The organism is Marinococcus luteus (genome assembly GCF_034497705.1).
Classification (GTDB): Bacteria; Bacillota; Bacilli; order Bacillales; family Marinococcaceae; genus Marinococcus; species Marinococcus luteus_A.
In genome coordinates, this window is sequence record NZ_JAXRUV010000008.1 from 1 (window position 1) to 55,929 (window position 55,929).

Sequence of the window (55,929 nt, forward strand, 5' to 3'; positions counted from 1 at the left end):
TCTTTTTCCCTCAATGGCACAAACAAAGGCCTCCGAAAATGAATTTCGGAGGCCTTTGTCTACAATCTGAAAGGCCGTGCGAGCGGCCTTTTTATTATGAAAATTCTACTGCTGGCCCGGTTAAAATGCCGCTGAACAGATTGATCAGCAGAAGAACCGTTAAAATAAAAAAGATAAGAAAGCTTATACGGCTCTGGGCTTTAAGATGAGCCGCCAGGCCAACGCCCCACAGAGCGCTAATAACAAGGCCGGCATAAACGTATAACGAAATACCGCCGCCCACTACGATGGCTGTAACAATCAGAAGAATATCAGTGGTGATAACGAGTAATGCAGAAATGGCTAAAAGCATGCTGCTGAACATTTTCATTCTGGCGTCTTCCATATATATAAGCTCCTTTACGAAGAATAAACTTCCTTCAATGTATCACAAACCCTGTTCGAGAGGAAAATAAGAAGCAGGGAAAAATAGTACAGCTGAAGCCATTTAAGTTTAAAGCAGCGGCAAACCGTAGTATATTGGGTGGAATAAAATGAAGAGAAAGAGAGGGGCAGAGATGAAAAAGCCACAGCTGATACGCATGAAATGGAGAGACGCCTTGTTTGCACATTGGGAAAAAGACCCCGTGGAAGTGGCCCGCACTCTGCCGGATCGTATGGATGTAGATACGTTCCGGGGGAAGGCGTATGTAGGCGTGGTTTCGTTTTCAATGTATGATATCCGCCCGTTTTTTCTACCAGGAGGAACTGGACTGGACTTCCCGGAATTGAACCTGCGTACGTATGTACGTGTAGGCGGGGTGCCAGGTATTTATTTTTATAATTTAGATGCTGCGTCTCCGCTCGGTGTTTGGATAGCACGAAGGAATTTTGCTATACCGTACTACCAGGCACGCTTTTCGATCCGCCGTCATCAAAGCTGGACGTACTGGAATCACCACCGGAGATCGGGAAACGTGCGATTTCGTGCTAGGTACCGGGCCACAGGAGAACAGCTGCCGTCTGCAGCTGGCTCGCTCGAAAATTGGCTTGCTGAAAGATATCGTTTTTATACGTCCAAAGAAGGACAGATATGGTACGGGGACGTAGTACACGAACCGTGGAAGCTGTATCAAGGGGAGTATGAAGAAGAGGAAAACGGGCTGCTCCCAGCCGGCGGATTCGGCCATTCAGACGGCCATCCTGCTCATGTTATGGTCAGCCCCGGCGTAAGTGTAGGAGCTGCAAGACTGCGAAAAAAATAAGCCTCTGCTTCCTAATACGGAGCAGAGGCTTAAATACGTTCATGATTTTACGGCTGATCCACTGGGCGAACAACAATTTCATTGACGTCCACGTGAGCCGGCTGGGTAAGTGCATAGTATACTGCTTCTGCAATATCTTCTGAATTCAGCTGCTGCACGTTCAGTACTGAATCGAACTGTTCCATTACTTCTTTATCAGTAATAGTTTCAGTCAGCTCTGTATTAACCACGCCTGGGGAGATGGCAGTCGTACGAATGTTAGTTTGGGCTACCTCCTGCTCTAAGCCCATCATGATAGCCTTCACAGCAAACTTCGTACCACTGTATACGGAACTGCCAGGGAAGATTTGGTGGGCAGCTACAGAGGATGTGGAAATAATGTGGCCGTCGTTATTTTCAATCATGTGCGGAAGGATAGCATTGATGCCGTAAAGGACACCTTTAATGTTTACATCCACCATTTGGTCCCATTCATCGACTTTTTGGTTTTTCAATAAAGAAAGCGGCATTAAGCCGGCGTTGTTAAAGAGGCCGTATACTTTGCCGAAGTGATTTACTGCTTCGCGTCCGAGCTCTTCCATCTGTTCACGGGAAGTAACGTCGGTCTCTTTGACGATGATTTCGCCAGGCTGATCGGAAAGCTCTTCTTTAATTTCGTTTAAGCGTTCGAGGCGGCGGGCGGCAAGTGCTACGTTAGCGCCGTTTTCGACAAGCTTTTTAGCCGTTGCTCTGCCAATACCGCTGCTTGCTCCTGTAATAATAAACGTTTTACCCTGAAGTTCTGTCATGACGTGTATCGCTCCTTTTTTCTATAAGCTGTTTCTGCCATAACGTTAGTTACTTTAAAATAATAAGTGGCATCGGAATATATGATACCCGTTGTGTATGGATTCAATCATCCAATTTTTTCTAAAAAGCAAAAATATATTGCGAAAGGTCCACGAAAGGAAAATCCCGGGGCTCTGCCGTACAATTTTTTGGTTCTCTGTTCGAGAATTAAAAAACTCCCGGCTCTCTGCCGGAAGCTTACGACTTTACATGTGGGGGTCTTTTCTTTGGAGTGAAAATAATCTGGACCAGAAGACAGAGAGAAGCGGCCATGATGATTCCAATTTCTATGTAATACCAGAACAGTTCACCGCTGTTCAACTGGAACATAGTGACTACACCGATCATCAGCAGGCCAATGCCAATACGGTTCATCCATCTCCAACGCACAGCAAAAGCAGCAAACCATTGAATGAACGGAAGATTAAATACAAGCCACAGGACAACCGATGCCCCAATGCCGATCAGCCAGTACCCCTGCCCGATAAATAATTCAGCAGAAAAACGGGCAATGCTGATAATAGGTATATTCATGGCGGCACCTAAAATAATTCCGAGTAAAAATGTTAGAAAACGCCGCACGTCAATTCACCTCGAATGAGTTTCCCGGCCAAAAATGTACCAGGATATTACAAATAATATAACCGCTTATGATACGATGATACATAATCAAAGTAGAGAAAGGAAGGGTATTTCGATGGCTTCTATTGAAAATTTTCACGACCTGGATATCAGAGTAGGAAAGATTGTACAAGTCGAAGAATTTCCAGAGGCGAAAACGCCGGCGTATAAAGCGTGGGTAGACTTTGGAGAAGAAGTGGGAGTAAAGCAGTCCAGTGCTCAAATTACAGATTTATATGAAATAAAAGACCTGGAAGGGAAAAAAGTGATTGGTATTGTAAATCTTCCTCCAATGAAAATTGCTTCATTCACTTCAGAATGCTTAATTTTGGGCGTCTATACGGACGAAGGGGTGACTCTTCTGCAAACAGATCACGAAACAAATATCGGAGAAAAAATCGGCTGAGAGGGTGAAGGAATGAAATACGTTATTACGGGAGCCACGGGGCACCTCGGGGAAAAAGTAACGGAAGAACTGCTCGAACTGGTGCCAAAAGAACAGGTGACTCTGGGAGTGCGGAGTCCCGAAAAAGCAGCGGTGTTCAGAGAGCAGAATGTTAGCATAGAAAAGATGGATTACTATTCGTTTGAAGAACAGGCGGCAGCTTTTCACAATGCAGATGTTGTGCTTTACATCCCAAGCATTACGCACCCATCCGAACAGCGGATCAAAGAATTTCAGACTTCTGTCGAAGCGGCGGAACAGGCTGGAGTGAAGCAGTTTATGTTTATCGGATTCATGGCAGACCATTGGAACAATCCCTTCCATATGAGCCCGTTCTTTGGCTATGCTGTGCGGCGTATTGCCATGAGCCCAATGGCCGGAACGATTATTCGCAACGGGGTGTATGCCGACCCGCTGGTTTCTTACACGGAGGAACTGGTCCGGACTAAACGGCTGCCTTATCCCGCGGGAAGAGGAGCTATTTCCTTTATTCCGAGAAGGGATCTGGCTAAGGCTATAGCTGCTGCAGCTGCAGCAGCCGGAAAGCACGAAGGCATTTACACGCTGACCGGTACACAGGCGTATACGATGGATGAATTGTGTGAACTGCTTTCCAACACTACAGGAGAACGCATTCGTTATGAACCAATGAAGGTTCAGGAATTTGCCCGGACATACGATGACGGATTCGGCTTTGGAAGGGTGAATGCTTCTCTGTATGAAGCGGCCTCCATGGGTTTGATGGGAGAGGTTACTTCGGACGTAGAAAGAATTACCGGAAAACCGCCGGAAATGCTGAGGTCTTATCTCGAGCGTCACTTATCATAGAAAAACGGACACGCTGCCTGCGTGTCCGTTGATCGTTTTACTACTCTTTGAGAAAGCGGAAAAGTTCCTGGTTGAACTTTTCTTTTTCATCTACGAACAGACCGTGGCCGCTGTTTTCGAAAGGAACGACCTTCAAGTCTTTGATTCCTTTCTGAAGCTCACCGGAAAATTCGTATGGGCAGATCTGGTCGTTTTTCCCGTGAAAGCTTTCGGCAGGTACCGTGATGGAAGAAAGATCCTCAAAGGAATCTTCATCCCGCAGCGCTTCTGCTGAATGGATCGTCGAATAGCTGCCGGCTTCCATTCCCAGGCCGTGGAACCAAGTTTTAAATACATCAGAAACATCGTCGCTGCCAAAGAACATGCCTCCGAAATCCTCGAGCATTTTTGGGCGGTCGGTGTTCAGGTTATCAATGATGCCATCGACGTCTTTTTTCTCCATGCCGTACGGAAAGTTTTCCCGCTGCGTGAAGCTTGGAGCCGCCGGTGCAAGCAGAAGTAATTTAGAAACTCCCTGCTGCTTATGCCGGGCCATGTAGCGAAGAGCAATCGGGCCTCCCATGGAAAAACCGGTCAAAACAAAGCTGTCGAGCCCCATGGCGTCAACGACTCCTTTAACGTCGTCTGCCATTTGATTGTAATCATATCCGCTCCAAGGCTTGTCGGATTGACCATAGCCGCGGAGGTCGATGCCGATAAACCGGTATCCGTGCTTTGGCAGTTCATTGATCTGATATTCGTACATTTTGTGATTGACCGGCCAGCCGTGGATAAAAACGACCGGCGTTCCTTCACCGATATCCTCTACATAGATGTGCACATCTTCTTCTACAGCTACATAATGTCCCATTCTAAGCAAATCCTCCTTCACTGGCTAAAAATATTATAATAATCAAGATAGCTTAAAATACCCTTTTTGGCTGCGTGATAAACTTTGTGCGCTTCATTTGACAATGATAATCTTTTTCAATTAACCTGTTGCTAATGAGACAAAAGCCACTGGTAAAAAAGAAATAATTGGAAGAATACAGCAGAAAGGAGGCAGGTCATGAGAGGAACAATCGTTCACCATCAGATTATGGACCGCGATGTATATGTATACCTGCCTCTAGATTACCATCGTAACAAACAGAAGCGTTATCCTGTTATTTATGTTCAGGACGGGGCATATTTATTCCGGGAGTCGGGCAGTGTGTGGGAAGCTCTGATGGAGGCCGGGTATATGCAGCCGGTAGTAATGGTTGGTGTGGAACCGAAAAGCCGTATTCATGAATACACACCGTGGCCTTCAAAGGCACTATTTCTGCACCATCCGGATTTTAAGGGTCTAGGTACAGAATACGCATACATTCTGACCAATGGTATCCGTCCGTATATTAACGAAAAATACCGGGTGAGAACAGAGGCTTCACATACCGGGTTGATTGGAGCTTCACTTGGAGGGCTTGTTTCAATTTATATTGCTGATCTGTATCCCCACGTGTTCCATAAGGTCGGCCTGCTTTCTGCTTCGCTGTGGTATGAAGGGATGGGGTCTTTTATTAAAGATAGACTCTCTCTTACCCTGCGCCATTACGTATATCTGTATGTGGGAGAGTGGGAAGGGAGCGGGCAGCCGCTTATTGAACCCTACATGGTGCCGAGAACGCAAATGATGTATGAACTCCTCCGAAAGCAGCTGGAAAATCAGGTGTCGCTCCATATAAAACCGAAGGCTATGCACGAAAGAAAGTATTTCATTTCCCAGTTTCCTGCAGCCTGTACATGGTTGTTTCCGCCCCTGTATTAGCAGTATAGTAAGAGAAAAGGCACACATGGAGGAGCTGGGAATGGAAGCAGAGTTTTTTTTTCGGTCCATACTTATGCCGGCGGTTGTTATTTTCTGCCTGATTTTTTATTTAACGCTTTTCTGGGTGCATCAAAGGGGAAAGTTCAACCGGAGTGAAAATAAAAATGCACGCCAGGCAAAAATTGTTCGTAACGGGTTTGTACTGACAGGTTTTCTTGCTTTTATATGGTTTCTCTCGCTCTATATTTAATCACCTGCGCTGCTGCGGGTGATTTTTATGTTATGGGGGCGGAAGAGAGGGAAGAACAGTGAGTGAAAGGGAGTGAAAATGTTGGGGAAAAATATTGATCTCGTATTTGGCGGCTATGAATTGCGTATTACAAAAGTATATCAGCTGATTTATCATATCAATGACCTGTTGCTTGCTCTCGTTTTTGTAGCAGGGAGCTTTTTATTTTTCTCAGAGACGACCACATTTTACGGCACCTGGCTGTTTGTGATCGGGAGCCTGCAGATGTTTATCCGTCCGGTCATAGCGTTGACTCACCAGGTTCATGTAACCAGAGTGAGAAAACAGAGAAAAGAGTATGCCAGGCAGCAGGGGGCACGGGCTGGCCGTATACGGAAGGGAAGTCGTTCCTATAAGCTGTAGCCGAATACGGCGCCTGAAGCTGACTTATGTTAAAATATGGCTGTAGAAATGGAGAACGGAGGGGAAACATGAAAAAAATGGCTGCAGCAGCGGGCGCCATAGTACTCCTTGGAGGGCTTAGTGCCTGTAATAACCGCGAGAGTGCGGATGACAAAATGCAGGAATTTACGGATGCCTGGAACAACCAAAATTTCGAAGAAATGTACGGGTATTTAAGTTCAGACGCGCGCGAACAAATCGATGAGGAAACATTTATAGAGAAGCATAAAACAATTTACGAGGAAACAAATGCTGAAAAACTGAATATTCAAACCGAAGAGGCCGGCGAAGATGCTGAAGGTGAAGAAGAAACGGTGCTCCCTTTCTCTGTGAGCATGACAACGAGCGCGGGCGATGTCTCCTTTGAGCGTGAAGCCTCCTGGGTGCTTGAAGAGACAGAAGACGGAGAAGAATGGCAGCTGGACTGGTCTCCTTCGTACATATTTGAAGAACTGGGATGGGAAGAGACGGTAAATGCAGAACGGACGGAGCCGGAACGCGGGGAAATTTTGGCGGAAGGTGGAGATCCACTTGCAACGAATGTGGAAACGACCAGAGTAAGTCTGGTGCCTGGCAGTATGGGAGAAGAGCAGGATGATACAATTTCCACTATTGCAGAAGAACTGGATATGCCGGAAGAGGATATTACCGGGGCGCTCGACCAGGACTGGGTTTCAGACGAGAGTTCGGTGCCGGTAAAGACACTATCTCCTGATGATGAAGAAGCGGCGTCAGCAGTGGAGGATCTGCCAGGAGTTCAGCTTTCTGAAGTCGGAAACCAGCGGTATTATCCGGAGCAGGAGGCCGCTGCTCATTTAACAGGCTATACTGGAAATATTTCAGGAGAAGAGCTTGAAGAACGGGGCGGCACGTACACACAGTCATCCGAAATCGGCAAGACCGGGCTTGAATATGTGTATGAAGACCGTCTGCGCGGTGAGCCGGGCATGCTGATCTCTACTTCGGAAGAAGACGTGATTGCAGAGGAAGAAGCGGTCGCCGGGGAAGATGTGGAGACGACCATCGATACGTCGCTGCAGGAGCGTGCCTACGAGCAGATAGAGGAGGATGTGGGAGCTACAGTAGCACTGGATCCGCAGAACGGCGATACGCGGGCACTGGTCAGTGCTCCTTCCTACAACCCAAATAACTACATTTACGGTTGGCCGGAGGATGAGCTGAATGATTTCAATGACAGTGAAAACCGTCCACGTGCTGCTAAATTCAACAGCACGTACGCTCCCGGTTCAACGGTGAAGCCTATTACAGCTTCGATTGGACTGAGTAATGAAGCTATTACCCCGGATGAAGAAATGACAATCGAAGGCCTTGAGTGGCAGCCTGACAGCTCCTGGGGCGGCTATTCAGTGACCCGGGTGGATGATGCATTGAGTGAGGTGAACCTGCGCGAGGCGTTAATTACGTCGGATAATATTTATTTTGCACGCACAGCGTTGAATACTGGAGAAGAAGATTTCACCACTGGTTTGGAAGGCTTCGGCTTTGATCAGGAGATTCCATACGATTTCCCAGTAGGACAGTCGACGATTGCTTCGGATGGTCTCGATTCTGAAGTGCTGCTTGCTGACACCGGCTACGGCCAGGGGCAGATGCAGATGTCTCCGGTTCACCTGGCTTCGGCATTTACAGCCTTTACGAATGAGGGAGACATGCTTGCCCCACAGCTGCTCGCTTCTTCTGACCGGGAAGTTTGGGAGGAAAATGTCGTACCTGAAAGCGGTATTTCGACGATTCAGGAAGGCCTTGAAGGCGTCGTGGAGGATGACCGCGGCTCTGCGTATGAACCTGTGAATGACAATATTTCGATTTCAGGCAAAACCGGCACGGCGGAGCTGAAGCAGGCCGGGGAAGAAGAAGGAACGGAAAACGGCTGGTTTGTGGCATACGATAATGAAGAGGAGGACTTATTGATTACTTCGATGATTCAAAACGTCGAAGACCGCGGCGGTAGTGAATATGTGGTAGAGCAGACCAAGCCGCTGTTTGAAGAATAATCGGTTCACTGAATTGTCATGGATAGGCAAAGAAAAAATTTAGTTGTTTTCTCATATATCAGACGAATTACGGGTATTGGATAAACAGAATATATTTGTACGTCAGACGAGGGGGTGAAAGAATGACAGGACTTTTTATTGATCCGTTTTTATGGATCACCATTGGTTTAATTTTGATTGTAATAACATTTTTGTTTTTCTGGTTCCGGCGCAGCCATGACCCGATTGGGCGAAAGATTCTGGCTGCAGTATTTATGATCTACCTGGCAACGATTGTTCGTTTTACATTGATTCCGGCGCCCTATGAAGGATCGCTCGGACCAGGCCTTCAGCTGGGGGAATATTATCAGTTTCTACCGTTCTATACAATTGTAGAGTCGTTCCAGGAAGGTACATGGTTAGGTGTAATAGGAGGACAGATTTTACTGTACCTGCTGCTGCCGATCTTTTTTGGCATACTGATTAGTGACGATATTCACTTTATCTGGGCCTTTGCCATCGGCACGCTTTTATCCTTTTCCATACAGCTCATGGAGTTTGGCATTAACTTAATTATCGGCTACCCGACGAGAGTGGCTGATATTGATTCGATCATTTTGAATACCATCGGTGCGATGATTGGCTACGCCATATTTAAGTATTACCGGCGTATGCGAAGAAAGCAGAACAAACCGATACTTCCGCCTGCCATTGCCCCGAGGGACCGCTCGGCGACAGCCAAAAAACTGTAAATGAAAAGCCGCCGTTCTTCTTTTGTGAGACGGCGGCTTCTTCTGTATATCATCGTTCATTTCTGCTGCATGCAAGTGCCCATTGGATTAATGGCAGCTGCAGAGGAAGACGCAGCCAATATAAAAGCGGATAGGCTCTGCCGTTTGGACGTAAAGGAATCTTGTTGACAGCCATATACACATTAGCCGGGAAAATAAGTATAAAGAAGATGGCTGCTGGTCTGCCGGCATATTTACTCCATTTCCGCACTGTAAAAGCTGTGCCTAAAACTAGTTCTGCTGCGCCGGAGCCATATACTGCGGCCCTTCTCCAGGGGGCTTTTGGCGGCAGAATGCGTTCAAATTTTTCCGGTGAAGTAAAATGCAGAATGCCGGCAGGAAGAAGAATTGCTGCAAGAAGCCATCGTTTCATGATAAGTATCCTTTCTGTATTAAAATAAAATGAGATAGATGCACCCTGTACATAGAAGAGCGAGGACGAGAAAAACAAGGCGGCGGACAACGTTCTGCCAGAAAGGGGATAGGGAGCTTGTCCATTCGTGCACCCGTTTTTCGAACGCATGGAAGACGAACATGATGCCGGAGGTGTCTTCTTCTACCTGCTGCCTGGTAAAGGTTAATGTACGGACGTCTTCTTTCAATCCGATCATCAGAGCAATGAATAACAGCAGCAGAAAAGGAAAAACTAAAATAAACTGAAAGACAATAAACATAGCGACCACGCCCCCTGATTTTTGTTTTCCCTGTTCATAAAAATATCAATCCTGGTGTAGGATTATGGTATACTGGTGCAGAAAAGATGGCGATGGAGTTCGCCGAAACCGTTCTGAAAAGAGCTGATGACTCCTGTCTGTCCACGGGATACGTGCACAGACAGGATTTTTTGCGTTAAATAAGGAGGAAAAGAGATGAGACTGTACGTATGGATGGCAGTTGGCGGGGCTGTTGGCAGTCTGCTGCGTTACCTTGTAGACCGGCTGTTTGCAGCGGCTCCCGGTGTATTTCCATGGGGAACAATGGCCGCAAACATTACCGGATGCTTTTTACTTGGATGGTTTACCTCAAGGATTATACAGCGAAAAGCACGGCCGTCTATGTGGGAGGCTGTAGTAGGTACAGGAATTATTGGTTCTTTCACCACCTTTTCGACGTTCAGTGTGGAAACCATTCAGTTAATCGAAAATGATGCGTTGCTTGCAGCAGGGATTTATGTTTTGGTCAGTGCTGCAGGCGGACTTGTAACTGCAGGTATTGGTTACCGCGCAGGAAGGAGGAAAAGCTGATGACATGGATGCTTGTCGCTCTTGGAGGGGCTTTTGGGGCTTCTGCCCGCGCCGCTCTGGTGTCGTGGTCCAAAGAGAACGGATGGCACCGGGTACTGCCATTTGGCACGATGTTTGTGAATGTATCGGGGTCGTTTGTTCTCGGCCTGATCGTTGCCCGCGAAGCCGGAATTACAGAAACAACGGGCATTGGCATCGGTTTTTTAGGGGCCTTTACGACGTTTTCAACCTTTAATATGGAAATCATTCAAAAAATAGAAGCGGGTGAAGGGAAAACTGCCTTATTATACGGAGTTGGAAGCTATGTGCTGGGGATTTTGGCTGCGGTGGCCGGGTATTTCTTAGGGTGAAAAAAGCCGTTTCCTGCCCGGGAAACGGCTTTTGATTCAAACTGGGGAATTTTCCTCGTCTGTCTGAACATGAAAACGGATCAGCCGGGTAATGAAAAACCCAGCGAGTGCAAGCAGTGCCCCAAAATAAAAAACACTGGACAGGGAGAGCTGTTCGGCGACAGAGCCTGCGACAACCGGGCCGAGCAGAATTCCGGCAGCGTAAAATGACTGGTAAAATCCCATTGCGCTCGCTTTCAGCGGTCCGGGGCTTACCTGGACGGCCATTCCCAAAAGCAGGGGCAGCACAATTCCAAGAGCGAGTCCAAGCACTGCCTGGTTCATGCTCAACTCCCATAAAGACGAGGTCGACGGCATCCACACAAGCGCTGCTGCCCCTGTGAGAAAGGAGCCGTAAAGGAGCGGCTTGTGCACACGGACCGATACGGTGTAAAACGATAAAAACAAAGAAGCTAAAAGGTGCGGAACAAAAAAGGCAATAAAAATAATAACCAGCGTCCGCTCGGTAGCGCCTATCGAAGACGCAAACAGCGGGGTGAAGCCGAAAATCGTCATGAAAATAATAGAGTGACCGATAAAGCTCGCGCACGTAATCCAGCGCAGGTCATGCAGCCGAAGAGTACGGCTGATTAAAGAACGAATTTTCAACGGCCCAGTTTTGCTTTGTACCGGAATTTCTTTTGTGAAAAGCGTAAATCCGATGCCGATAAGAGAAAAGGCTGAAGCAATCCAGAACAGCGCTGTAAACCCGAATAAATCAGCCAGGTAGCCGCTGAACATCATACTGATAAACTGGGTGAAAACCGTTAAAAGCTGCAAAACGCCCATTGCTCTCGAGGACTGGTCAGGAGAAAAGTAACGGGAATACATAATTGTCGCCATTACCCACATCGAGGCGGTCACCCCGGCAAGCAGCCGGGCGGTAAAAACCGCTGCAAAAGAGTCAGATAAGACGAGTAGCACGCCGCTGATGAACCCACTGACAAACCCAACGATCAGCAGTTTTTTCAACAGCCCCTTCAAAGCATCAGAAAGAATGCCGAGAGGGTAGCGCAACAGCACCTGCGTTGCTCCGTAGGCGCCAAGAATAATACCGATCGCGGTGTAGGTGAAATTGCTGTTTTCCAAATACAGGCTAAATACCGGCACGTACACATAGGTAGCGAACCAGAAACAAAAAACCGCAGTTAAAAAAAGCGCGTGATCACGCTTTGTAATGGTCATAGCTATCATCCTTATGTAAAAAATCAATCATTTGCGCAAAAAGCAATTGTTTCCATCATAAACTAATTTCATCTGAAAGATAAGCGCTTACCTTTAATTTCAGTAAACAATAACAAAGGGAAAAGGCTTTTTTTGTCGAACATTTTAATGCCAGGGTCTGTCTTCGAAAAAGATTATTTAGTAATTAATGGTATAAAATGGATGTTATATTATTTATCATGGAGGAGAGGTTTTCATTCCACGGAGGAGGTCGTATATGCTTGAAGTAAATCATTTATCGAAGCGATTTTTAGAAAAGCAGGCTGTTGATGAGCTTTCTTTTTCCATTCAGCCCGGAGAAAGTCTCGGTTTGATCGGTCAGAACGGAGCTGGAAAAACGACTACGTTCCGTATGCTGCTCGGGCTGATGGAGCGGACAGACGGAATGATGGAATGGCAGGGCAAAAAAGTCCATCATCTGCCGCTTGAGCAGGTCGGCTACCTGCCGGAAGAGCGGGGATTGTTTGCGGAAGAACAGGTGGAGCAGCAGCTGCAGTTTCTGGCGGGACTGAAAAATATGAACAAGAAAGAAGCAAAGACTTCGATGGCTTACTGGCTCGAGGTGTTCGAGCTTGAGAAGGAAAAAAAGCAGAAATTAAACACGCTCTCCAAGGGCAATCAGCAAAAAATTCAACTGATCGCTGCACTCGTCCACCACCCCGATTTTCTTATTCTTGATGAACCGTTCAGCGGGCTCGACCCGGTGAATACCGACATTTTGAAGGAAGCCATTCAGAACCTGCGCCGGGACGGAGTGACTATCATTTTTTCGAGTCATCGCATGGAGCACGTGGAAGAAATCTGCGACAAGCTCGTTATGCTTAAAAACGGCAGGGATATTTTGAGCGGACGCCTCGGGGAAATCAAGGAGCGCATGGACCAAAACCGTATTGTCGCTGAAGCTCCCTGCCCGCCGGAAGAGGTCAGGATGTGGGAAGGGGTGCGGGAGGTGCGTGTATCTGGAGAAAAAATGCACATTTATACGGACACAAAAGCAAGATCTCAGGATATTCTGCAGCAGCTGTTTACATATGGAGACGTACGCATCTTCCGGATGGAGCCCCCGTCGCTCGAAGAGATTTTCAAAGAGAAAATAGGTGAAAGCGATGCGTAATACGTGGAGAATCTTTGCTCATACATTCCGGGTACGGGCAGGCGCAAAATCATTTATTGTATCAACGGCGGTTATGCTGTTTGTCGTGCTTATCGCCCTGAGTCTGCCCAGAATTATCGACTTTTTCGAAGACGGGGAAGCTGATATCAGCAGCCTGGCTGTCGTTAACGACAGTGACTCTCTTCAGCTGCCCGGGGAAGCGGCCGGTGTAGAGCTTGTGCCGTATGATCAGGAAATGCAGGCAGAAAGCGCATGGGAAAACGGGGAAACAGACGGCTACCTGCTCTTTGAAAATAGCGAAAGCGGATATAATGGGAATTTATATACCGATGAAGACACGGCAGACACGACTCGCGCCCTTTCTGCGGGAATCCAGCAGGCGCACGTCTCGCAATATGCACAAGAACTCGGTATTACAGGCGAAGAAGTCCAAAATATTACTTCATCTGTACAGATTGCAAAGAGCACAGAGGGAGGTGGCGGGAGCGGGGAGTCCTCCTCCGAAGAAGGGTTCAATCTTCTGTCCTATGCGGTGGTTTTTATCATTTATATTTATTCGCTGATGTGCGGAATCATGATCGCGATGCAGATTGCCAAGGATAAAGAGCAGCGCGTGATGGAAATTCTTATTTCGAGTGCCTCGCCAGTTCAGCATTTGTTCGGCCGGGCATTCGGAGTATCAGCCATCTGGCTTTTCCAAATGGCCCTCGTGGCGGTAACGGCAGTGATTTATGTGAACGCGGCCAGCCTGGACGACATCACTTCGCTTATCAGCTCGGCTGGCGGAGCCGCTGTTTCCACGTGGATATATGCCGTCGTGTTCCTGCTTCTTGGCATCGTGCTTTACGGCACGCTGTACGCTATGGTCGGATCGATGGCAGCCAAAACGGAAGAAGTCCAGAACTTCAGCCAGCCGCTCACATTTCTGCTCGTAGGGGCATTTGTTTTGTCGAACTTCGGACTCGCTGCTCCGCGGAATATTTTCGTGACTGCGAGTTCCTTCATTCCTTTTTTCACTCCGTTTACAATGTTTGTGAGAACGAATGCGTTAGACGTGCCGTGGTGGCAGATGGGCCTGAGCATCGGACTCACTCTTGCTCTGGTAGCAGCGGCGGCTTGGTTCAGCGTTCGTCTGTACCGTGGGAGTGTCCTCGTTTACAGCGGTGATTCATTTAGCAGAAGGGTCAGGCAGGCCCGGGAGCTTGCCCGTAAAAAGTGATACACTAAAGGTGTAGCATCTATTCATCTTATGCATACTGGAAAAGGAGACGATCGTACTATGGGATTGTTTGATGCACTGATGGGAAACGCCTCTGAAGCGGATTCGAAAAAGGTAGAGGAAGAACTTCGGGAATGGTTAACGGCAGGCGAACAGGTAGAAAGTGCTTTTAAACTGTACCGGGATTTAATGGTATTTACAAACAAGCGTCTGATTATGATCGACAAGCAGGGAGTCACCGGGAAAAAGGTGGAATACCACACAGTTCCTTACCGGAGCATTACCCACTACAGCGTAGAAACTGCCGGCACGTTTGATTTGGACAGTGAATTAAAAATATGGGTGGGCAGCACTGCAGAGCCTGTATCCAAGACCTTCCGAAACGATGACAATATCTTTGACGTCCAGCGTGCACTGAGTAAGTACGTGCTGTAATAGAGGTTTCCGGATGCCTTTTGGGCATCCGGATTCTTTTTAAAACAGAAAAGTACATAGGGTATGATATACAAAATTAAATCCACACAAATCAAGCAATATCAAATTTTCACAAAGATGGAGGTGCATCATGCAGAACAAGGAGCAGTCGGCAGCTATTTCGTTGTAAGCAAGTCAAATGAAGTACAAACTAGTATAAATGAAGCTGTGCTTTACTTCGGGAAGAAATATCTAAATGAAAGCATTATGGTATATTGGGATAAAAAAAAGTTATAATGACTATACATATTAATATGTGCATCAAATAAATGTGCATGCCAAGATATTGTTCAAACATCCACGAGGCATTCGTTGCGAGTGGGCTTTTCTTATTCGTGCTTCCGCATTTTTAACATACGGCCGTGGACATGAAAGTGTTTGAAATCTATTATGTCGAAAGAGAGCTTTTAAAAACAACCACAGCTTAAGCTCGTGTTGTATTAGGAGGAAAAGTTATGCTTCAGGAAATAGAATTAAAGAACCGGAAAATGCGAAAGTGGGTAATCCAAAAAGGAAAAAGTCCACGGGTCGAACTGCTAAACTTCGGGGCGAGAATTCAGCGGATATGGGCGAAGGATGGTAACGGAATAGAAGAAAATATTCTGCTCAGCTATGCCGGGCCGGAGCAATACGAATTGGATAGTATTTTTCTCGGTGCAGTTGTCGGTCCGGTCGCCGGACGTATAAAGAAAGGGCTGATGACAGCTGAAGGCAGTGAGCATACTCTTACCACAAACGAGGGGCGGCATCATCTGCATGGAGGAGACAGCGGTTTTGGCAATGTTTACTGGGAAGCAGAGCCCGGCGAAAATGAACAGCAGGCATGGTTGCGTTTTTCGATTAGCAGAACAGACGGTACTGATGGCTATCCCGGGGACGTGAAGGCTTCTGTCACATACATTGTGGAGGCCGGCGGCGATTTTACCGTCGAATACGAAGGAGAGTCAGATACCGATACCTGGTTCAGCCCGACCCAGCATATGTACATAAACCTGAGTGGAAATAATAAGCGTCCGGTCACAGAACAGTATGCTGAGGTTCACGCATCGGATGTACTGGAGCTTGACAGGGAGCTGATTCCTACAGGGGAACTGCTGCCAACGGCAGGAACGCCCTTTGAACTAAACGGAAGTAAGCCGCTTGGCGAACATATCGACAGCTCCCATGAGCAGGTGCGTGATGTAGCTGGCGGCATTGACCATTTCTTCATTCTTGAAGAAGGAAAAGAACCGCAGGTAAATGTATGGGATGAAGCCTCGGGACGTAGACTTGATATTATCACAAGCGCGCCGGGGGCTGTAGTATATACATCAAACAACGTGCCTGAACAGGATTTTGAAGAGGGTCCTAAAGAAAAGCACCGCGGCATCTGCATCGAAACCCAGCAGATGCCGGTGGACTTTGCTCATTTAGGTAAACCGACAGCATATTTAAATGCAAAACAGCATTTCAAAAGTTCTACGATTTTTCGGTTAAGCACCCGATAAACATGAAGAACAAATTCTGCAGTTAAAGCTCTGATTAGTCGGTAGTATCAACTATAAAGACCGTCACGAAGCGCGCAGATATATCCGCGAAGCAGTAAACGTAAACACCTTTTCCCCAAAAGAGCATACTGCCTGGAATGCGGAATACGAGTCGTTCTGTGAAATGACGGGCCTTAGAAACGGTTTATCCAAAGCAAAAAAAGCTTAATGAGAAAGGTCTCCGGACTCCTGTTCCGGAGGCTTTTTTGTGTAGAGCAGCAAAACCGTATATACTATATGTAAACGTTTACCAAAAGGAGATGAATCTATGAACATCGCACTGCAGCTTTACACGCTTCGAAATGAGCTTGAAGAGGATTTTGTCGGAACACTTCAGCAGGTGAGAACCATGGGATACAAAGCGGTGGAGCTGGCCGGTCAGAGCGGCGGCTTCGGTACGGAGGAGCTCGCGGGGACAATGAAGAATATTGGCCTTCGGATAGTCTCGAGCCATGTACCGCTCGAACAGCTGCAGGATGACCTGGACGGCGTAATACAAAAGCATCTGGCGCTTGGATGCCGCCACATTGTGTGTCCATATCTCGAAGAAGAAAAACGTTCGAGTCTGAAAGCTTATAAGCAGACGGCAAAGGAACTAAACAGGATCGGAAAAGCATGTCGGAAGGAAGGCATCACGTTTTCGTATCATAACCATGATTTTGAACTGCTTCCGCTCGAAGGGCGGCTGCCGTTTGAAATGATGCTTGAGGAAATGAAACCGGAGCACGTGCAGGTAGAGCTTGATACATACTGGGTGCAGAAGGCGGGGGAAGACCCTTTTACCTGGATGGAACAACTCAGGGACCGGCTTTCGCTTGTGCATATTAAAGATATGACCGCAGACAGCGAGGAATTTTTTGCTGAGCTTGGCGAAGGGAAAATGGATATTGAGGCAATTATGAAAAAAGCAGAGGAAGCCGGGGCTTCCTGGCAGATTGTGGAGCAGGACGCTTCGAGGCGTAAGCCGCTTGAAAGTGTGCAGATAAGCATGAATTACATCCAGGATACATTTGTTTAAAGAAACGGCGGCTGAGGTAGAGGACTATCAAGGAGGATGATAATTATGCCATCCGCATTTGATATTTCAGATAAAACAGGCCATGGTCTGGCCGTAGATGAGTTTGTTGAACGCATGCGCCCCACTTACCGGGAGAAAATGGAGCCGTGGCAGGCTGCTTTTTCCTGGAACCATCACCCCGAGGATAAGCTGCTGGCCCTGCAGTCGCGGGATGATCTGCACTGCGCTATTCTTGTATCCGACTGGTGCGGGGATGTGCACCGGAACTTTCCGGTAATCGTGGAAGTGATGCGAAAAGCAGGTATTCCAGTGGAAGTGTTTATTCAGGAGGATCATCCGGATTTTATCGATCAATTCCGGACGCTCGGTGGCACGTCGGTGCCAAAAGTGGTAGTTTCTGATGAACACGGAAAGGTTTATTTCAGCTGGGGACCGAGACCCGCTTTTATCCAGGAGCCGATGAAGCATTTCAAAAGCCTCGGCCTGACAGAAAACGATGAAACGTACGCGGATGAACGCTCGGCAGCATACGAAAGTATTTTTTCCAGATACGGCGACGATGCCGACTATCAGCGGCTGGTCGTATACGAACTCACCAATCTGCTCGAGCAGTGCTGACAATTTTCATAAAAAAGCCCGTGCCTTTTTCAGGTACGGGCTTTATCTGTACGGCGGAGCGTTGGTTCGAGCGTAAGCTCCACGTTCCCCTGGAGGGCCCGGGAAATCATACAGCCTGCTTCCGCTTTTTCGATAAGCTTCTGCGCTTTTTCCATCTGTTTGTCGGAAGCGCCGGCTTCGAGGGTGATCACCGGGCGATGGATGATTTCTTTATACGTAAACACGCCGTTTGTAACATCTACGCGTCCTTCGCTCGTATGAGCCATGGAGTCGACCGGAAGCTCCGCCCGTTCAAGCATGGCGCCGAGCGTGATAATATAGCATGTGGCTGCAGCGCCCAGGAGCATTTCATCAGGGTTTGTGCCAACGCCCGGTCCGTCCATTTCTTCGGGAATGGAAATATTCGTTTTCAGCTGACCGGCATCAATAGAGCCGACGGCATTGCGGCCTCCGGGCCAATTCGCCGTTAAATGGAAGTGTTCGATAGCCATAGCTTATCCCTTCTTTATATAAAGTCTTTCCTTGAGGATAAAAAATAGAAAAAGGAAAAGCAAAAAAAGTGCCTGCCGTAGGTTTCAAATAAAAGGAAAAGGTCTATAAAAGAATATGACATGAAAGGGAGGCTTACATATGAAGAAGATATTACTTACGGGAGCTGCAGGTACAATCGGCACTGTGCTGAGAAACTACCTGTCAAAGCGTTTTGATCTTGTGCTGACAGACACGAAAACTCCGGAGGATTTAACAAGCGAAGAAACATTCATGGAAGCGGATATTACGAATAAAGCAGAGGTCCGCGATCTGATGCACGGGGTGGATGCGGTCATCCATCTGGGAGGCATACCGGTTGAGGTGGACTTTGAATCCATTGAGCAGGCGAATATAAAAGGCACGTTTCATGTAATGGAGGCAGCGGCTGAGGCCGGCGTGGAACGTTTGATTTTTGCGAGCAGTATCCATGCAGTCGGCTTTTATCCGGCGGATGAGTGGATGGACGAAGCCTCACCAGTGCGGCCCGACACACTTTACGGGGTTAGTAAGGCCTACGGGGAAGCGCTCGGTCGTTATTATCACGACAAATTTGGGTTAAAAGGCATTGGGGTGCGTATCTGTAATTTTCAGGACCGGCCGGCATCCGAACACGATTTGGAAAACTGGTTCAGCCCCCGTGATGCAGAGCGATTATTTGAAGCAGCGCTCACGTGTTCAGTGCCTGAGTATCTGATTGTTTACGGCATTTCAAATAACACCCGGGCGAAATTTAAAAACACCCGGGCAAAAGAAATTGGCTACGTGCCACGAGAGAATGCAGAAGACTACGCTGGTGAAGTGGAGGCAGGGAGTCATCCAAAAAAAGGAGGAGACTTTACGGCGAAGGACTTCGGAAAAGAGAACGGGCGGTGAGACAGGTGCAGGAAGCAGAGTTGAAGGTTTTAGGAGGCGGAGATGCTGAAGCATACGCAGCGCTCCGGATGCAGGCCCTGGAGGAGAGCCCGGAGGCCTTTGCTTCGACCCTGGAAGAGGAAAGACAGAAGCCGGACCTGGTTAGAGAATATAAAGAAAGGTTGGAGGGGAGAAGGTCTTTTACATGGGGCATCGAGGCCGGAAGCGAGCTGGCGGGTGTCATCACTCTGCTCCCGATGCAAATGCAGAAGCTTCAGCATAAAGCGACGATTCTCGCTATGTATGTAAAGCCTTCGTTCAGGGCATACGGGTTTGGAAGCAGGCTCGTAAAGGCTGCTTTGAAGCAGGCAGACCAAGACGGGGTGGAACAGGTGCAGTTAACCGTAGTGAGTAAAAATAAACGCGCGGTCCGCCTGTACGAAGCCTGCGGATTTTCTGTTTTTTCGACAGAAAAAGAAGCGATGAAAACAGAAGACGGATACGATGACGAGCACTGGATGGTTTGTTTTTTAAAATAACACAAGCCGTCAGGCTCTGTTTCTGTTTTTGCCAATAAGGGAACAATGAAGCAGGAGGGATAACAATGAAAATTCAGGCAGCTGTCGTCAGTGAACAAGCTGGCGCCATTCAGCATACAGAAGCAGAACTCGATGAACCAAAAACAGGGGAAGTAAGAGTGAAAATTTCTGCAGCCGGTATTTGCCACACCGACCTCGGTGTGCAGCAGCAGGAGATTCCAACGCCGCTTCCGATTGCATTAGGACATGAAGGAGCAGGCGTGGTGGAGAAGGTCGGCGAAGGGGTCGAGGATGTAGAGCCGGGTGATCATGTGGTTATCACATTTTCGCATTGCGGAACGTGCCGTAACTGCCGCGAAGGACATCCCGGGGCATGCGAAAATTTTAATGCCCTGAATTTTGGCGGCACCATGAACGACGGCACCCGCCGTCTTCACAGTGAAGACAGTGAAGTGTCTTCTTTGTTCGGACAGGGGTCACTTGCAACCTACGCTGTGACCCCCGTCAATAATGTAGTAAAAGTCCGCCGAGACGTAGATATCCGTTTGCTTGGTCCTTTAGCCTGCGGTGTCCAGACTGGTGCAGGCACAGTTCTCAGCCGTTTGAATGTAGGCGTTGGCGATACGTTAGTCGTTTTTGGCTGCGGAGGAGTCGGCATGAGTGCCGTTATGGCCGCACATCTCGCCGGTGCTCTGCAGGTCATCGCCGTAGACGTCAATGAGGAGCGTCTGGAGCTGGCGAAAGAGCTTGGAGCAACGCATACAATCAATGGTAAAAAGGAAGACGTTGTTGAAAAAGTGAAGGAATGGACCGATGGAGGGGCAGATTATGCGCTTGAATCCACCGGAGTGGCTGCCCTTGCAAAACAGGCGATGGACGTGCTCCGTTATAAAGGGGAGTCAGCCGTCGTCGGTGCTGGCGCAGATACTGAATTTCACGTGCATCAGAACTTCATCGTGCCAAATGCAACCATGTCAGGTGTCGTAGAGGGAGACGTCGTGCCGAAGCTGTTTATTCCGATGCTTGTGGAATATTACAAGCAGGGCAAATTTCCTTTTGATAAATTGATTACTATGTATCCATTTGAAGATCTGGAGCAGGCCCTTGAAGATATGAAAGCGGGCAAAACGATCAAACCAGTGATTACGTTTGAATAACAGACGGAAGCTGCGCAGATTTGCGCGGCTTCTTCTTAATGTAAAAGGGGAGGTTTCACATGGAACGGATAGCGATTGATATGGATGAAGTAACGGTAAATACGCTGCCGACGCTGCTACATAGGTTTAACAGGGATTACGGATACAGTGTTACGGCTGAAGACCTTAGAGGTATGAAGCTGGAGGCCCTGCACCCGGAGCTTCATGATGAGATTAAAGCTTATTTCTACGAGCCTTCTTTTTTTCGTCATCTGCAGATCATGGACGGTGCACCGGAGGTGATCGGGCAGCTCGCCAGACAATATGAAGTGTTTATTACAACAGCAGCAATGGAATTTCCGCCATCGTTTGCGGCAAAATACGAGTGGCTGAAAGACAACCTATCTTTTTTGGGAGACATGAATTTTGTATTCTGCGGCGATAAAAGCATCATTCATGCCGATTATTTGATAGATGATAATGCCAGACACTTCGAACGCTTTGCCGGCAAAGGGATTTTGTACACTGCTCCTCATAATGTTTATGACACGGCTTATACAAGAGTCGATCACTGGGAAGACATTCGGCGCTATTTTTTAACCTAAAGACTGCCTTGTTCTGAAATTGAGAATCGAAGTGACAGCAGGAAGAAAAGTAGAGAAAGGTTGTTGTACAATGAAAAAGGATGTAGAGTAAACCAATATGAAAAGCGTTCGTAGGAGAGAGAAGTATGCAGAATAAACAGACAGGAGAAAGGCTTCGGCAGCGGGGGCAGCATCTATCAACAGCACAGCTTGCCCTGCTGTTTGCCGGAATCATTATGCTCGCGGTCAATCTCCGGCCGGCGTTAACAAGCGTCGGTCCGTTAATCCCATTAATCCGGGAAGATATTTCGCTGACAAGAGGAACGGCCGGTCTGATTACGACCCTGTCGCTGCTGACGTTTGCAGCAGTTTCGCCGGTGGCGCCAAAAATCGGATCAAAAATTGGACACCAGCGGGCTTTAATGGTTGGTGTTATCGTACTCATTGTAGGTGTTTTTATGCGCTACGTGCCTGAAGCCTTGTTTTTGTTTGCCGGCAGTCTGCTTGTCGGAGCGGGTATTGCGATGCTAAATGTGCTTCTCCCCGGTGTTATTAAAGAGTCCTTTCCGCACAATGTCGGTGTAATGACCAGTATTTATACGACTACGATGGTATTAATGGCCGCAGTCGGTTCAGGAGTTTCGGTGCCGCTTGCGGCCAGCGCCGGCCTGGGATGGCAGTGGTCGCTGCTGTTCTGGGTCGTTCCTGCGATAGCAGCGTTGCTGTGCTGGGGATTTGTGCTGAAAAACAGGCAGCTTCAGATGCCGGGCCGTGTGAGAGCGGTGGAGCGAAGCGGTTCCGAAGGCTCGATTTGGAAGTCTCCGCTCGCGTGGCAGGTAACATTGTTTATGGGCCTGCAGTCCATCGGGTTTTACGTGACCATCACCTGGCTGCCGGATATTTTAAATAATCTTGGAAACATGCCACTTGCAGCTGCGGGCTGGCTTGTGGCACTTATGCAGGTCGCAAGTCTTCCGGCTACCTTTTTAACGCCAATTCTTGCTGGCAGGTTCCGTAACCAGCAGAGTATTATCGCCGTAATCGGTGTGATTGCGGTACTCGGCCTGGTGCTGCTTATGACAAACACAGCGCCATTCATGCTTGCGATCGCGGTACTGTTCATCGGGCTTGCACAGGGCGGAAGCATCAGCCTCGCGCTGGCATTGTTGAGTATCCGTGCTTCCACTCCGCAGCGAGCAGCAGATTTATCGGGGATGGCCCAGTCGGTAGGTTATTTTATGGCTGCCCTTGGGCCGATTCTGGTAGGTGCTTCCTTTGATGCCTGGGAAACATGGATGCCTGCGCTGCTTATTTTAATGATTGTCTCCGTTCTCCAGGTGGGTGCCGGCATGGGCGCGGGCCGTAACAAAGAAGTATAAACAGAGAAGGCTTTCCGGGGTGGAAAGCCTTTTTTATGTATTACAGATGTGTAAAATATACGGTATTGGGGTATCATTGTCCATGGAACAAAAAGAAAGGGGGAAGCACGATGGACACGATTTCTATTATCGCTGTTGTTTCGTTGGCAGCTGCCTTTATTTCTACAGCGATTGTGATCGTAGATGTCCGGAGAAATCCGCAGCCAATGATGGTTATGAATGTGGTATGGCCGCTCACTGTACTCTATTCGGGACCGTTGGGGCTGTTTTTCTATTATTATATCGGACGTAAAGGGCATGGTGATAAGCCGATGTGGCAGTCAACGGTCGCCTCCACCAGCCACTGCGGCGCCGGATGTGCGCTTGGAGATATTATAGGCATTCCAATCGTTGTGGCTTTAGGTTGGACGATTGCGGGGACCCGGCTGTTCGCGGACTATATCGTGGAATTTATACTGGCCTATACGTTTGGGATTTTCTTTCAGCTGGCATCTATCCTGCCGATGAACGAACAGATGAGTAAAAGCCAGGGCATCAAACAAGCCGCCAAAGCGGATACGCTTTCGCTTGTATCTTATCAGGTTGGCATGTTTGGTTTTATGGCTTTAGTTCATTTTGTGTTCTTTGCCACACCACCGAGTCCGGCTGGCCCAACATTTTGGTTTATGATGCAGATTGCGATGGTCATCGGATTTTTAACCAGCTATCCGGTAAACTGGTGGCTCGTTGATAAAGGCATCAAGCACGCGATGTAACAAGAAGCAGAAGGCGGTATGGTCTTCTGCTTTTTTATGCAGATTTTGTCAGCTGGGACGGGGGATATGATAAGCTTAGTTCGTATAGATAATGTAGCGAAACATGCAAAGGAGAGAGGGTCATGCCGGCACGGTTAGCGTATCTGCTCGTCCTGGCAGGGGCGGCATTGTGGGGCACAACGGGGCTGTTTGTGCAAAACTTATATACATATGGATTCACGCCATGGGAGGTAGTAGGCATCCGCCTGATTTTTTCAGCGGTTATTATTACCCTGTTTTTGAGTATTGTGGAGAGAAGTCTGCTGCGCATCCGGTGGCAGGATTTGCCGCTGTTTGTCGGCACTGGTATTATCAGTATTGCTTTTTTTAACTTTTTCTTTTTCTCCGTGATGGAGGTCTCCGGCATTTCTCTTGCGGTAGTAATGCTTTACACAGGCCCGTTATTTGTGGCCGTTATCGCCAAATTTGTTTTTAAGGAAACACTGACGGCAGGAAAAATAGTGGCGCTTGTGATTATGATTACCGGGTGCATGTACGCGGTCGGGCTGATCCCACTCGGTTCGGACAGTATAGCTGCAGCGGCCGTTTTGTTCGGAATTGCTTCTGGTTTCTTTTATGCGCTCTACAGCATTTTTGGAAAGTTTTTAAGCGGTCGGTATCATCCGCTTACGATCACGACCTATTCCATGATCCTCGGCGGCCTGTTTTTACTGCCTGCAAGCCGCCTGTGGAAAAAAGCAGAAGCTTTTACGGAGCCAGGGGTATGGTGGAACGGCATCGGGCTTGCGGTGGCAGCTACAACGATAGCATACGTAGCATATACAGCCGGTCTGGCCCATGTGGAATCTTCAAGGGCCTCCATCCTTTCGATTATCGAACCGGTGGTGGCTATCGTCATCGGGGTAGCTGTTTTTGGTGATTCCTTTACGCTCTGGCAGACCTTCGGCATTGTGCTCGTCTTTGTGGCAATTATTGCTACGGTTTACGGGGACACGCTGCTCGGCAAAATGCTGGGGAAAGCATCCTTAAACCGGCAGTCTTAAGTAATAGTTGAGAAAGAATTTAATTATACTACACGAGGAGGGGCAGCACATGAACATACGGGTAATGGAATGGTTCACGGGAAAACCGGAAGACATATCAGCCGAAAAGGAAAAGCCGGTATTTTCAGCTATTAATAAAACAAAGCGCTCCGAAGAGTCCCTGTATTTATCGGAGACCGGCCTGGACGGGGATGAGCAGGCAGATAAAAAGAGCCACGGGGGCCCGGAGAAAGCAGTTTGTGTGTATCCGTGGGAGCATTACGCGTACTGGAGCAGAACGCTCGAGGACGCTCTTCCGCACGGAGGGTTTGGGGAAAACATGACGGTTCAGAACGGTGTCGAAGAGGATGTGATGATCGGCGACGTTTTCCGCTGGGGAGAAGCGGTGGTGGAAATCAGCCAGCCACGGGAGCCCTGCTATAAAATTGCGAAACGCCACGGCATCAAAAAGCTGCCCCTCTATGTTCGTGACACCGGTTATTCCGGCTATTACATGCGGGTGCGCCAGGCAGGAACCGTAGAAAAAAACCAGCCGCTGCGACTCGAAACGAGAACCACCTCCTTAAGTGTTGCTGGCGTAAACCGGATCACATACCATTCAGAAGATCCGGCCGAAGTTGAAGAAGCGCTGGAGTGTGCTGCCCTTTCAGAAGAATGGAAAAAGTCCCTGTATAAAAAGCTGGATAAACTGAAAAATAAGCACTGAGCCATAAAGGCCAGTGCTTATTTTGTCGCAGAGGGAACGTCGGCGCTGATTCGTTCGGCATGAGCATAAACGTTAAAGGTGGAGCCGCGGATAAAACCGACAGCTGTGATGTTTAAATCATCTGCAAGGCGGATTGCAAGGTTTGTCGGAGCGGACTTGGATAAAATAATGCCCATGCCCATTTTGGCTGCTTTAGTCAGCACCTCGGAGCTTAAGCGCCCGCTGAAAACAAGCACCTTGTCGCGTACCTGGATGCCGTTCATCAGACAGTATCCGTACAGCTTATCGAGCGCGTTGTGCCGGCCGATGTCAGAGCGGTCAACGATGATGCCATCTGTATCGCAGATGGCAGCGTTATGGACTCCGCCGGTGTTTTTAAACACGACGCTGTTGTCCTGCATCTCCTTCATAAACCCGAGACACTGCTCAGGTGTAAGCGTGCGTTTGGTAACAGCTGTTTTCGCTGTCTGGACATCGCTTTGAAAATAAAACTGGCGGCTTTTGCCGCAGCAGGAGCCAATTACCCGTTTTGAGTAAAAAGAAGCTTCCTTAACCCGGTTGGAGTTGATAGAAACGTAGGCAAAGCCCAGGTCATCGTCGAGAGAAACCGATTCAATCTCCCGATAGAATAAGATAACTCCTTCGGATGCGAGAAACCCGACGACGAGCTCCTCAACGTGGGTGGGGGTGCATACAAGTGTCGCGAACTCTTCATCGTTTACGACGATCGTCATCGGCTTTTCGAGGGCAACCTGGTCTTCTGCTGCGTAAAGCCCTTCTTCCGGCGAATAGGAAACGATAGGCTGAATAGCGGTGGAACGGTCCGGCATATTGATACCCCTTTCAAAACCCGTGTCCGGCACGAGATATGGTTTATAACATTATATTCTCATCGTATCACGTAACATGGTATAGACAGAAAAAAATGCACAAAAAGCCCGCACCCTTTAAAAAGATGCAGGCTGAATGGAACGAAATTATCGTTTTTTGCCCCAGGCTTTCAAGTTTTTCAGCCATGGTATGCTGTCATTGTAAAAGACCGGATCGAGCCCCTGTTTGCGCTGGTCCATGTAGTTTTTGAGCGCAGCAGCAACGATGTGGCCGAGAAACGCAATCGCTATTAGGTTGACGACTGCCATTAAGCCCATAAACAGGTCTGCCATCGCCCATACAAGCTCCAGGCCGCTTGCTGCTCCAAGAAGAACGAACAGGAGGAAGCAGACACGGAAGATTTGAACATATCTGCGCTTTGGAGAAATAAATTCCACGTTTACTTCCCCGTAGTAATAATTCCCGAGCAAAGAGCTGAAGGCAAAGAAGAAAATCGCAAGAGATACAAATGTCTGTGCCCAGCCGCCTAGATGGAATGATAAGGCTTCCTGAGTGAGCTGAATGCCTTCAACATTTGCCCCGGCATCTGCGTACGTCCCGGAAAGCAGGATGATGAACGCCGTCGCGCTGCATATAATGAGCGTATCCGTCAGAACACCAAGAGACTGAACGAGCCCCTGTTTGACCGGGTGGCTCACGTAGGCGGTGGCTGCGGCGTTCGGTGCACTACCCATACCGGCTTCATTGGAGAAGAGGCCGCGCTGGATACCGAGCATAAGAGCACCACCGACTGTACCGCCGGCGACTTCACGAATTCCAAAGGCCTGACCGAAAATCAGTCCGAATACCTGCGGCACGTCGGCAATGTTAATAATCATAATGATAATGGCTACGATGACGTACAATGACGCGAAAATTGGAACAATAATTTCAGCTACGACAGCGATACGCCGGATACCGCCATAAATAATGACACCAATTAAAAGCATAATGGCAATCCCGACATAAACTGTTGGGATATTATAAGCACCGTTGAATGCCTGGGCGATTGTGTTAGTCTGCACGCCATTGAAAATAAAGCCGAAACAAAGCGTAATCAAAACAGCGAAAATAATTCCGAGCCAGCGGGCATTCAGAGCCTGCTCCATATAATAGGCCGGGCCGCCGCGGAAGCCGTCTTTATCCTTTACTTTGTACATCTGGGCGAGCGTACTTTCCACAAATCCGGTAGCGGCCCCGATAACAGCAATGACCCACATCCAGAAAATTGCCCCAGGTCCGCCTGTGCTGATGGCAAGGGCCACCCCGGCGAGGTTCCCGGTGCCGACACGGGCAGCGGTACTGATCGCAAAGGCCTGAAAGGCGCTTGTGCCTTTTCTTTCTTTAAACCCGGAACGGTCGGTCCCTTCCTTGAATAACAGAACAAACATTTCTTTGAGCATCCGGAACTGCACAAAGCCGGTACGGATGGTGAAATAAACGCCTAAAATAAGTAAGAGTGCGATTAGCAGGTAACTCCAGATAACGTCACTGATAGATCCTATAAGGTTATAAAACCATGTATCAGCTGTTAACCAATTTCCCATATGTATCCTCCTTCAATTAAGGTTGCATCCATTATACATTTTTCAGAGACGCTCGGACACTGTTTTCAAGGAATTCCTGTAAAGGAAGACAAGAAAAAACATAAATTACTTATCAATGGATGTCACGCAGTTTTCCAAATGTGTTTTTAGGATGCGCAGGGATTTTTGTTTGATTTTAGAGACAGCCTGCTGGGAAACATTCATCGCCCGGGCTGTCTCCGCCGTTGTCGATTCTTCAACAAACAAAGCGTATAACACTGCTTGCTCCTTTTCAGGGCGCTGTTGAATAATGTCATAAAGCTCCGGATTTTCAATATGTCCGGAAAGTTTGACGGAAAAGCTCTGGGCCTGTGCTGTAAAAGTAACAGCCGGAAAAAGCGTCTGAGACGTTTCTTCCTCTGTATCCACAGCGAGTGGAAACCGGTCCCGGTGCTTTCTTTCCCGCTTATCATAGTGAACCGCTGTCCAGTGAATTGTTTTCTGCATGAAGACCCGCTTTTTTACATCAAGAAAAAAGGCACGGAAGGCCTCATCGAGCTTATCCGTATACCCATGTTCCCAGAAGTACTGGTGCTCAGAGGAGTCAAAAAAGTGCTGAATGAGCTTTTGCTGTTGAAAGGTCGCTGTCAATGCGGATTCCTCCTTTAGGTTATATGTATAAAAGGCATCTTCTGTAAAAAATGACAACCTTTATGAGAACGTAAGTTCTTGTTTTGTTAATGAATAAAAACCTTGCATAGGGGGAATAATATTAAAGATTGGAAAATTGAAGCTGGAGGAATGAAAATGGGAAACAAAGTATTTATCAGTCCGAGTAAATATGTGCAGGGTGTCGACGTTGTTGATGAAGTAGGAGCCTATGTGAAAGAAATGGGCAGTAAAGCAATTGTGATTGCAGACGAATTTGTATGGAACCTGGCCGGCAACAGAGTAGTCGACAGCCTCAAGCAGCAGAGCATTGAAGCTGTAAACATCACCTTTAACGGGGAGGCCTCCACCGGGGAAATTAACCGGATTACCGAAGAAGCCAAATCGGCTGGCGCAGAAATGATTGTGGCTGTAGGAGGCGGTAAGACGCTCGATACAGCAAAAGGGGTACGTGATCAGATTCCAGATGCTTACTGCGTCATCGTTCCGACGACGGCTTCCACAGACGCACCGACAAGCGCTCTGTCCGTCATTTATTCGGATGAAGGTGTATTTGAATCGTATCGTTTTTACTCGAAAAACCCGGATTTAATCGTTATGGATTCCAAAATCATCGCCGGCGCCCCGCCACGTTTTCTCGCTTCCGGGATAGCGGATGCGATGGCTACATGGGTGGAAGCGCGCATGGCTATTCAGGCGAACGCCAATGCAATGTCCGGCGGACTTTCCACGATTGCCGGCGCAGCAATTGCAGAAAAATGCGAGGAAACGCTTTTTCAGTATGGACTCCTCGCCTATGAATCCAACAAAAGACAGATTGTCACCCATGCCCTTGAGCAGATTGTGGAAGCAAATACGCTTTTGAGCGGCCTTGGATTTGAAAGCGGCGGCCTTGCACTTGCCCATGCGATTCATAACGGATTTACCGTTCTCGACGGGGACGTGCATCACATGACGCACGGGGAAAAAGTAGCCTTTGGCACCCTGAGCCAGTTGACACTTGAGAACCGCTCGAAGGAGGAATTCGAAAAGTACGTGGATCTGTATTACCGCCTGGAGCTGCCGATCACTCTGGATGATCTTCATCTTGGAGACGCGTCGGAGGAGGAATTGATGAAGGTGGCGGAAGCAGCTTTAACTGAAGGAGAAAGCAGCCATAATATGCCGTTTGCGTTGACTCCTTATGACGTGGTAAGCGCCATGCAGGCAGCTGATCAGTACTCGAAAGCATATAAAAAAGAGCATGGCCTGAAATAAATTTATCTGCACGTTCATGAAGCCGCCGGGTTATACGCCCGGCGGCTTTTTGTGTTATCTTTTCGAGGAAAGACAGGTTTACTCTCCGCGTGAAATCTCGGCCGGAGGGTGATATAGTATCGAAGGAGAGGAGGCCGGTGCATGAAGATCCTGCGTGTACTGAACAATAATGCGGTAGTCGTCCATCACGGAGACCGGGAGAAGATCGTTTTTGGGGCGGGAATTGGGTTTCAAAAAGGTAAAAATGATCCCGTTAACCAGAAGAAAATAGAAAAGATATTCAGCATGGAGGAAGAGACACCAAAATTTGAACAGCTTTTGAAGACTCTTCCAATTGAAGTTATTGAAGTCGGGGAAGAAATTATCAGCTACGCGGAGGGGGAAATGCATCTGCCGCTCAGCGATCACATTCATATTTCCATTATTGATCACCTGGCATTTGCGCTCGAACGCATTAAGCAGGGGTTTAAAATAGAAAATAAGCTGCTTCATGAAATTAAGGCTCTTTATCAGGAGGAGTACAGCATCGGCATTTGGGCTATTCAGAAGATCAAAAAAGATCTGGGAGTCGAGCTGCCGGAAGACGAGGCAGGCCATATTGCCCTGCATCTGCATACGGCGAAGCTGCAGACCGGATCAATGGAGGAGACGATGCACAGAACCTCACTGATCCAGGAGCTGATTCAAATTGTGGAAAACCGCGCTGGGCTCGAGCTTGCGGATCGCGGTATGTCATATCACCGGCTCGTCGTTCATTTAAATTTCGCCCTCTCGAGAGCAGAGGATGGAAAAGTGTTTGATGACATGGATCCTGAAATGCTCGAGCTGATTCAGACGAAATATGAGAAGGCCTATGCTGTCGCGTGCGAGCTGGCCGAGCATGTTAAACAGGAGGCCGGTCTGCCGTTTCCTCTCCCGGAAATCGGCTATATTGCGCTTCATATTCAGCGCATTTTATCGAATCAGTCAATTTCATAAAATTGAAAAGAAAGCGTTGACATAACTCTTTTCATTTTGTATACTTTCCGTACATTACAAATATCGGGAGTTGTTACTGCTTCGAGCAGGCAAGACCCAAAATGAGGACAGGAAACGTGTATCCTAGGCACACGTTCACCCTTCTCGTTTTGGGTCTTTTTTATGTTTAAAAACAGCTTCCGTTATTTTAGGGGAGGGAATGTCCGAATGGATCATAAACAAATAGCAAAAGAACTAGTGCCGCTCCTTGGCGGAAAAGATAATATCATCAGTGCCAGTCACTGCGCCACAAGGCTCCGGCTGGTTATTGACGATGAAAGTAAAATCAATAAGCAGGAAATTGAAGATTTAGAAGGCGTAAAAGGAGCCTTTTCAAGCTCCGGCCAGTTTCAGATTATCTTTGGAACCGGTACAGTCAATAAGGTATTTCAGCCATTTGCCGAAGAAATTGGTCTTGATGACGAGTCCGCAGAGCATAAACAAAAACAAATGGATCATAATGAAGCTGTAAAAAAGAAAATGAATCCGGTATCACGATTTGCTAAAATGCTTTCCAATATTTTCGTGCCGATTATTCCGGCGATTGTCGCCGCCGGTATGCTGATGGGGCTGTTGAATTTATTAAACCGTTTTGGATTGGCGAATAGTGAAAGCTCTCTGTACATTCTGCTTGATATGTTTTCCTCGGCTGCCTTTATTATTCTTCCGATTTTGATCGGCTACAGCGCTGCGCGTGAATTCGGCGGAAACACGTACTTAGGGGCTGTGGTCGGCGGGATTATGACCCACCCGACGCTTTTGAACCCATGGGGGCTGCAGGAGGGCGGCGTTGAGCCGGAGATGCTCAATTTTGCCGGCATGAATATTGAACTGCTCGGCTATCAGGGAACGGTTATTCCGGTACTGCTTACAGTGTATGTGATGTGCTGGCTGGAGAAACTATTTCGTAAAGTTGTTCCGAATATGGTGGACCTGCTTGTCACACCATTTTTAACGATCATGACCACCGGCTTCGTAGCACTGATGGTCGTAGGTCCGCTCGGCCGTCTGCTCGGTGAAGGTGTAACCACATCGCTGTCGTTTTTATATGATTCCGGTGCCGGCTTTGCCGGTCTCGTGTTCGGCGGTCTGTATTCGCTGATTGTTTTAACCGGTGTACACCACAGCTTTCATGCAATTGAGGCAGAAATTCTCGGCCAGGTTGGCTTTAACTATCTGCTCCCTATATGGGCAGTGGCAAACGTAGCCCAGGGCGGCGCCGGGCTTGCCGTTTGGGTGAAAACGAAAAGTAAAAAAATGAAAGAAATCGCGGGGCCTTCGGCCTTTGCAGCTTTTCTCGGCATCACGGAACCAGTCATTTTCGGGGTAAACCTCCGCTACCGCCGGCCATTTATCGGGGCTGCAATTGGCGGCGCTCTTGGCGGCGCGTACGTGACAATTACCAATGTCACAGCAAATGGCATTGGGGTGACCGGCCTGCCGATGTTTGCGATTGCCAATGACCCTATTAACTATGCCATCGGTATATTGATTGCCCTAGGCGGTGCATTTGCTGCTACCTTACTGCTCGGCTGGCAGGAAGAAGAACAGCAGCCGAAGAAAGAAGAGACAAAAACAGAAGAAGAAGACAGTGAGGAAAAAGCTGTGTAAGGAGGAAGCAATGAAAGAGGAGCAGGCTCTTCGAAAGGAAGCGGGACAAATAGTACAAACAGCTGAAGCGGCTGACCTCTTTCGACAGCAGTTTCACCTGATGCCTCCAGCGGGTTTAATGAATGACCCGAACGGTCTTGTGCAGTGGCAGGGAGTGTACCATGTGTTTTACCAGTGGATGCCGTTTCATACCGGTCACGGCAGCAAATGGTGGGGGCATGCGGCGACGCGGGACTGGGTCCATTGGAAGCTTCTGCCCCCGGCGCTCGCCCCGGTGCACGATTTTGAGAAAAACGGCTGCTATTCCGGCAGTGCGGTAGTGCATGAGGGCCTTCTATACTTGTTTTATACAGGAAACGTCAAGGATGAACACGGAAACCGGACGAGCTATCAGTGTGTGGCGGTCTCAAGTGACGGAGTGGAGTTTGAAAAGCACGGCCCGGTGATTTATCAGCCGAAAGGGTACACTGCTCACATCCGTGATCCAAAAGTATGGTTTGAGGCGGGCTTTTGGTGGCTCGTGATCGGTGCCCAGCGCCACGATCTGGAAGGACAGGTGCTGTTGTACCGTTCGCCCGATCTGTGGGAATGGGAATATCTCGGCCCACTTGCTGGAAAAGACGTTACCCTGGATACTTCCTTTGGCTACATGTGGGAATGCCCGGACTTTTTTGAGCTGGACGGCTCCCGGATACTGCTCATATCACCGCAGGGGCTTGAAGCAGAAGCTTATCGGTATCAGAATCAGTATCAGACTGGTATTTTTGCCGGCAAATTCTCCCCGGAAACGGGAGCGTTTTCCCATGGCAGATTTCGTGAAATTGACCTCGGTTTTGAATTTTACGCCCCGCAGACGTTTCTGGATGAACAGGGCCGGCGCCTGCTGATTGGCTGGATGGGTGTCCCGGACCAGCAGGAACAGGCGCATCCGACGATTGCCGACGGCTGGGTTCACTGTCTGACGGTCCCCCGGGAGCTGACCATGCAAAATGGGCATCTGTACCAGCAGCCAATTGAAGAGTATTGCCAGCTGCGGGAAGAGCACGCAGCCGCGGTCATTGCTGTGAATAATGAGGCGGTAGTGTGGCAGTCATGGAAAGCTGCAGTGGCAGAGGTTTACCTGGATGTGGAGGAGGATAAAAGCTGGACCGTCTCCTGGCGCCGTTATTTTCATATTTCCTATGACGCCGGGGCGAAGACGCTTACCTTTGAACGGCCGGATCTGGTGACCGGTGACCCGGTGCGCCGGACGGGCCGGGTCACCGGTGTGCGTTCGATTCGCTGTCTGTTTGACCGTTCCTCTGCAGAAGTGTTCGTGAACGAGGGGGAATACGTCTCGACCTCCCGCCTGTTCCCGGAGCAGGAAGAAGGAGAGCTCCAATTTTCAGCTGAAACGCCGGCAGTCTTTCACGTCGACGCATGGAAGCTTCAGTCTCTGCAGTGGGAATGATGAAGCGTCCTGTGTTTGTAAGACGGAAAAAAGTGGAACAATACAGCGTAGAGAAACTTTGGAGACAGAAAGGAAGATTTTTATGCGCATATTGTTAGTTGGGGCTTCAGGTACGATCGGAAGTGCCGTATACGAACGCTTAAAGGACGAGCACGACATTCTTTGTGCCGGACGAAACGGCCGGGACGTGCAGGTGGATATGATGGACGAAAATAGCATCCGCCAAATGTACGAGAAAATCGGCCGTGTGGATGCGGTTATTGCAGCCTCCGGGAGCGCCGGCTTTGCCCCGCTCACTGAGCTGACTCCGGAAAAGAACCAGACGGCCATCAACAGTAAAATGAAGGGCCAGATCAACCTGGTGCTGCTAGGCATTCCATATGTAAATGACGGCGGCAGCTTCACGCTTACATCCGGCGTCATGATGGATGATCCTATTCCTCAGGGAACGTCCGCTGCGATGGCAAACGGTGCTGTGAAGGGCTTCGTCACCTCTGCGGCTATTGAACTGCCAAGGGGGATTCGTATTAACAATATCAGTCCGAACCTGTTGACCGAATCGGCAGAAAAGCTTGGCGGCTTTTTCCGCGGCTTTGATCCCGTACCGGGGGCTAAAGTTGCCCTTGCATATCAGAAAAGCGTCGAAGGCCGGCAGACCGGCCAGACGTACGAAGTATACTAATAAAAAGCTCCGGAGCACAGGCGAATATCTGTGCTCCGGAGCTTTTTTAGGTATGAAGCGCGTGGACGGCTAGCGTATTCAGGTAGTCCTTCATCGTCTGTGCAAGGCTCCGGTTATACAGAATCGCGGCCGGATGATAGATCGGAAAAATATTGTAATTTTTCTTCGTCCAGACGTATGATGCGGCTTCTTCATCCCAATGCTGCACTGGAGACGTTTGAATTCTGCCGGTAACATCGCCGAGTCTGGGGCTTTTTCCGAGCAGCCGCTGGTAGGCGATTTTTCCCATCGGCACAAGCCACTCGGGCTGTACCTGGGATATTTCATAATCCAGTACAGGCGCATGGGCCTGTATTTCTTTCTGGTTTGGCGTCCGATTGTATTTCCGGCGCACCCCGGCCTTCGTCTGTCCCCATTTAAACGGACGGCTTCGCACGGCGCTTGTAACGTAAATATCATCCCGTTTAATGTTCAAGTCGTCTAGATACGAGTCAAAAATGACTCCCGCTCTGCCGCTGAAGGGAATGCCGTTATGAATTTCGGTTTCGCCCGGAGCTTCTCCGACAAACATAATCGTGGCATCCGCCGGCCCGGCGCCCGGCAGAAACCCTTCACAGTCAAATGGTTCAATGCGTTCGTTGGCGAGTTGTACTAAAGAAGAAGGCAGCTGCATAGTTATCATCCTTTTTTATAGGTTCTTTTGCCGCTAATAGGTTTGTACCCGAATTGGCGAGGAATAATGAGCGTAAGAACAATTTTGATTAGGGAGGCAGCAAAATGAAACCATCCGATCAATATTTTTTCCCGACATATGAAGAAGCAAAAAGGGCTTTCCGGAAAAGAAGCGCAGACGTGGCAGCGGTCTGGCCAGAGGCCTCACTGACCCAGTACACTGTCGGAGAGCCGGAAAACAATAACACGACCGATATTATTGCAGCGGACGCCAACTACCATTCCAGTACGCTGATTGTCGTCACCACCGGCGTGCACGGGATAGAAGGATACGCAGGGTCGGCGCTTCTGCAGTTGTTTATCGACGAGTATTTGACCCAGCTGAATCCGAATACGACCGGCATACGTCTTGTGCATGCCGTGAACCCGTGGGGGATGAAAAACCGGCGGCGGGTGAGTGAAAATAACGTGGATCTGAACCGTAATTTTATGAAGAATTGGAACAATGTGCCTGCTTCACTGAACAAGCGATTTGAAAAAGAAAAGAAACATTTTGTGCCGGAGGGACCGGTGAAAAGCTGGAAAAAACAGCGCAGGGATTTGTTGGGCGCTCTCGGGGCAAAGGTGTTTAAGCGAGGCGTATCCGGGCTGGAAAAAGCAGCAACGATGGGACAGTACCAGTATCCAACCGGTATTTTTTACGGCGGAGCAGCTTATGAAGAGCCGGTGGAAAAGCTCCTGTCACGTATGGATGAGTGGGTAAAGGAATACGAAACGGTCGTCCATATTGACATTCATACCGGACTTGGCCCTGCCGAACAGCTGTGGCTACAGGTGCCACATTCAGACCCGCGCAAGGAAAAGCAGCTCCAGAAGCAGTTCGACCATCCCGAGGTAAACGATGTACAAAAAACGGATGTACGGGAAATTAAAGGCGAGGATGCAGAATACGTGAAGGATGTCTACAGCCGGAGGCATCCGGATAAGTATATCTTTTCCTGCCTGCTTGAGTTTGGCACGATCGGCAACCGGCTGCCTGACCAGATGAGGGCGCTCGATATTGTTGTACACGAAAACCAGTACTACTGGTACGGGGCAAAAAAAGAAGCAGACGCCCGTAAGCTGCAGAAGGAATTTCATCAGCTCTTCGACCCACCGGAGGAAAGCTGGAGGCAGGCAGTGCTGAAAAAGGGAAAGGCAGGCTTTGATCTCGTGCTTGAAAAAGAAGCGGGTGTACGGCTCGTTAAAAAATAAGCGCAGGATAGAAACAGGGCATGCAGCTTATTCGAAAACAGAATCTTTCGCGGCAGCGCACTGCCATATAATAGAGTAAGAAGATTTTTAAATATAAGGAGGAAGAGCATGGATAAATCATCCATTGCGCCGTTAATCGACAGCTTTAAGGAATTATTTCCGAAGGAGACCTCGTTCGCTGCTGCGAGCACAGATGCGTTCATCTACTATAAGCCAAGCCGGTCGGTCGACCTGTCGATCACTCCGGGTGACAGGGTGGTGCAGGATACGGTCAGCTACCATTCTCTGGTCCGGAAAAAGAAAACGTCCCTACATGTGAGCAGTCACGTGTTCGGCGTCCCTTACTACGGAACGTCGGTGCCGATTATTCAAAAAAATGAACTCGTTGGCTGTCTGACCGCAATTACCGTGCCCGGCGAAGCCCCGGAGGAGCTCAAAATATTGACGATGCAGCATGAAAACGGATGGAAACCCTTCCCCTACAGCGACGTTTCCTATATGGAAGCATACGACCGAAAAACGTGGATGCAGACGAGCGAAGAAAGGGGCACAAATAAATTCACGCTGCACCAGCTGGAGTGGCTGCTGCCGGAGGATACGTTCATCCGCTGTCACCGTTCATTTATCGTGAATATAAACAAAATCCGGGATATTCAGCCGGATTCGCATTCCACCTTTACGCTCATTATGGAGGACGGGTCCCGGGTGCCGGTTGGACAGACGTATGCAAGCAGCTTCCGGTGGCGGCTGCAGTTCTGATTCATCCGTATATATGCTGGTTTATTCATGAATACCGGTCGTTTGTGCATAATTGAAAGAATCTTATGACACATCCTGCTACGCTGTACAAAAAGAAATGAGGGTTTACCGTGAACAACGACCTCCATCAGGTACTTCGGTACAACGACTTAAAGAAACGTATCATGGACAGTGAAACAGCAGCAGGATGGATAAAGAATGGAATGACTGTGGGCCTGAGCGGCTTTACACGTGCAGGAGATGTAAAAGCTATGCCCGGGGCTCTTGTGGAAAAAGCGAAGCATGAAGAATTCTGTCTCGATGTTTATACCGGTGCGTCGCTCGGTTCGGATACGGACCAAATCATGGCTGACGCCGGCATTGTTTGTAAGCGATTACCTTTTCAGGTGGACCAGCGGATGCGCGAAGAGGTTAACCGGGGAAATATTTCGTTTATTGACCAGCATCTGTCCCACACTGCAGAAGGTGTGCGCGACGGGTCGCTGAACCGCATTGATGCCGCAATCATAGAAGCAGTAGCAATTACCGAAGAAGGATGGATCGTGCCTTCCACCTCGGTAGGTAACTCGGCGGTTTTTGCAGAAGAGGCTGATATGATTATTGTCGAACTGAATACGGCGCAGCCTGCCGAACTGGAAGGGATGCACGACATTTACCATATGGTCCGGCAGGGAGAAAGAGGTCCGATCCCGCTAAGGGACGTAGAGGACCGGATTGGCACCACCGCCATTCGTGTGGACCCGGAAAAAATTCAGGGCATCATCATCACGAATGAACTGGATTCGCCGTCAACCGTCACTAGTCCGGACGAAACGACAAAGGCGATGGCGGGACACCTGATCGATTTTTTGAAAGAGGAATACGGGCACGGAAACGCTGAGAAAGAGCTCCCGCCGCTGCAGTCCGGCATCGGCACAGTGGCAAACGCAGTGTTTCACGGTCTTCTGGATTCGGAATTCACGAATCTGGAGGTGTACTCCGAGGTGCTTCAGGATGCCGTGTTTGATCTGATGGACGCCGGCAAAGTCCGGTTTGCGTCAGGCTGTTCAATTACCCTGTCAGGAGAGAAGATGGATGAGGTGTTTCCGAAGCTTGAAGATTACCGGGAGCAGCTGGTTCTGCGTCCGCAGGAGTTATCCAATCACCCGGAAATCATCCGGCGCCTCGGCCTTATTTCCATTAATACGGCCCTTGAAGCGGATATTTACGGGAACGTTAACTCCACCCACGTGAATGGCACGAATATGATGAACGGCATTGGCGGATCCGGCGACTTCGCCCGCAACGCCCGCACGGCTATCTTCGTTACTAAATCAATAGCTAAAAACGGTGATATTTCAAGTATTGTGCCGTTTGTTTCCCATGTGGATCATACGGAGCACGACGTAGATATTCTTGTGACGGAGCAGGGTTATGCCGATTTGCGGGGACTTGCCCCCCGGGAGAGAGTGGCAGAAATTATTCAGCACTGCGCGCATCCGCTTTACCAGGAGCAGCTGTGGAGCTATTTTCAGCGCGCCTGTAAGGAAGCCGGCGGCCAAACGCCGCATCTGCTGGAAGAGGCCTTCTCCTGGCACATACAGATGCAGAAGGAAGGAACGATGCGGGAAGCTGCGGTGAAAATCTAAAGTCAAGAAACAAAGCGTAAAATTCACATTCCCCAATGATCTTGTGAACTTCTCCTGGTACCAAAATGTTATTCAGATGAAACGGGAAGAGCTGTAAAAAAATCATGCATTATTAATTTGGCTGAAGCCGGGGCGGGTGCTCCGGCTTCAGCTTTTGCTACTGGGATTGGCATTAGCGTTTAATTGTGGGAAAGTAATGAAAAGCAGTTTGAAATATCATTAAAGCGTTTGAAAGGGTGCTATCGGAATGAATCAATATATTTGCAGTGAGTGTGAACAGATTCATCCGATCATTCTCACTATCTGGAAATGCCCGGTGTGCGGAGGAGTATTGGATCTTTTAAAAGAAACGCCTTCCGTAAACTCGGAGGTGTGGGAAAGCTATCCACTATCCATCTGGAGGTACGCAGAAACGATGCCTTTTTCGAAGGAAACTCGGCCATGGGAAGCCGTGTCTATGGGAGAAGGCCAGACTCCGATGCTTCCTTTATCACCCGGAGATTCTGACGTATACGTTAAAGTGGACTACATGATGCCAACATTATCATTTAAGGACCGTGGCGCGGTGGCATTGATAACAAAAGCAAAAGAGCTGGGCGCGAAAAAAGTAATCTCGGACAGCAGCGGAAACGCCGGCACCGCCATGGCTGCCTACGCGGCCCGGGCAGGTATTGCCTGTGACGTATACGTAAGTGCTGAGACGTCACCGAAAAAAATCGATCAAATCAGTGCCCACGGAGCCCGTATTCAAAAAATCCAGGGGGCCCGGGAAGAGGTGGCCGCAGCCGCCCAGCGGGCAGTCGAACAGGAGCAGGTATTTTATGCGAGCCATGTGTATAACCCGTATTTTTTTGAAGGCACCAAATCATATGCGTATGAAATATATGAACAGCTCGGACGTGCGCCTGAAACCGTGATTGTTCCCGTAGGTAACGGGACCCTGCTTTTAGGAGCTTACTATGGTTTTCACGAGCTGCTGGCAAATAATCTGATTAACCAGATGCCGAAAATCTTGGCAGTGCAGGCTGACAACTGCGCCCCGTTGGTCCAGGCTTATGAAAAGGGGGCTGAAATAGCGGAGCCGACTGCTGCGGAATCTACACTCGCGGAGGGGATTGCCATCGCAGCGCCGGCGCGATCGGCGCAAATTCTGCAGGCCGTTCGTCAAACAAACGGTACGTTCATCCGGATTCCGGAAGGAGAAATAATAAGTGCGAGGGAAGCTCTGGCCGACAAAGGGTTTTATGTAGAAATTACCTCGGCCATTAACTATGCGGGATATCTTCAGTACCAAAAAGAAGAAAGCGAAACGGTAGTTATCCCCCTCTGCGGAGCAGGGATCAAATCATCGTAATAGGATTTATGCTGATATTTCTGGAGAAATTAATTCACACAAACAGTCTAGGAGTGGCTGAGAAACTGGCAGTCGTAATGATTTTGAAGCTGCTTAATATATGTCGATATAAAATTGTTGATTTCCTTTTGAGGAGGGCTTTTGTTTTTTTATTAAACACATATTTTTGCTCCTGTAAAGACAGATAATTTGCCATTTGTTTTTCGCGGCGGATAGAATAAGTGTATAACTCGTTTTCCGGCATCGCGAATATGCTTCCCAAAGAGGAGTGAGGCAGATGATTGATTTTTTGATTATTGGTGGCGGTATCGTTGGTACAGCACTTGCGCATGAGCTTTCCCATTACCGGGGACGAACGGTGGTTCTGGAACAAGGACGTACGCTCTCCGGCGTCCAGTCGACGCATAACAGCGCGCTTGTCCATCCCCCTGCAATGATGCCGGCAGCCAAAGGAAAAATGAAGTCTGAGCTTGGGAGAAACGGAAGCCGTCTTCACCGGATATTAGCGGCACGCTTTGATGTGCCTGTTTTTCAACACGGAGCGATCGCGACGGCACGTACGGAGGAAGAGCTTGAAAAACTACACCGGCTGAAGCGGCAGAGTGAGGCAGAAGGTGTTCACACGATCACCATGTTAAGCCGGGAAGAAATGCTTGAGCGGGAACCAAATCTGCACCCGGAGCTCAAAGGCGGCCTGTTTATGCCCGAAGCCATGAGTGCAGATACTGCTGTGCTTACAGACCGGCTTGCCTCCAATGCCCGCCTTAACGGGGCGGAAATTTATTTGAACACCGAAATGGTGGATTTGCGGAAAGCGGAAACGGGATTTGAAGTGGAAACCACAGAGGGGTCCGTTTTTCCAAGCCGGTTTGTGATTAATGCCGCCGGAGCCGCCGCTGCTTCCGTTGCCGGGATGATCGAGGATCGCGTGCCGTTTGAGCCGGTCCCGAGGCGCGGAGAATATATGGTGCTCGGAAAACAGGCTTCAGGATTTATTAATCACATCATTTACCCGCCGCCGACAAGCCGGACGAAGGGGATCCTGATCATTCCCCAGCCGGACGGAACCATCCGTCTCGGGCCGACAGATATAAAACAAAACAGCTTCCGCTTCGCTCTTCCGACAAAAGAAGGAATGGAGCAGATCAAAAATGAAATCAACATGCTTGCAGCAGGCATTCCTTATGAACTCACGGAGCGCCATTACGCCGGTATCCGCTCGAGCATTACCGACCCGGATTTCTATATCCGGCCCTCGGCGAAGCATCCGCGTCTGATTCATCTGGCCGGGCTGGACTCGCCGGGGGTAACTGCCGCTCCCGCGATTGCCTCGTATGTCGTATCCGATATTATTCAAAACATCGAATCAGTGGAACGAAAGATCGAGCCTGATTTAACCGCATACTGACGGTGATCGGGCTGAGGTTTCTTGAAAGAGCTTACAAGATTAAAATCAAGATTGCAAAGCATCGTAGAATGGCTGTGACAATGGCTTGCCTAACGAGAGGGGACATTCATGAAGGCTTTAGTGACAGGTTTTACAGGGAAGGTTGGATATGAGGTTGCCCAAAAGCTGATGGCCAAAAATATCCCTTTTGTGGGTGCTGTACGGAACCCCGAAAAAGCCAAAGCGGAATTTGGTGATGGTTATGAATTTGTAACGCTGGATTTTTCGAAGCCTGAGACGTTCGATGAAGCTCTTGGGCAGGTGGATCGTATATTTTTAATGTATCCCCCGGGAGATAATCTGCAATTCGGCAGCTTTTTAGAACAGGCTAAAAAGCATGGCATGCAGCATATTTCTTATTTATCGTTAAAGGATGTGCAGTTTATGCCATTCATTCACCACTATAAGATGGAGAAATTGATTAAAAAATCAGGCATCCCCTATACGTTTGTGCGTGCGGGCTACTTTATGCAGAACTTGAACGATTTTTTGGGTAAAGAAATTAAAGAAAGGCGGCGCATTTTTGTGCCGGCCGGCAAAGGAAAAACGAGCTTTGTGGATACCAGGGATCTGGCGGAAGTATCAGTCGAAGCATTAATGCATCCTGTGACCCACCGGAATACAAGCTATGTCCTCACAGGCGGGGAGGCTCTTGATTTTTATGAAGTGGCGACCATTATGACGGATATTTTGGGTGTCGATATTGAATATGCCGATCCATCGGTAAAAGAGTTCAAAGAATTTATGAAACAAATGAATATGGACGAAAGATTTACTAATGTGGTCATCGGCATTCACGTTCCCACGAAGCTCGGACTCGCAAAAGGAATTACGCATGATTATCAGAAAGTAACAGCGAAAGAGCCGATAGATATACGAACGTATATTAATGATTTTAAAAGCAGTTGGATATAGAAAAACCCACCCCCGGCATGATAAGAAAAATCTCGTGTCCGGGAGTGGGTTTTTTGTTATGATTTTAACAAATTCGTATAACTCGTCTATTAAAGGGTGTCAGCCGTCATTTCTCGGCAGTGGATAAAACCCATTGTAAAGCTGCTGCCATAGCGGCTCTGGAACATGGTATTTCGTTGGCTCGTTTGGATCAAAGGTGGCGTTGATCTCGTGCTCGCGGCCCTCCTGAATTTTTCGCACAAACTGATAATCGAGCAGCAATTCCCGTCCGAGGCAAACTAGTTCTGTGCCAGTCTCCAGAGCACTCAGGGCGTCGTCTGCCGTAAAAATGGAGCCGATACCGACTAGCGGAGCACGGCCATCAATCCAATCATGGATCAATTGAATCCGTTTTTGTCCGTTGTACTGGCCTTCCCGTGTTTCGGAATGAATATCCATGAGCGACACATGGAAATAATCCAGCGGCTGCTCGGCCAAATGATTAATCAATTCCTTCGTCAGCTCCATCGTGATGCCCGGGGATTCGGCTTCTTCCGGGGAGAAACGGTAGCCCACGATAAAATCGTCGCCGCCGTATTCCCTGGCTGAGGCGGTTACCTCGTGGACCACAGCCAGTGGAAACTTAAACGGGTCAGCCCACTCATCGTCGCGGCGATTATAATACGGAGACACAAACTGCTGAATGAGATAGTGGTTGGCGCCGTGGATTTCCACGCCGTCGAAGCCTGCCTGGGCTGCACGCCTCGTCGCTTCCCCGAACGCCTGAATCGTTTCTTTGATTTCTTCGTTAGTAATTGGCCGCGCCTGATGCTTTTGCGGCTCGCCAAAGCTCGCCAGTTCAATTTCACTTGGCGCTGCCACGTCACCACCGGGAGTTAATTTGGGCAGAGACTGGGCTCCGCCGTGATGGATCTGGGCGACAGCTTTTGCACCGTTCTTTTTCATGACAGCGGCCTGCTGGCGCAGGCCCTCGATATCCGAGTCTCTGGCAATCGACGGCTGTCCGGGGAAAGCTTTCCCCAGAGCAGTTACATTACTTGCTGCGGTAATAGCGAGACCGACATCCTCCGACCGTTTTTCAATGTAAGGAAGCTCGCGGTCGGAAATGGTGCCATCCTCGTTGGAGGACACATGGGTTAATGGCGCCAGTACGAAGCGGTTTCTTAGTGTAACTCCATTCGGTAATGTCAAAGGTTGAAATAATGGGGTATATTTTTCGTTCATTGCTTAAGCCCTCCTTCTGCCAGAATACTATAGCACGATCCAAAAGGACTTCGCGAAAATGTTGCTTATCGTTTTCATCATCTTACATATATGAACACTTTGTGTCCATTCATGTGAAATGATTCACAATAAAATTAAATATGGTATATTAAAGATAAGAAGTTTGTGAATATATTCACAAAAGGAGGATTCATAATGATTATTCGTTTTTTGAAGGAATCGACGATCGCGACGGTACTGTTTCTGGTAGCACGCTTGTACTTAGGCTGGACGTGGCTCACTTCAGGACTTGGGAAAATTACAGAGGGCTTTAATCCTGGCGGTTTCCTGCAGGGAGCGGTCGCTGAACCGGTTATGCAGGGCGGGGGCACAGCAGCAGCTTACCCATGGTACACAGCTTTCCTGGAAAATGTCGCTATTCCGAATGCCGGCCTGTTTGGCTTTCTCGTCATGTGGGGTGAAGTACTGGTAGGTGCCGGCTTAATTGTTGGCTTGTTTACAACCACTGCTGCCTTCTTCGGTGGCACGATGAACATGGCATTTCTGTTGGCGGGTACAGTGTCGACGAACCCGATCATGCTTATTCTCGCTATCCTCATTCTGGTTGGTAAAGGTAATGCCGGTAAAATCGGTCTCGACCGCTTTGTTCCAGCTTTAAAAGGAAAAGTCGGACGGGGGCCTAAAGAACAACAAACACCAAAAGCCGCATAGCGGCAGCTGAGAAGCCCTTGTATGAGGGCTTTTTTGCATGAAGAAATGTGTAATAGTATCGAAAGGCGCGGAATAATGTTTATGAAAAGCCCGTGGTGGTAAGATATATGATAGCAGTATTAAAGTGAAAAATAGTTAATAATGTTTGATAGATAGCTGTGTTTTAGAAGGGAGGCCGTATCCGTGGAATTTATTATAGGTATTCTGCTGCTTATCGTATTTGTTTTTCTGGCTATTCGTATGGCCGGCTGTTTCTTTAAGTTTATCCTGCCGGTGGCCATTGTACTCGTGATCGCTTATTTCATCTACCGTTCTATACAGGGCGGCTGACAGTGGATAAATGAAAATCCCGCTTTTCAGTTTCTACTGAAAAGCGGGATTTTTTTATGCTTCGGTTTCGTCTTTATTCGTTTGGTCGACCATGCGGACGAGCGCTTTGGCAATAGCATCTTTTTCATCTTTTTCGGCATTCTGCCAGAGCTCGTTCAATACTTTCTCTTCCCGGTTGCGAGGCTCTTCGTGCTTGGCCAGATGATCGGCGACACGTTTAGTAGCTTTCGCCAGTCCTTTTTCTCCGAGGCCGATGCTTTCTCCTTTTTTCACCTGATCGCCCAGGTAGTTTTTGAATGTATTAAAATTCTGCATAATCTGGTCTTTGTCTTCCTGGTCCAGTTTTTCAACGTACTGTTCTGCTTTTTTTGGATCTTCTGCCATCATTATCTCTCCTTTAGATTGAGTATTAGTAAGGGCTTTCCTTTTTAAAGGAAAAAATAAACAAAAAGAAGAAAAGATGAGGCATAATACACAGGAGATAATAGCAGAAAAGGGGACTGCACTAATATTTCGTTAAAATTCATCTTTGCAGGACTAGAGTCTCCTGAATTTTTTCAGTGCCTGAGTGTTGACCAGGTATAAAAAACAGGCGTATACAACTAAACCCGCCAGGTGCTCCCAAATGTCAAGAAAGCCGTGCCCATAAACCATGACACCTTTAATGGAGGCAGCACCGTAATAAATAGGCATAATATAGGAAAGGTTACCAAGGTGATAAGGAATCAGGTCCAACGGGATCAGTCCTGAAAAAAACACTTGTGGAATAATTGTAAATGGGATCATCTGCACGACCTGTAACTCGGAGCTGGCGAAAATAGAGATCGTGGCCCCAAAAGAAACAGCGGTCATAGCCAATAAAACCATTGTGAGTAAAACCCAGCCGATGTTTCCTGCGGAATCCAGCTGCAGGACGAACATGGAATACAGCACCATGAGAATGGCTTGAACTACGGCAAAAACCCCATAGCCTATAGTATAGCCAAGAATCACCTCTGCCCGTTTGATCGGCGTCATCAATAATCGTTCGAGTGTGCCACCGCTCCTCTCTTTTACGAGCGCTATCCCTGAAATGATAAACACCAGGAAAAATGCGAACAGGGCAAGAAACACATATCCGAGGGAATCAAAGGTTGACTGGTTCTGCGAGCCATAAACGTAGGAGCTGTTTATTTGAGCAGAGGGGTTTAAGGAGGCCATTGCTGATTGAATCTCACTGGCAGCCTTCGTACTCTTGGTCGATGGCTCATACAAAGTGAGGCTCATGCCTGCATCCTTAGAGAGGATCAAAACGGCGTCCACTTTATTGTGCTCTTTTAAATAACTTTTTGCATGCCGGGCCTCATTATTTGTAACATCAATGGTATTCAACTCCTGTTCGTCCAGAGCGGCTATGAGAGAACTGGGCGCGGTGTTCTTATCAATTCCGACGACCGGTACGTAATCGGAATCACCGAGCAGGAAAGAAATCAGGGTTAAAATCAGCAGCGGTGCCACTAAAATCATCATGACGCTTCGTTTGTCATTTAATGTCTGTCGAATGACGCGTCCGGCTAAATAAATCACTTTGAATCGCCTTCTTCTTTGCTCGAAGCCATGAAAAATAGTTCCTCCACGCGACCGTTTTCCGTTTTTTCAAGCAGGGCTGGCAGGGCGTCATATTCAATCAGGCTGCCATTATAAATGAGAGCCGCCCGGTCACATTCATTCACTTCATCCATCACATGGGTGGAAACGATAATGGTTGTGCCGGCACGTTTAAATGCCTGAAATTGCTCCCAAACCTTGCGGCGCAGAACAGGATCGATGCCAACGGTTGGTTCGTCCAAAAACAATATAGTGGGAGAGTGTAAAACCGCAGCCGCAAGCGACAGGCGCTTCTTCATACCGTTGGAAAATTTTTTGACCAGCCGACTTCGGTGTTCTGTTAATTCCACCATCTCCAGGACGTCCTTAATACGTCTTTCAAGCCGGTGTTGGCCGAGTCGGTGAAGGCCCCCGAAAAATTTCAAATTGGCTTCAGCCGATAGGTCGTCATACAGCGCATTGTGCTGGGGCATAAACCCAATCTTTTTTAACATTTCCATGCTTGGCATTTGAGTATTTTCAAAATGAATTGTTCCCTGGTCCGCGGCGATGGCTCCGATCATCAGGCGTATCAGTGTTGTTTTGCCAGAGCCGGAAGGGCCGAGCAGACAGCAGATTTCTCCGGACGGAATCGTGAACGTAATGTCGTTGATGATCAGCTTTCGATCAAAAGATTTATTTACATGCGAAACATGAATATCCATTATCAGGCCTCCTGTGATAGACATGCTTATGACAATTATATTTTTGTTCAAATAAACAGTATAAATCAACAAGACTCTGCGAACAGCCGTTATTGTTCCTTATTCTATCAGTGGGCAACACTATCCTGCTTAATTATATTTTTTCACAGAAAGCCTTCCAGTCTTTCTGAAAAAAGTCTGGAAATTAATATGTTAGATAAGCTTACATAAAAGTTGTTTTCTGCGGTGATGTTGCTTAGACTACAAATCAACAGCAAAAACAGTATATAGGTTTCCGCCAGCTGGAAACGCCAATGCTTTCTAGGGTTCCGCTTCTTGAAAAAGAAGGTCAGGTCCGAGAGAAGGCGGTACGGGCAGTAATGTCTGTATACACGGAGGGACAAAAGCCCGGGAGAGTGAAAACTCTTCCGGGCTTTTTATTTATTTCAGGTGCTTATAATACCAAGGGAGGCTTCATGATGGAAAAGATAATTGAAGCAGGAAGCAAATGGTCGAATGTGGTGGCAAAAGGAAAAGCTGTCCGGTTTACCGCACTCGAAGACGGGGCCAACATTTCACTTCTGCTGTACAACGCTAAAAATACGACAGACCGTTACAATATGCCCGATTCGTTAAAGGCGCAGCACACATCGAAACTTACGAAGGGAAACATTCTGATGACCGATAATGGCCGGGCAATGGCAAGCATTATTGAAGACAGCTCAGGCTGGCATGATCCTATCGGCGGCTATTCGACAAGAGAAGGCACCGACAGCAAGTACGGTGAAACCACGTTTCAAAAGCTGTTGAACGATTACTACCGGAGCGGTGAGGAAAACATCGTCAAGGAACTGATGCGTCACGGCCTAACGAAAAGAGATCTGGTGCCGAATATCAATTTATTTTCAAAAATCTATGCCGATGAATCCGGCAGCATGCATTTTGACCCGGAGCACGCCAAGGCGGGTGACACGGTGACGCTCCGTCTGGAAATGGACAGCTTAATGATTATCTCCAATACGCCAAATCCACAGGACCCGGCAGCGAATTTTCCGTCAGTCCCGGTGAAAATGGAAGTATTTAATGTAAAGGAAGCAGACGAACAGGACTATTGCGTCAACTATCATCCGGAAAACAGACGGGCGTTCGAAAATACATGGGAATATCATTCATTACTAGTGTGAAGGGGAGTTTAACATGAATATGCTCGCAAAGGTACAAAGTGAAAGAACCGCGGAAACGGCCGTATATGAACAGTTGATTCCGGCAGGCGAAGGGTGGATCAGAGAGCTGCAGCCCGGCCAGGTGTTCCGGATTGAAGATGTGGAAGGAAATGAAGCAGCTGATACGCTCTTTTTTGATACGGAGCACCCGGAGGATCATTACAGTGCGATTAACACCATCAACGCTCAAAACAATATTTATTTAACGGCAGGTTCATTACTGAAAGCCGAGTCCGGAAAGGATCTGCTTGAAATTACGGCAGACACAGTCGGCCGGCACGATACACTCGGAGGAGCCTGCTCGTCACAGAGCAATACGGTCCGTTACGCTCATGACCGGGAGCCGATGCACAACTGCCGCGATACGTTTATGTACCAGCTGGCCAAATACGGTCATGACTACAGCAAGCGCGATATTGCGCCGAATATTAACTTTTTCATGAACGTGCCGGTCACGCCGGGAGGCGGCCTAGATTTTGATGACGGCATTTCAGGACCCGGTTATTATGTAGAAATGACAGCCAGGTGTGCAGTAACTGCCCTCATCAGCAACTGCCCGCAGCTGAATAACCCGTGCAGCGGTTTTAATCCAACACCGCTTCGTGTACTCATCTGGGATAAATAAATTACTAAAAGGAGAGAGGCTGAATGTTTCAAAAGGTACTCATTGCAAACCGTGGAGCAATTGCGGTCAGAATTGAAAGAACATTAAAAAAATTAAATATTCCGTCTGTAGCTGTGTATACGAAAGCGGATCGCGACAGTCTTCACGTGGCATACGCCGATGAAGCAGTAAATATTGGTGAAGGGCCCCCGCAGGAAAGCTATCTGAATGAAAAAAAGATTCTGGAAACAGCGCTTGAAACAGGAGCGGACGCGATTCATCCCGGGTACGGCTTTCTGAGTGAAAATGCTGATTTTGCACGCGAATGCGCGAAGCAGAACATTACGTTTATCGGACCGGAGCCGGAGCAGATGGAGCTGTTTGGGCTAAAGCATACGGCCCGTGCTTCTGCTAAGGAAGCAGGCGTTCCTCTGCTCCCCGGCACAAATCTTCTCTCAGGGCGGGACGAAGCGGTGGAACAGGCAGCGGCCATCGGCTACCCGGTCATTTTAAAAAGCACGGCTGGCGGCGGCGGAATAGGCATGCGTATCTGCGAAAATGAATCGTCGCTTCACGAAGCATATGAAGGTGTTAAACACCTGGCGGAATCCAATTTTAATGACGGCGGCATGTTTTTGGAAAAGTACATTCCAAGCGCCCGTCACATCGAAGTTCAGATCTTTGGCAATGACAGCGGGGAGGTTGTGGCATTAGGCGAACGGGACTGCTCGCTGCAGCGGAGAAACCAAAAAGTTGTGGAGGAAACGCCGGCACCAAATATTACAGAGGAAACGAGACAGGAAATGTGGCAGGCTGCCGAGCGTCTGGCGAAGACGTCAGGATACAGAAGTGCCGGTACGGTCGAATTCTTGTACGATCCGGATGAACGCGAGTTTTACTTTCTGGAAGTAAACACCCGCCTTCAGGTAGAGCACGGAGTAACAGAGGAAGTACTTGGCATCGACCTCGTGGAATGGATGGTAAAAGAAGCAGCCGGCAGCTGGAAGGATCTTGCGGCGAAAGTGCCTGCCTCATCAGGGCACAGCATTCAGGCCCGGGTGTATGCAGAAGACTGCGGCCGCGATTTCCGTCCGAGCGCCGGCCATATCGACCATGTCATGCTGTCGGAAAAGGCGAGAAACGAGACCTGGATCCAAAACGGCGTGGAGACGACAACGCTGTACGACCCGATGCTTGCCAAAATCATCGTGCACGCCGACAGCCGGGAGGGGGCTCTCAATAAGCTGTACGAGGCGCTTGGAGAAACCCGTTTTTACGGAGTCACCACAAACCGTCAATACGTCCGCGGACTTCTGCAGGAGCCCCGGGTACGGGAAGGAAACGTATTTACCCGCCTGCTGAATGATTTCGATCCGGCGGAAAAAGCACTGGAGGTGCTGGACGGAGGCGTTCAGACGACCGTGCAGGACGTGCCGGGAAGAACCGGTCATTGGGACGTCGGTGTCCCGCCGTGCGGGCCGATGGATCCCTTCGCCTTCAGACTTGGAAATGCACTGCTGAATAATCCGGAAGACGCAAGCGGTCTGGAGCTGACGCTGCAGGGAGGATCCTACGTTTTCCGGGATGACCTCACGTTCTGTGTTACCGGCGGTGACATGGGAGCTGCTCTTGAGGGAGAAGTCATCGCTTTATATAAAACGGTGCAGGCCAAAAAAGGCCAGACGCTGACGTTCGGTAAAACTACCGAAGGCATGAGAACCTATCTGCTGATTGAAGGTGGGTTTGATAAACCGAAGGTGCTTGGAAGCTCGTCTACGTTCACTCTTGGGGAGTTTGGCGGACATGCCGGAAGAGCCCTGCGCCCGGGGGATATTATCGGTGTGCGTGGCAGCGCAGACAGCCAAAAGCAGCAGTCGCTTGCTGCGGATGCGCGTCCGGAATTAAAGAGGGAGTGGACGCTCGGTATGATCCCCGGCCCGCACTGTACCCAGGAGTTTCTGCAGCCGGAATATCTGCAGCAGCTGGCAGAAGCAGAATGGGAAGTGCATTTTAACAGCTCCCGGACCGGTGTGCGCCTGATTGGGCCTGCGCCGGCCTGGACCCGTGAAGACGGGGGAGAAGCCGGCCTGCACCCATCCAATATTCATGATAATGCTTATGCGGTCGGAACGCTTGATTTAACAGGGGATATGCCAATCCTGCTCGGTCCGGACGGCCCAAGCCTGGGAGGCTTCGTCTGCCCGGTGACAACAGCTTCTGCGGAGTTTTGGAAAATCGGCCAGCTGCAGCCTGGAGACAAGGTGCACTTTCAGCTGCTGACGATTGAAGAAGCAAACGATCTCCGTCAGGCTCAGGAGCGGTTAATTGAAGGAGTAAGAGCAGGCCAGTCGGTCGAAGCAGCGGTGCTGCCAGATGAAAATGACGTGCTGGATCCGGAATACCCGCTGCTCGTCAATGCACAGGAGGGGCGCCGGTTTCCTATTACCGTCCGGATGAGCGGTGATGAGTATCTGCTGGTGGAATACGGCGAGATGGAACTGGATTTGAAGCTTCGCTTTCAGGTGCAGGTGCTCATGGAAGCAGTGGAAAAAGAGGGAGTGCTGCCAGTTATTGAAATGACTCCGGGAGTTCGCTCTTTGCAGATTCATATTGATCCGCTGCAGATGACGGTCCAGGAGGCCTCACAGCATGTGCTCCGGATTGACGAGGATCTTCCTCCGCTGGAGTCGATTCAGGTGCCTTCACGGATCGTAAAGCTTCCGCTTTCATGGAATGACCCGTCTGTACAGCTTGCCACCGAGCGCTACCAGCAGAACGTACGGCCGGATGCTCCGTGGTGCCCGGACAATCTGGAATTTATCCGGCGCATTAACGGTCTTGAAAGTATTGACGACGTAAAGAAGATTGTATTTGACGCAAACTATCTGGTACTTGGCCTTGGTGATGTGTATCTCGGGGCGCCGCTTGCTACGCCGACAGATCCAAGACACCGGCTTGTGACAACCAAATACAACCCCGCACGGACGTGGACGCCGGAGAATGCAGTCGGTATCGGCGGGGCATATATGTGTGTGTATGGCATGGAAGGCCCGGGCGGGTATCAGTTTGTCGGCCGGACCATCCAGATGTGGAACCGGCTGCAGGCAACGGAAAGCTTTGAGCCCGGAAAACCGTGGCTGCTCCGCTTTTTCGACCAGATTCAGTATTATCCGGTGACGCATGAAGAACTGACGGAACTGCGGGAGGATTTCCTGCGCGGCCGGTTTGAAGCAGATATTACAGAAACAACCTTCGATCTGGGCGAGTACCTGGCATTCCAGGAGTCGATTCAGGAAAGTGCTGCTGCATTTAAAGAAAATCAGCAGGCAGCCTTTCAGGCAGAACGTGAACGCTGGAAAGAGCAGGGTATTGCAGAGCATATCGAGGATGACAGCGGAAATGCTGCGGTGCTTGAAGAAGAGCTGCCCGCAGACGAGACAGCTGTTCGCTGCTCGATGCCGGGAAGTGTATGGAAGGTCGAAGTAACGGAGGGACAGTACGTAAATAAAGGCGATGTGCTGGTCATTGAGGAAAGCATGAAGATGGAATTTCCACAGCAGGCTCCTGAAGAAGGGTACGTAGCTTCCATTCATGTGGAGCCCGGAGACGAAGTGCAGGCAGGGCAGTTAATCGTCGGCCTGCGTGCAGAAAAAGAAAGCGAGGTGTCGGTTACATGACAGAACAATTAAATGTACAGCAGCTGTTAAGAGCTTATCGGAGCCGAAGTATAGAGCCCGAAGAAGTGATAGCCGGCATTCTCGAAAGATCCGGGAAATATCAGCACAAAAACATTTGGGTGCTGCCTCCATCTAAAGAGCGGATTCAGCCTTATATTGACCGGCTGGCTGCCTTTTCACCGGAGGAGCTTCCGCTGTGGGGCGTACCGTTTGCTGTGAAGGATAATATCGACGTAGCGGGATGGCCGACAACAGCTGGCTGTGAAGCATACACCTATACTCCGGAAAAGCACGCGACCGTAGTGAAGCGGCTCGTGGACGCCGGCGCCATTCCGGTTGGGAAAACCAATTTGGACCAGTTTGCGACAGGGCTCGTCGGCACACGAAGTCCCTACGGAGAAACGCACAACGGGCAGAAGGATGAATTGATCAGCGGCGGGTCAAGTGCAGGCTCTGCGGTAGCGGTAGCTTGCGGTCTGGCTGCCTTTTCCCTAGGTACAGATACTGCAGGGTCCGGGCGGGTGCCGGCCGCACTGCATGGGCTGATCGGGTGGAAATCATCCCTTGGCGCCTGGCCGATCGCCGGCGTCGTGCCGGCATGTGAAAGCCTGGACTGTGTGACGGTATTTGCCTGGGGGATAAATGATATTCCTCTTGTAGATCAGGTAGCCCGAGGTGTCGACCTGAATGATCCCTGGTCGAAGCCGTTCGGTCATTTAAAGAAGCAAAAACCGAAAAAATGGCTGCTGCCGGAAGAAGAACCAGAATTTTACGGCCCATATGAGGAGCAGTACCGAAAAGCATGGAAAAAAACAGTGGAGCAGCTTGAAGCAGGAGCAGAGGAAGTAGCCTATATAAATACGTCCATACTAAGCGAAGCGGCATCGGTGCTGTATGACGGTCCCTGGATTGCCGAACGCTGGGCAGGACTTGGCTCATTTGTGAAAAAACACCGCAATGAAGTTTTCCCAGTAACCGAAAAAGTGCTTTCCAAAGGAGAGGGCAGGGCATATGGGGCAGCAGAGCTGTTCGAAGCGATGCACCGGCTGCAGGAAATTAAGCACCGTACCGGGCAGTGGCTCGAAAACAATGTGCTCGTGCTTCCGACATGTGGAGGGACGTGGACAAGAGAACAGGTTCGAAAAGACCCGGTACAGACAAACAGTGACATGGGGAAATATACGAATCACTGCAATCTGCTTGATATGAGTGCGATAGCACTTCCTGGCGGGGAAGCAGCACCGGGGGTACCTTTTGGTGTGACGTTGTTCAGCCGTTCAGACGCAGAAAGTCTGCTCATGGGTGCGGCGGAAAGCTGGCAGCGGACAGAGCTTTCTTTGCCGGAAGAACCAGCCGAAAAGCTGATTGCTGTATGCGGGCTCCATATGAGAGGTTTTCCGCTTGAAAAGCAGATGACAGAGCACCGGGCCGAATTCGTGGAAGAAGCATCGACAGCCCCGAAATATAAACTGATCCGCCTGAATAGCGAACCGGCCAAGCCCGGCTTAATACGGGAGCAGACGGGAGAAGAAATTGAGGTTGAGCTGTGGCGGATGCCGATCGGGGAGGTGGGGAAGTTTGCCGCAAAGATTCCTGCTCCGTTAGGTATCGGCACGGTCAAGCTGAACGATGGACGCAGCGTGATGGGCTTTATTTGCGAAAGCAGTGCCGAAGGAGAAGATATCAGCTCCTTCAAGGGCTGGAAAAACGCAGAGGCGGCTAAATCATCGACGTAAAAAAGCCAATTATGCAAAATGTTTCGCAGGGAGGAGCATATAAATGAAGAACATAGCTGATGAGGATTTGGACCAGATGGAAAAAAATCCTGGAGACACAGCACCGCTCGAAGGGAAGGAACTGGATAAACAGAAAATCAGCCGGGGACAGCTGAGAAAAGGATTGATCAAATCATTCCTGCTGACCTCCATTGCTGTAATTGTTTTCTTTGTTCCGGTGGTAGTGGACGGGGAAACTGATGTCGTTTTCGGCTACTTGTACAACTTTCTTTTGAACCTTTCTGTGCCTTTTAGTTTGTGGCTGTTTACGGTCATGGTGCTTGCCAACGCCGTTACGAGTATTTACGTAAAGCTGTTTCCGGAACGCAGTGGACGGCTGCTGGATTACTACGGGGGCGACACAGGCGTACACATTTTCTTCTACGTGCTGGGTGCAGTCTTTATGTCAGTGTACGCTCTTCACGACAGCTTTGCCGGGTTCACTGGCCCGGTATGGATGGTGGGGCCGGATACAGGCGGCACGATTATCCCGTCGATTGTGCTTACCGTTGGCTGGATCATTCCGCTGGCCGCTGTGTTTATGCCGCTGCTGTTAAATTACGGGGCGCTTGATTTTATCGGTTCGATCCTGGAGCCGGTTATGCGACCACTGTTTAAGGTGCCTGGCAAAAGCACGATAGACGCTATTTCTTCTTTTGTCAGCTCATCTTCTGTTGCTATTTTAATTACAAGCAGTCTGTACCGGATGAATGTTTATACAAAGCGCGAAGCCATAGCAATTGCTACAAGCTTCAGCGCAGTCAGTGTCGGATTTGCAGTGCTTGTCATTAACACAGCAGAGTTAAGCCAGGATTTTCTGCAGGTGTACTTTTCCGGTATGCTGATTGCGTTTATTATTTCCTTCTTTATGATTCGGATCCCGCCCCTGTCGAAGCAGCCCGACGTTTATTTTGACGGACGGGAGCAGACTGAAGAAGAAAGACAGGGTGAGGCGCAGTTTGAGTTTGGCATTATTCCTCGCGGCTTTCAGCGCGCTGCCAAAAGGGCTGAAACAGCCCGGCCGCTTGGCTCAGAAGTGAAGACGAGTGTAGCGGGAGCACTTGGTGTGCTTCCGAGGGTGGTGGCCATGCTTGCTTCTATCGGTATCACCGGCCTGATCGTTGCTGAGTATACTCCGTTGTTTAACTGGCTCGGCATGCCGTTCATTCCACTTTTAAATATTCTCGGTGTGCCTAATGCGGCAATGATCGCCCCGTCGATCCCCGTGGGTATTGCTGAAATGTTTCTGCCGGTTCTTTTAATTGCAGGAGATCTGGCGGCACTCGAAGCAGGGGCGATTTATTTTGTAACGACGCTCTCGTTAGTACAGATCGTGTTCTTTTCTGAATCCATTGTTGTCATTAAAGCAACGAGAATGCCGGTAAAGCTCTGGGAACTGGTTGTCTGCTTCTTTCAGCGCAC

58 protein-coding genes and 2 riboswitches (1 of these 60 only partly in view) are annotated in these 55,929 nt (G+C 49.0%); of the genes, 42 read left to right on the forward strand and 16 right to left on the reverse strand.

Annotated features, from left to right (window positions below; translation table 11 throughout):
- Nucleotides 1-94: 94 nt before the first annotated feature.
- Complete coding sequence (locus Q9M42_RS12215; RefSeq protein ID WP_322526748.1) at nt 95-385, reverse strand: hypothetical protein; 291 nt, start codon at nt 383-385, stop codon at nt 95-97.
- 148 nt (nt 386-533) lie between these two features.
- Between Q9M42_RS12215 and Q9M42_RS12220 the strand changes: the two genes are divergently transcribed.
- Nucleotides 534-1,244, forward strand: coding sequence for a YqjF family protein (locus tag Q9M42_RS12220; protein ID WP_322526749.1), 711 nt, complete (start codon nt 534-536; stop codon nt 1,242-1,244).
- Between the two features lie 47 nt (nt 1,245-1,291).
- On the opposite strand, the gene Q9M42_RS12225 is transcribed toward Q9M42_RS12220, so the two are convergent.
- Complete coding sequence (locus tag Q9M42_RS12225) at nt 1,292-2,032, reverse strand: SDR family oxidoreductase (RefSeq protein WP_022793291.1); 741 nt, start codon at nt 2,030-2,032, stop codon at nt 1,292-1,294.
- Nucleotides 2,033-2,270: 238 nt separating this feature from the next.
- Nucleotides 2,271-2,654 (reverse strand): hypothetical protein, encoded by a 384-nt coding sequence (locus Q9M42_RS12230; protein ID WP_022793292.1) that lies wholly within the window; start codon nt 2,652-2,654, stop codon nt 2,271-2,273.
- 115 nt (nt 2,655-2,769) lie between these two features.
- On the opposite strand from Q9M42_RS12230, the gene Q9M42_RS12235 reads away from it, so the two are divergent.
- Together Q9M42_RS12235 and Q9M42_RS12240 are read left to right on the forward strand one after the other, a co-directional pair.
- The gene (locus tag Q9M42_RS12235; protein WP_322526750.1) at nt 2,770-3,099 is read left to right on the forward strand and encodes a tRNA-binding protein; all 330 of its coding nucleotides are present in this window, start codon (nt 2,770-2,772) and stop codon (nt 3,097-3,099) included.
- Between the two features lie 12 nt (nt 3,100-3,111).
- Complete coding sequence (locus Q9M42_RS12240) at nt 3,112-3,966, forward strand: NmrA family NAD(P)-binding protein (protein WP_322526752.1); 855 nt, start codon at nt 3,112-3,114, stop codon at nt 3,964-3,966.
- Between the two features lie 40 nt (nt 3,967-4,006).
- On the opposite strand, the gene Q9M42_RS12245 is transcribed toward Q9M42_RS12240, so the two are convergent.
- The gene (locus tag Q9M42_RS12245; protein ID WP_322526753.1) at nt 4,007-4,816 is read right to left on the reverse strand and encodes an alpha/beta fold hydrolase; all 810 of its coding nucleotides are present in this window, start codon (nt 4,814-4,816) and stop codon (nt 4,007-4,009) included.
- 198 nt (nt 4,817-5,014) lie between these two features.
- Between Q9M42_RS12245 and Q9M42_RS12250 the strand changes: the two genes are divergently transcribed.
- The 5 genes from Q9M42_RS12250 (at nt 5,015) to Q9M42_RS12270 (ending at nt 9,192) form a co-directional block, all read left to right on the forward strand.
- Nucleotides 5,015-5,755 (forward strand): alpha/beta hydrolase, encoded by a 741-nt coding sequence (locus Q9M42_RS12250; protein WP_322526754.1) that lies wholly within the window; start codon nt 5,015-5,017, stop codon nt 5,753-5,755.
- Nucleotides 5,756-5,795: 40 nt separating this feature from the next.
- Entirely contained in the window at nt 5,796-6,005 is a 210-nt protein-coding gene (locus Q9M42_RS12255; protein ID WP_322526755.1) for a hypothetical protein, read from the forward strand.
- Nucleotides 6,006-6,086: 81 nt separating this feature from the next.
- Nucleotides 6,087-6,407 carry a YrhK family protein gene (locus Q9M42_RS12260; RefSeq protein WP_322526756.1) on the forward strand — a complete coding sequence of 107 codons (321 nt, stop codon included), beginning with the start codon at nt 6,087-6,089 and terminating at the stop codon, nt 6,405-6,407.
- Nucleotides 6,408-6,475: 68 nt separating this feature from the next.
- Entirely contained in the window at nt 6,476-8,461 is a 1,986-nt protein-coding gene (locus Q9M42_RS12265; protein WP_322526757.1) for a penicillin-binding transpeptidase domain-containing protein, read from the forward strand.
- A gap of 122 nt (nt 8,462-8,583) precedes the next feature.
- On the forward strand, nt 8,584-9,192 hold the full coding sequence (locus tag Q9M42_RS12270; protein ID WP_322526758.1) for a VanZ family protein: 609 nt from the start codon (nt 8,584-8,586) through the stop codon (nt 9,190-9,192).
- A 49-nt stretch (nt 9,193-9,241) separates the two neighbouring features.
- Here Q9M42_RS12270 and Q9M42_RS12275 read toward each other — a convergent pair whose 3' ends face one another.
- Both Q9M42_RS12275 and Q9M42_RS12280 read right to left on the reverse strand, forming a co-directional pair.
- A complete protein-coding gene (locus Q9M42_RS12275; protein ID WP_322526759.1) occupies nt 9,242-9,604 on the reverse strand; it encodes a DoxX family protein in 363 nt (120 codons plus the stop codon).
- 19 nt (nt 9,605-9,623) lie between these two features.
- Nucleotides 9,624-9,905, reverse strand: a complete 282-nt coding sequence (locus Q9M42_RS12280; protein ID WP_322526760.1) for a hypothetical protein — start codon at nt 9,903-9,905, stop codon at nt 9,624-9,626.
- 79 nt (nt 9,906-9,984) lie between these two features.
- Nucleotides 9,985-10,048, forward strand: a riboswitch (Fluoride riboswitch).
- A 52-nt stretch (nt 10,049-10,100) separates the two neighbouring features.
- On the opposite strand from Q9M42_RS12280, the gene crcB reads away from it, so the two are divergent.
- Entirely contained in the window at nt 10,101-10,475 is a 375-nt protein-coding gene (gene crcB / locus Q9M42_RS12285; RefSeq protein WP_322526761.1) for a fluoride efflux transporter CrcB, read from the forward strand.
- A complete protein-coding gene (locus Q9M42_RS12290; RefSeq protein WP_322526762.1) occupies nt 10,475-10,825 on the forward strand; it encodes a fluoride efflux transporter FluC in 351 nt (116 codons plus the stop codon). The genes crcB and Q9M42_RS12290 overlap by 1 nt, the downstream gene beginning before the upstream one ends.
- Before the next feature lie 36 nt (nt 10,826-10,861).
- On the opposite strand, the gene Q9M42_RS12295 is transcribed toward Q9M42_RS12290, so the two are convergent.
- Complete coding sequence (locus Q9M42_RS12295; RefSeq protein WP_322526763.1) at nt 10,862-12,049, reverse strand: MFS transporter; 1,188 nt, start codon at nt 12,047-12,049, stop codon at nt 10,862-10,864.
- A 256-nt stretch (nt 12,050-12,305) separates the two neighbouring features.
- On the opposite strand from Q9M42_RS12295, the gene Q9M42_RS12300 reads away from it, so the two are divergent.
- The 6 genes from Q9M42_RS12300 (at nt 12,306) to Q9M42_RS12325 (ending at nt 18,057) form a co-directional block, all read left to right on the forward strand.
- Nucleotides 12,306-13,202 (forward strand): ABC transporter ATP-binding protein, encoded by an 897-nt coding sequence (locus Q9M42_RS12300; RefSeq protein ID WP_322526764.1) that lies wholly within the window; start codon nt 12,306-12,308, stop codon nt 13,200-13,202.
- Nucleotides 13,195-14,421 carry an ABC transporter permease gene (locus Q9M42_RS12305; RefSeq protein WP_322526900.1) on the forward strand — a complete coding sequence of 409 codons (1,227 nt, stop codon included), beginning with the start codon at nt 13,195-13,197 and terminating at the stop codon, nt 14,419-14,421. The genes Q9M42_RS12300 and Q9M42_RS12305 overlap by 8 nt, the downstream gene beginning before the upstream one ends.
- Nucleotides 14,422-14,481: 60 nt before the next feature.
- A complete protein-coding gene (locus Q9M42_RS12310; protein ID WP_091613794.1) occupies nt 14,482-14,856 on the forward strand; it encodes a PH domain-containing protein in 375 nt (124 codons plus the stop codon).
- 494 nt (nt 14,857-15,350) lie between these two features.
- Complete coding sequence (locus Q9M42_RS12315; protein ID WP_322526765.1) at nt 15,351-16,382, forward strand: aldose epimerase family protein; 1,032 nt, start codon at nt 15,351-15,353, stop codon at nt 16,380-16,382.
- A gap of 307 nt (nt 16,383-16,689) precedes the next feature.
- Entirely contained in the window at nt 16,690-17,439 is a 750-nt protein-coding gene (locus Q9M42_RS12320) for a sugar phosphate isomerase/epimerase family protein (RefSeq protein WP_322526766.1), read from the forward strand.
- A 45-nt stretch (nt 17,440-17,484) separates the two neighbouring features.
- Complete coding sequence (locus Q9M42_RS12325) at nt 17,485-18,057, forward strand: thioredoxin family protein (protein ID WP_322526767.1); 573 nt, start codon at nt 17,485-17,487, stop codon at nt 18,055-18,057.
- Nucleotides 18,058-18,086: 29 nt separating this feature from the next.
- On the opposite strand, the gene Q9M42_RS12330 is transcribed toward Q9M42_RS12325, so the two are convergent.
- Nucleotides 18,087-18,548, reverse strand: coding sequence for an OsmC family protein (locus tag Q9M42_RS12330; protein ID WP_322526768.1), 462 nt, complete (start codon nt 18,546-18,548; stop codon nt 18,087-18,089).
- 139 nt (nt 18,549-18,687) lie between these two features.
- Between Q9M42_RS12330 and Q9M42_RS12335 the strand changes: the two genes are divergently transcribed.
- The 8 genes from Q9M42_RS12335 (at nt 18,688) to Q9M42_RS12370 (ending at nt 25,582) form a co-directional block, all read left to right on the forward strand.
- On the forward strand, nt 18,688-19,461 hold the full coding sequence (locus Q9M42_RS12335; RefSeq protein ID WP_322526769.1) for an NAD-dependent epimerase/dehydratase family protein: 774 nt from the start codon (nt 18,688-18,690) through the stop codon (nt 19,459-19,461).
- Nucleotides 19,458-19,979, forward strand: a complete 522-nt coding sequence (locus tag Q9M42_RS12340) for a GNAT family N-acetyltransferase (protein ID WP_322526770.1) — start codon at nt 19,458-19,460, stop codon at nt 19,977-19,979. Before Q9M42_RS12335 ends, Q9M42_RS12340 begins: the two co-directional genes overlap by 4 nt.
- A gap of 65 nt (nt 19,980-20,044) precedes the next feature.
- A complete protein-coding gene (locus tag Q9M42_RS12345) occupies nt 20,045-21,136 on the forward strand; it encodes an NAD(P)-dependent alcohol dehydrogenase (protein WP_322526771.1) in 1,092 nt (363 codons plus the stop codon).
- Nucleotides 21,137-21,195: 59 nt separating this feature from the next.
- Nucleotides 21,196-21,720: a 5' nucleotidase, NT5C type gene (locus Q9M42_RS12350; RefSeq protein WP_322526772.1), complete on the forward strand. Its 525-nt coding sequence runs from the start codon at nt 21,196-21,198 to the stop codon at nt 21,718-21,720.
- Nucleotides 21,721-21,845: 125 nt separating this feature from the next.
- Nucleotides 21,846-23,078 carry a CynX/NimT family MFS transporter gene (locus Q9M42_RS12355; RefSeq protein WP_322526773.1) on the forward strand — a complete coding sequence of 411 codons (1,233 nt, stop codon included), beginning with the start codon at nt 21,846-21,848 and terminating at the stop codon, nt 23,076-23,078.
- 110 nt (nt 23,079-23,188) lie between these two features.
- The gene (locus Q9M42_RS12360) at nt 23,189-23,833 is read left to right on the forward strand and encodes a DUF4396 domain-containing protein (RefSeq protein ID WP_322526774.1); all 645 of its coding nucleotides are present in this window, start codon (nt 23,189-23,191) and stop codon (nt 23,831-23,833) included.
- Between the two features lie 122 nt (nt 23,834-23,955).
- On the forward strand, nt 23,956-24,876 hold the full coding sequence (locus Q9M42_RS12365; protein WP_322526775.1) for a DMT family transporter: 921 nt from the start codon (nt 23,956-23,958) through the stop codon (nt 24,874-24,876).
- Between the two features lie 49 nt (nt 24,877-24,925).
- Complete coding sequence (locus tag Q9M42_RS12370; protein ID WP_322526776.1) at nt 24,926-25,582, forward strand: MOSC domain-containing protein; 657 nt, start codon at nt 24,926-24,928, stop codon at nt 25,580-25,582.
- A 17-nt stretch (nt 25,583-25,599) separates the two neighbouring features.
- Here the strand turns inward: Q9M42_RS12370 and fdhD are convergent, their stop codons facing one another.
- From fdhD to Q9M42_RS12385, 3 genes are all read right to left on the reverse strand, one after another.
- On the reverse strand, nt 25,600-26,412 hold the full coding sequence (gene fdhD, locus Q9M42_RS12375) for a formate dehydrogenase accessory sulfurtransferase FdhD (RefSeq protein WP_322526777.1): 813 nt from the start codon (nt 26,410-26,412) through the stop codon (nt 25,600-25,602).
- A gap of 147 nt (nt 26,413-26,559) precedes the next feature.
- Nucleotides 26,560-27,999 carry an alanine/glycine:cation symporter family protein gene (locus tag Q9M42_RS12380; protein ID WP_322526778.1) on the reverse strand — a complete coding sequence of 480 codons (1,440 nt, stop codon included), beginning with the start codon at nt 27,997-27,999 and terminating at the stop codon, nt 26,560-26,562.
- A gap of 105 nt (nt 28,000-28,104) precedes the next feature.
- The gene (locus tag Q9M42_RS12385) at nt 28,105-28,629 is read right to left on the reverse strand and encodes a sigma-70 family RNA polymerase sigma factor (RefSeq protein WP_322526779.1); all 525 of its coding nucleotides are present in this window, start codon (nt 28,627-28,629) and stop codon (nt 28,105-28,107) included.
- A gap of 156 nt (nt 28,630-28,785) precedes the next feature.
- Between Q9M42_RS12385 and Q9M42_RS12390 the strand changes: the two genes are divergently transcribed.
- From Q9M42_RS12390 to Q9M42_RS12410, 5 genes are all read left to right on the forward strand, one after another.
- Entirely contained in the window at nt 28,786-29,904 is a 1,119-nt protein-coding gene (locus Q9M42_RS12390; RefSeq protein ID WP_322526780.1) for a glycerol dehydrogenase, read from the forward strand.
- 141 nt (nt 29,905-30,045) lie between these two features.
- Nucleotides 30,046-30,882, forward strand: a complete 837-nt coding sequence (locus Q9M42_RS12395) for a PRD domain-containing protein (RefSeq protein ID WP_322526781.1) — start codon at nt 30,046-30,048, stop codon at nt 30,880-30,882.
- Between the two features lie 207 nt (nt 30,883-31,089).
- Nucleotides 31,090-32,532, forward strand: coding sequence for a sucrose-specific PTS transporter subunit IIBC (locus Q9M42_RS12400; RefSeq protein WP_322526782.1), 1,443 nt, complete (start codon nt 31,090-31,092; stop codon nt 32,530-32,532).
- A 10-nt stretch (nt 32,533-32,542) separates the two neighbouring features.
- Nucleotides 32,543-33,982, forward strand: a complete 1,440-nt coding sequence (locus tag Q9M42_RS12405; RefSeq protein ID WP_322526783.1) for a glycoside hydrolase family 32 protein — start codon at nt 32,543-32,545, stop codon at nt 33,980-33,982.
- Nucleotides 33,983-34,064: 82 nt separating this feature from the next.
- On the forward strand, nt 34,065-34,664 hold the full coding sequence (locus tag Q9M42_RS12410) for a short chain dehydrogenase (RefSeq protein WP_322526784.1): 600 nt from the start codon (nt 34,065-34,067) through the stop codon (nt 34,662-34,664).
- Nucleotides 34,665-34,710: 46 nt separating this feature from the next.
- Here Q9M42_RS12410 and Q9M42_RS12415 read toward each other — a convergent pair whose 3' ends face one another.
- Nucleotides 34,711-35,337 carry a uracil-DNA glycosylase gene (locus Q9M42_RS12415; RefSeq protein ID WP_322526785.1) on the reverse strand — a complete coding sequence of 209 codons (627 nt, stop codon included), beginning with the start codon at nt 35,335-35,337 and terminating at the stop codon, nt 34,711-34,713.
- A gap of 104 nt (nt 35,338-35,441) precedes the next feature.
- On the opposite strand from Q9M42_RS12415, the gene Q9M42_RS12420 reads away from it, so the two are divergent.
- The 6 genes from Q9M42_RS12420 (at nt 35,442) to Q9M42_RS12445 (ending at nt 42,693) form a co-directional block, all read left to right on the forward strand.
- Entirely contained in the window at nt 35,442-36,590 is a 1,149-nt protein-coding gene (locus Q9M42_RS12420; RefSeq protein WP_322526786.1) for a M14 family metallopeptidase, read from the forward strand.
- Between the two features lie 108 nt (nt 36,591-36,698).
- Entirely contained in the window at nt 36,699-37,349 is a 651-nt protein-coding gene (locus Q9M42_RS12425) for a LytTR family DNA-binding domain-containing protein (protein ID WP_322526787.1), read from the forward strand.
- Between the two features lie 110 nt (nt 37,350-37,459).
- On the forward strand, nt 37,460-38,977 hold the full coding sequence (locus Q9M42_RS12430) for a succinate CoA transferase (protein ID WP_322526788.1): 1,518 nt from the start codon (nt 37,460-37,462) through the stop codon (nt 38,975-38,977).
- 247 nt (nt 38,978-39,224) lie between these two features.
- Nucleotides 39,225-40,331: a threonine synthase gene (locus Q9M42_RS12435; protein ID WP_322526789.1), complete on the forward strand. Its 1,107-nt coding sequence runs from the start codon at nt 39,225-39,227 to the stop codon at nt 40,329-40,331.
- A gap of 277 nt (nt 40,332-40,608) precedes the next feature.
- Nucleotides 40,609-41,739: an NAD(P)/FAD-dependent oxidoreductase gene (locus Q9M42_RS12440; protein ID WP_322526790.1), complete on the forward strand. Its 1,131-nt coding sequence runs from the start codon at nt 40,609-40,611 to the stop codon at nt 41,737-41,739.
- A gap of 108 nt (nt 41,740-41,847) precedes the next feature.
- Nucleotides 41,848-42,693, forward strand: a complete 846-nt coding sequence (locus Q9M42_RS12445; RefSeq protein ID WP_322526791.1) for an SDR family oxidoreductase — start codon at nt 41,848-41,850, stop codon at nt 42,691-42,693.
- A gap of 99 nt (nt 42,694-42,792) precedes the next feature.
- Here the strand turns inward: Q9M42_RS12445 and Q9M42_RS12450 are convergent, their stop codons facing one another.
- The gene (locus Q9M42_RS12450) at nt 42,793-43,917 is read right to left on the reverse strand and encodes an NADH-dependent flavin oxidoreductase (protein ID WP_322526792.1); all 1,125 of its coding nucleotides are present in this window, start codon (nt 43,915-43,917) and stop codon (nt 42,793-42,795) included.
- Nucleotides 43,918-44,112: 195 nt separating this feature from the next.
- Here Q9M42_RS12450 and Q9M42_RS12455 point away from each other — a divergent pair, with 195 nt between their 5' ends.
- Nucleotides 44,113-44,628 (forward strand): DoxX family protein, encoded by a 516-nt coding sequence (locus Q9M42_RS12455; protein WP_322526793.1) that lies wholly within the window; start codon nt 44,113-44,115, stop codon nt 44,626-44,628.
- Between the two features lie 183 nt (nt 44,629-44,811).
- The gene (locus Q9M42_RS12460; protein ID WP_322526794.1) at nt 44,812-44,958 is read left to right on the forward strand and encodes a hypothetical protein; all 147 of its coding nucleotides are present in this window, start codon (nt 44,812-44,814) and stop codon (nt 44,956-44,958) included.
- 54 nt (nt 44,959-45,012) lie between these two features.
- Here Q9M42_RS12460 and Q9M42_RS12465 read toward each other — a convergent pair whose 3' ends face one another.
- The 3 genes from Q9M42_RS12465 to Q9M42_RS12475 form a co-directional block, all read right to left on the reverse strand.
- On the reverse strand, nt 45,013-45,342 hold the full coding sequence (locus tag Q9M42_RS12465) for a DUF3243 family protein (RefSeq protein WP_322526795.1): 330 nt from the start codon (nt 45,340-45,342) through the stop codon (nt 45,013-45,015).
- A gap of 153 nt (nt 45,343-45,495) precedes the next feature.
- Nucleotides 45,496-46,524 (reverse strand): ABC transporter permease, encoded by a 1,029-nt coding sequence (locus tag Q9M42_RS12470; RefSeq protein WP_322526796.1) that lies wholly within the window; start codon nt 46,522-46,524, stop codon nt 45,496-45,498.
- On the reverse strand, nt 46,521-47,249 hold the full coding sequence (locus tag Q9M42_RS12475; RefSeq protein WP_322526797.1) for an ABC transporter ATP-binding protein: 729 nt from the start codon (nt 47,247-47,249) through the stop codon (nt 46,521-46,523). The genes Q9M42_RS12470 and Q9M42_RS12475 overlap by 4 nt, the downstream gene beginning before the upstream one ends.
- A gap of 289 nt (nt 47,250-47,538) precedes the next feature.
- A riboswitch (guanidine-I (ykkC/yxkD leader) is annotated at nt 47,539-47,645 on the forward strand.
- Between the two features lie 62 nt (nt 47,646-47,707).
- On the opposite strand from Q9M42_RS12475, the gene Q9M42_RS12480 reads away from it, so the two are divergent.
- The 5 genes in view from Q9M42_RS12480 to Q9M42_RS12500 are tightly spaced (at most 43 nt apart) and all read left to right on the forward strand, a layout consistent with a single transcriptional unit that may run on beyond the window.
- A complete protein-coding gene (locus tag Q9M42_RS12480; protein ID WP_322526798.1) occupies nt 47,708-48,412 on the forward strand; it encodes an urea amidolyase associated protein UAAP1 in 705 nt (234 codons plus the stop codon).
- A gap of 19 nt (nt 48,413-48,431) precedes the next feature.
- Nucleotides 48,432-49,076, forward strand: coding sequence for an urea amidolyase associated protein UAAP2 (locus tag Q9M42_RS12485; RefSeq protein ID WP_440972327.1), 645 nt, complete (start codon nt 48,432-48,434; stop codon nt 49,074-49,076).
- A gap of 23 nt (nt 49,077-49,099) precedes the next feature.
- Nucleotides 49,100-52,732, forward strand: a complete 3,633-nt coding sequence (gene uca, locus Q9M42_RS12490) for an urea carboxylase (protein WP_322526800.1) — start codon at nt 49,100-49,102, stop codon at nt 52,730-52,732.
- Entirely contained in the window at nt 52,729-54,468 is a 1,740-nt protein-coding gene (gene atzF, locus Q9M42_RS12495; protein WP_322526801.1) for an allophanate hydrolase, read from the forward strand. The genes uca and atzF overlap by 4 nt, the downstream gene beginning before the upstream one ends.
- 43 nt (nt 54,469-54,511) lie before the next feature.
- On the forward strand, nt 54,512-55,929 hold the 5' portion of the coding sequence (locus Q9M42_RS12500) for a YjiH family protein (protein WP_322526802.1). Its footprint extends 49 nt past the window's final position; only the first 1,418 of its 1,467 coding nucleotides appear in the window; its start codon is at nt 54,512-54,514; the stop codon falls past the right edge of the window.

Excerpts from the sequence above, each read along its gene's own strand:
- Q9M42_RS12390 (WP_322526780.1), top strand. The coding sequence starts at position 28,786 with ATGGGAAACAAAGTATTTATCAGTCCGAGTAAATATGTGCAGGGTGTC.
- Q9M42_RS12235 (WP_322526750.1), top strand. The coding sequence starts at position 2,770 with ATGGCTTCTATTGAAAATTTTCACGACCTGGATATCAGAGTAGGAAAG.
- Q9M42_RS12300 (WP_322526764.1), top strand. The coding sequence starts at position 12,306 with ATGCTTGAAGTAAATCATTTATCGAAGCGATTTTTAGAAAAGCAGGCT.
- Q9M42_RS12455 (WP_322526793.1), top strand. The coding sequence starts at position 44,113 with ATGATTATTCGTTTTTTGAAGGAATCGACGATCGCGACGGTACTGTTT.
- Q9M42_RS12305 (WP_322526900.1), top strand. The coding sequence starts at position 13,195 with ATGCGTAATACGTGGAGAATCTTTGCTCATACATTCCGGGTACGGGCA.
- Q9M42_RS12280 (WP_322526760.1), bottom strand. The coding sequence starts at position 9,905 with ATGTTTATTGTCTTTCAGTTTATTTTAGTTTTTCCTTTTCTGCTGCTG.
- Q9M42_RS12425 (WP_322526787.1), top strand. The coding sequence starts at position 36,699 with ATGGATAAATCATCCATTGCGCCGTTAATCGACAGCTTTAAGGAATTA.
- Q9M42_RS12415 (WP_322526785.1), bottom strand. The coding sequence starts at position 35,337 with ATGCAGCTGCCTTCTTCTTTAGTACAACTCGCCAACGAACGCATTGAA.
- Q9M42_RS12365 (WP_322526775.1), top strand. The coding sequence starts at position 23,956 with ATGCCGGCACGGTTAGCGTATCTGCTCGTCCTGGCAGGGGCGGCATTG.
- Q9M42_RS12485 (WP_440972327.1), top strand. The coding sequence starts at position 48,432 with ATGCTCGCAAAGGTACAAAGTGAAAGAACCGCGGAAACGGCCGTATAT.
- Q9M42_RS12400 (WP_322526782.1), top strand. The coding sequence starts at position 31,090 with ATGGATCATAAACAAATAGCAAAAGAACTAGTGCCGCTCCTTGGCGGA.
- Q9M42_RS12370 (WP_322526776.1), top strand. The coding sequence starts at position 24,926 with ATGAACATACGGGTAATGGAATGGTTCACGGGAAAACCGGAAGACATA.
- Q9M42_RS12250 (WP_322526754.1), top strand. The coding sequence starts at position 5,015 with ATGAGAGGAACAATCGTTCACCATCAGATTATGGACCGCGATGTATAT.
- Q9M42_RS12440 (WP_322526790.1), top strand. The coding sequence starts at position 40,609 with ATGATTGATTTTTTGATTATTGGTGGCGGTATCGTTGGTACAGCACTT.
- Q9M42_RS12465 (WP_322526795.1), bottom strand. The coding sequence starts at position 45,342 with ATGGCAGAAGATCCAAAAAAAGCAGAACAGTACGTTGAAAAACTGGAC.
- Q9M42_RS12240 (WP_322526752.1), top strand. The coding sequence starts at position 3,112 with ATGAAATACGTTATTACGGGAGCCACGGGGCACCTCGGGGAAAAAGTA.
- Q9M42_RS12480 (WP_322526798.1), top strand. The coding sequence starts at position 47,708 with ATGGAAAAGATAATTGAAGCAGGAAGCAAATGGTCGAATGTGGTGGCA.
- uca (WP_322526800.1), top strand. The coding sequence starts at position 49,100 with ATGTTTCAAAAGGTACTCATTGCAAACCGTGGAGCAATTGCGGTCAGA.
- Q9M42_RS12245 (WP_322526753.1), bottom strand. The coding sequence starts at position 4,816 with ATGGGACATTATGTAGCTGTAGAAGAAGATGTGCACATCTATGTAGAG.
- Q9M42_RS12450 (WP_322526792.1), bottom strand. The coding sequence starts at position 43,917 with ATGAACGAAAAATATACCCCATTATTTCAACCTTTGACATTACCGAAT.
- Q9M42_RS12380 (WP_322526778.1), bottom strand. The coding sequence starts at position 27,999 with ATGGGAAATTGGTTAACAGCTGATACATGGTTTTATAACCTTATAGGA.
- Q9M42_RS12220 (WP_322526749.1), top strand. The coding sequence starts at position 534 with ATGAAGAGAAAGAGAGGGGCAGAGATGAAAAAGCCACAGCTGATACGC.
- Q9M42_RS12255 (WP_322526755.1), top strand. The coding sequence starts at position 5,796 with ATGGAAGCAGAGTTTTTTTTTCGGTCCATACTTATGCCGGCGGTTGTT.
- Q9M42_RS12435 (WP_322526789.1), top strand. The coding sequence starts at position 39,225 with ATGAATCAATATATTTGCAGTGAGTGTGAACAGATTCATCCGATCATT.
- Q9M42_RS12330 (WP_322526768.1), bottom strand. The coding sequence starts at position 18,548 with ATGGCTATCGAACACTTCCATTTAACGGCGAATTGGCCCGGAGGCCGC.
- Q9M42_RS12325 (WP_322526767.1), top strand. The coding sequence starts at position 17,485 with ATGCCATCCGCATTTGATATTTCAGATAAAACAGGCCATGGTCTGGCC.
- Q9M42_RS12335 (WP_322526769.1), top strand. The coding sequence starts at position 18,688 with ATGAAGAAGATATTACTTACGGGAGCTGCAGGTACAATCGGCACTGTG.
- Q9M42_RS12475 (WP_322526797.1), bottom strand. The coding sequence starts at position 47,249 with ATGGATATTCATGTTTCGCATGTAAATAAATCTTTTGATCGAAAGCTG.
- Q9M42_RS12360 (WP_322526774.1), top strand. The coding sequence starts at position 23,189 with ATGGACACGATTTCTATTATCGCTGTTGTTTCGTTGGCAGCTGCCTTT.
- Q9M42_RS12310 (WP_091613794.1), top strand. The coding sequence starts at position 14,482 with ATGGGATTGTTTGATGCACTGATGGGAAACGCCTCTGAAGCGGATTCG.
- Q9M42_RS12320 (WP_322526766.1), top strand. The coding sequence starts at position 16,690 with ATGAACATCGCACTGCAGCTTTACACGCTTCGAAATGAGCTTGAAGAG.
- Q9M42_RS12290 (WP_322526762.1), top strand. The coding sequence starts at position 10,475 with ATGACATGGATGCTTGTCGCTCTTGGAGGGGCTTTTGGGGCTTCTGCC.
- Q9M42_RS12405 (WP_322526783.1), top strand. The coding sequence starts at position 32,543 with ATGAAAGAGGAGCAGGCTCTTCGAAAGGAAGCGGGACAAATAGTACAA.
- Q9M42_RS12295 (WP_322526763.1), bottom strand. The coding sequence starts at position 12,049 with ATGACCATTACAAAGCGTGATCACGCGCTTTTTTTAACTGCGGTTTTT.
- Q9M42_RS12395 (WP_322526781.1), top strand. The coding sequence starts at position 30,046 with ATGAAGATCCTGCGTGTACTGAACAATAATGCGGTAGTCGTCCATCAC.
- Q9M42_RS12215 (WP_322526748.1), bottom strand. The coding sequence starts at position 385 with ATGGAAGACGCCAGAATGAAAATGTTCAGCAGCATGCTTTTAGCCATT.
- Q9M42_RS12265 (WP_322526757.1), top strand. The coding sequence starts at position 6,476 with ATGAAAAAAATGGCTGCAGCAGCGGGCGCCATAGTACTCCTTGGAGGG.
- Q9M42_RS12270 (WP_322526758.1), top strand. The coding sequence starts at position 8,584 with ATGACAGGACTTTTTATTGATCCGTTTTTATGGATCACCATTGGTTTA.
- Q9M42_RS12225 (WP_022793291.1), bottom strand. The coding sequence starts at position 2,032 with ATGACAGAACTTCAGGGTAAAACGTTTATTATTACAGGAGCAAGCAGC.
- Q9M42_RS12355 (WP_322526773.1), top strand. The coding sequence starts at position 21,846 with ATGCAGAATAAACAGACAGGAGAAAGGCTTCGGCAGCGGGGGCAGCAT.
- Q9M42_RS12275 (WP_322526759.1), bottom strand. The coding sequence starts at position 9,604 with ATGAAACGATGGCTTCTTGCAGCAATTCTTCTTCCTGCCGGCATTCTG.
- Q9M42_RS12420 (WP_322526786.1), top strand. The coding sequence starts at position 35,442 with ATGAAACCATCCGATCAATATTTTTTCCCGACATATGAAGAAGCAAAA.
- Q9M42_RS12345 (WP_322526771.1), top strand. The coding sequence starts at position 20,045 with ATGAAAATTCAGGCAGCTGTCGTCAGTGAACAAGCTGGCGCCATTCAG.
- Q9M42_RS12410 (WP_322526784.1), top strand. The coding sequence starts at position 34,065 with ATGCGCATATTGTTAGTTGGGGCTTCAGGTACGATCGGAAGTGCCGTA.
- atzF (WP_322526801.1), top strand. The coding sequence starts at position 52,729 with ATGACAGAACAATTAAATGTACAGCAGCTGTTAAGAGCTTATCGGAGC.
- Q9M42_RS12350 (WP_322526772.1), top strand. The coding sequence starts at position 21,196 with ATGGAACGGATAGCGATTGATATGGATGAAGTAACGGTAAATACGCTG.
- crcB (WP_322526761.1), top strand. The coding sequence starts at position 10,101 with ATGAGACTGTACGTATGGATGGCAGTTGGCGGGGCTGTTGGCAGTCTG.
- fdhD (WP_322526777.1), bottom strand. The coding sequence starts at position 26,412 with ATGCCGGACCGTTCCACCGCTATTCAGCCTATCGTTTCCTATTCGCCG.
- Q9M42_RS12445 (WP_322526791.1), top strand. The coding sequence starts at position 41,848 with ATGAAGGCTTTAGTGACAGGTTTTACAGGGAAGGTTGGATATGAGGTT.
- Q9M42_RS12315 (WP_322526765.1), top strand. The coding sequence starts at position 15,351 with ATGCTTCAGGAAATAGAATTAAAGAACCGGAAAATGCGAAAGTGGGTA.